Annotated in this window: 47 protein-coding genes (1 of these 47 only partly in view); 17 read left to right on the top strand and 30 right to left on the bottom strand. The window is 64.6% G+C overall.

The genetic code is table 11. The features are described 5' to 3' along the window. Both ACWV8V_RS04300 and lpdA read left to right on the top strand, forming a co-directional pair. Positions 1-617, top strand: the 3' portion of a protein-coding gene (locus ACWV8V_RS04300) for a dihydrolipoamide acetyltransferase family protein (protein ID WP_455899016.1). It extends 727 nt beyond the left edge of the window; only the last 617 of its 1,344 coding nucleotides appear in the window; its start codon lies off the left edge, out of view; its stop codon occupies positions 615-617. Between the two features lie 3 nt (positions 618-620). After that, positions 621-2,027: a dihydrolipoyl dehydrogenase gene (gene lpdA, locus ACWV8V_RS04295; RefSeq protein WP_455899015.1), complete on the top strand. Its 1,407-nt coding sequence runs from the start codon at positions 621-623 to the stop codon at positions 2,025-2,027. A gap of 123 nt (positions 2,028-2,150) precedes the next feature. On the opposite strand, the gene ACWV8V_RS04290 is transcribed toward lpdA, so the two are convergent. Next, entirely contained in the window at positions 2,151-2,447 is a 297-nt protein-coding gene (locus tag ACWV8V_RS04290) for a hypothetical protein (protein ID WP_455899014.1), read from the bottom strand. Positions 2,448-2,712: 265 nt separating this feature from the next. Further along, entirely contained in the window at positions 2,713-3,243 is a 531-nt protein-coding gene (locus ACWV8V_RS04285) for a hypothetical protein (protein ID WP_455899013.1), read from the bottom strand. 802 nt (positions 3,244-4,045) lie between these two features. Between ACWV8V_RS04285 and drt3a the strand changes: the two genes are divergently transcribed. Together drt3a and drt3b are read left to right on the top strand one after the other, a co-directional pair. Then, entirely contained in the window at positions 4,046-5,395 is a 1,350-nt protein-coding gene (gene drt3a / locus ACWV8V_RS04280; protein ID WP_455899012.1) for an antiviral reverse transcriptase Drt3a, read from the top strand. Continuing rightward, a complete protein-coding gene (gene drt3b, locus ACWV8V_RS04275) occupies positions 5,388-7,463 on the top strand; it encodes an antiviral reverse transcriptase Drt3b (protein WP_455899011.1) in 2,076 nt (691 codons plus the stop codon). The genes drt3a and drt3b overlap by 8 nt, the downstream gene beginning before the upstream one ends. A gap of 361 nt (positions 7,464-7,824) precedes the next feature. Here drt3b and guaA read toward each other — a convergent pair whose 3' ends face one another. From guaA to ndk, 12 genes are all read right to left on the bottom strand, one after another. After that, a complete protein-coding gene (gene guaA, locus ACWV8V_RS04270) occupies positions 7,825-9,390 on the bottom strand; it encodes a glutamine-hydrolyzing GMP synthase (protein ID WP_455899010.1) in 1,566 nt (521 codons plus the stop codon). Positions 9,391-9,501: 111 nt separating this feature from the next. Next, positions 9,502-10,959 (bottom strand): IMP dehydrogenase, encoded by a 1,458-nt coding sequence (gene guaB / locus ACWV8V_RS04265; RefSeq protein ID WP_123729717.1) that lies wholly within the window; start codon positions 10,957-10,959, stop codon positions 9,502-9,504. Between the two features lie 268 nt (positions 10,960-11,227). Then, entirely contained in the window at positions 11,228-12,109 is an 882-nt protein-coding gene (gene folD / locus ACWV8V_RS04260; protein WP_152150574.1) for a bifunctional methylenetetrahydrofolate dehydrogenase/methenyltetrahydrofolate cyclohydrolase FolD, read from the bottom strand. Between the two features lie 137 nt (positions 12,110-12,246). Then, the gene (locus tag ACWV8V_RS04255) at positions 12,247-14,073 is read right to left on the bottom strand and encodes a monovalent cation:proton antiporter-2 (CPA2) family protein (protein ID WP_346467416.1); all 1,827 of its coding nucleotides are present in this window, start codon (positions 14,071-14,073) and stop codon (positions 12,247-12,249) included. 198 nt (positions 14,074-14,271) lie between these two features. Continuing rightward, positions 14,272-15,405, bottom strand: coding sequence for a molybdopterin-synthase adenylyltransferase MoeB (moeB, locus tag ACWV8V_RS04250; protein ID WP_455899009.1), 1,134 nt, complete (start codon positions 15,403-15,405; stop codon positions 14,272-14,274). A gap of 74 nt (positions 15,406-15,479) precedes the next feature. Beyond that, on the bottom strand, positions 15,480-16,871 hold the full coding sequence (gene der, locus ACWV8V_RS04245) for a ribosome biogenesis GTPase Der (protein ID WP_259261070.1): 1,392 nt from the start codon (positions 16,869-16,871) through the stop codon (positions 15,480-15,482). Between the two features lie 12 nt (positions 16,872-16,883). Then, positions 16,884-18,092: an outer membrane protein assembly factor BamB gene (bamB, locus tag ACWV8V_RS04240; protein ID WP_455899008.1), complete on the bottom strand. Its 1,209-nt coding sequence runs from the start codon at positions 18,090-18,092 to the stop codon at positions 16,884-16,886. Then, on the bottom strand, positions 18,092-18,730 hold the full coding sequence (locus ACWV8V_RS04235; RefSeq protein WP_259261072.1) for a YfgM family protein: 639 nt from the start codon (positions 18,728-18,730) through the stop codon (positions 18,092-18,094). Before ACWV8V_RS04235 ends, bamB begins: the two co-directional genes overlap by 1 nt. A gap of 59 nt (positions 18,731-18,789) precedes the next feature. Then, positions 18,790-19,653 carry a helix-turn-helix domain-containing protein gene (locus ACWV8V_RS04230; protein WP_259261073.1) on the bottom strand — a complete coding sequence of 288 codons (864 nt, stop codon included), beginning with the start codon at positions 19,651-19,653 and terminating at the stop codon, positions 18,790-18,792. A 6-nt stretch (positions 19,654-19,659) separates the two neighbouring features. Then, entirely contained in the window at positions 19,660-20,457 is a 798-nt protein-coding gene (gene pilW, locus ACWV8V_RS04225; RefSeq protein ID WP_123729061.1) for a type IV pilus biogenesis/stability protein PilW, read from the bottom strand. Then, entirely contained in the window at positions 20,444-21,649 is a 1,206-nt protein-coding gene (rlmN, locus tag ACWV8V_RS04220) for a 23S rRNA (adenine(2503)-C(2))-methyltransferase RlmN (RefSeq protein WP_259261075.1), read from the bottom strand. Before rlmN ends, pilW begins: the two co-directional genes overlap by 14 nt. A gap of 10 nt (positions 21,650-21,659) precedes the next feature. Beyond that, positions 21,660-22,085: a nucleoside-diphosphate kinase gene (gene ndk, locus ACWV8V_RS04215; RefSeq protein ID WP_008265389.1), complete on the bottom strand. Its 426-nt coding sequence runs from the start codon at positions 22,083-22,085 to the stop codon at positions 21,660-21,662. Positions 22,086-22,406: 321 nt separating this feature from the next. Between ndk and ACWV8V_RS04210 the strand changes: the two genes are divergently transcribed. The 3 genes from ACWV8V_RS04210 to ACWV8V_RS04200 are packed head-to-tail and all read left to right on the top strand — an operon-like array spanning position 22,407 to position 26,716. Beyond that, positions 22,407-23,069 (top strand): TetR/AcrR family transcriptional regulator, encoded by a 663-nt coding sequence (locus ACWV8V_RS04210; RefSeq protein WP_259261076.1) that lies wholly within the window; start codon positions 22,407-22,409, stop codon positions 23,067-23,069. Positions 23,070-23,112: 43 nt separating this feature from the next. Beyond that, positions 23,113-25,485: a 3-hydroxyacyl-CoA dehydrogenase/enoyl-CoA hydratase family protein gene (locus ACWV8V_RS04205; RefSeq protein ID WP_455899007.1), complete on the top strand. Its 2,373-nt coding sequence runs from the start codon at positions 23,113-23,115 to the stop codon at positions 25,483-25,485. 22 nt (positions 25,486-25,507) lie between these two features. Beyond that, positions 25,508-26,716, top strand: coding sequence for an acetyl-CoA C-acyltransferase (locus tag ACWV8V_RS04200; protein WP_121042146.1), 1,209 nt, complete (start codon positions 25,508-25,510; stop codon positions 26,714-26,716). A gap of 213 nt (positions 26,717-26,929) precedes the next feature. On the opposite strand, the gene galU is transcribed toward ACWV8V_RS04200, so the two are convergent. The 8 genes from galU to cmk all read right to left on the bottom strand — a co-directional run bounded on the left by galU (position 26,930) and on the right by cmk (position 35,238). Continuing rightward, positions 26,930-27,811 carry a UTP--glucose-1-phosphate uridylyltransferase GalU gene (galU, locus tag ACWV8V_RS04195; RefSeq protein ID WP_259261078.1) on the bottom strand — a complete coding sequence of 294 codons (882 nt, stop codon included), beginning with the start codon at positions 27,809-27,811 and terminating at the stop codon, positions 26,930-26,932. Then, complete coding sequence (locus ACWV8V_RS04190; RefSeq protein WP_184997066.1) at positions 27,811-29,718, bottom strand: polysaccharide biosynthesis protein; 1,908 nt, start codon at positions 29,716-29,718, stop codon at positions 27,811-27,813. The genes galU and ACWV8V_RS04190 overlap by 1 nt, the downstream gene beginning before the upstream one ends. A gap of 16 nt (positions 29,719-29,734) precedes the next feature. Further along, positions 29,735-30,709: an MraY family glycosyltransferase gene (locus ACWV8V_RS04185; RefSeq protein ID WP_455899006.1), complete on the bottom strand. Its 975-nt coding sequence runs from the start codon at positions 30,707-30,709 to the stop codon at positions 29,735-29,737. 3 nt (positions 30,710-30,712) lie between these two features. After that, complete coding sequence (lapB, locus tag ACWV8V_RS04180) at positions 30,713-31,891, bottom strand: lipopolysaccharide assembly protein LapB (RefSeq protein ID WP_259261080.1); 1,179 nt, start codon at positions 31,889-31,891, stop codon at positions 30,713-30,715. Between the two features lie 6 nt (positions 31,892-31,897). Further along, positions 31,898-32,182 carry a LapA family protein gene (locus ACWV8V_RS04175; protein WP_123729054.1) on the bottom strand — a complete coding sequence of 95 codons (285 nt, stop codon included), beginning with the start codon at positions 32,180-32,182 and terminating at the stop codon, positions 31,898-31,900. A gap of 103 nt (positions 32,183-32,285) precedes the next feature. Further along, complete coding sequence (locus ACWV8V_RS04170; RefSeq protein WP_019183098.1) at positions 32,286-32,591, bottom strand: integration host factor subunit beta; 306 nt, start codon at positions 32,589-32,591, stop codon at positions 32,286-32,288. A gap of 87 nt (positions 32,592-32,678) precedes the next feature. Further along, positions 32,679-34,364: a 30S ribosomal protein S1 gene (gene rpsA, locus ACWV8V_RS04165; RefSeq protein WP_121042136.1), complete on the bottom strand. Its 1,686-nt coding sequence runs from the start codon at positions 34,362-34,364 to the stop codon at positions 32,679-32,681. Positions 34,365-34,557: 193 nt separating this feature from the next. Beyond that, positions 34,558-35,238, bottom strand: coding sequence for a (d)CMP kinase (cmk, locus tag ACWV8V_RS04160; RefSeq protein WP_046273768.1), 681 nt, complete (start codon positions 35,236-35,238; stop codon positions 34,558-34,560). A 194-nt stretch (positions 35,239-35,432) separates the two neighbouring features. On the opposite strand from cmk, the gene ykgO reads away from it, so the two are divergent. From ykgO to ACWV8V_RS04130, 6 genes are all read left to right on the top strand, one after another. Further along, complete coding sequence (gene ykgO, locus ACWV8V_RS04155; protein ID WP_057628212.1) at positions 35,433-35,558, top strand: type B 50S ribosomal protein L36; 126 nt, start codon at positions 35,433-35,435, stop codon at positions 35,556-35,558. Positions 35,559-35,724: 166 nt separating this feature from the next. Next, positions 35,725-36,051, top strand: a complete 327-nt coding sequence (locus ACWV8V_RS04150) for a hypothetical protein (protein ID WP_259261083.1) — start codon at positions 35,725-35,727, stop codon at positions 36,049-36,051. Between the two features lie 46 nt (positions 36,052-36,097). After that, complete coding sequence (locus ACWV8V_RS04145) at positions 36,098-37,132, top strand: agmatine deiminase family protein (RefSeq protein ID WP_259261084.1); 1,035 nt, start codon at positions 36,098-36,100, stop codon at positions 37,130-37,132. Positions 37,133-37,476: 344 nt separating this feature from the next. Further along, complete coding sequence (locus tag ACWV8V_RS04140; protein ID WP_455899005.1) at positions 37,477-38,364, top strand: carbon-nitrogen hydrolase; 888 nt, start codon at positions 37,477-37,479, stop codon at positions 38,362-38,364. Positions 38,365-38,383: 19 nt separating this feature from the next. After that, positions 38,384-38,914, top strand: a complete 531-nt coding sequence (locus tag ACWV8V_RS04135) for a GNAT family N-acetyltransferase (protein ID WP_123729052.1) — start codon at positions 38,384-38,386, stop codon at positions 38,912-38,914. Beyond that, positions 38,907-40,139 (top strand): TraB/GumN family protein, encoded by a 1,233-nt coding sequence (locus ACWV8V_RS04130; protein ID WP_428999132.1) that lies wholly within the window; start codon positions 38,907-38,909, stop codon positions 40,137-40,139. Before ACWV8V_RS04135 ends, ACWV8V_RS04130 begins: the two co-directional genes overlap by 8 nt. A 160-nt stretch (positions 40,140-40,299) precedes the next feature. On the opposite strand, the gene ACWV8V_RS04125 is transcribed toward ACWV8V_RS04130, so the two are convergent. From ACWV8V_RS04125 to ACWV8V_RS04115, 3 genes are read right to left on the bottom strand one after another with little or no spacing between them, the layout of a single operon-like run. Continuing rightward, positions 40,300-43,401, bottom strand: coding sequence for an efflux RND transporter permease subunit (locus ACWV8V_RS04125; protein ID WP_455899004.1), 3,102 nt, complete (start codon positions 43,399-43,401; stop codon positions 40,300-40,302). Next, entirely contained in the window at positions 43,398-46,907 is a 3,510-nt protein-coding gene (locus ACWV8V_RS04120; protein WP_455899003.1) for an efflux RND transporter permease subunit, read from the bottom strand. Before ACWV8V_RS04120 ends, ACWV8V_RS04125 begins: the two co-directional genes overlap by 4 nt. Beyond that, positions 46,904-48,049 (bottom strand): efflux RND transporter periplasmic adaptor subunit, encoded by a 1,146-nt coding sequence (locus ACWV8V_RS04115; RefSeq protein WP_455899002.1) that lies wholly within the window; start codon positions 48,047-48,049, stop codon positions 46,904-46,906. The genes ACWV8V_RS04120 and ACWV8V_RS04115 overlap by 4 nt, the downstream gene beginning before the upstream one ends. A 202-nt stretch (positions 48,050-48,251) precedes the next feature. On the opposite strand from ACWV8V_RS04115, the gene ACWV8V_RS04110 reads away from it, so the two are divergent. Both ACWV8V_RS04110 and ACWV8V_RS04105 read left to right on the top strand, forming a co-directional pair. After that, positions 48,252-48,644: a c-type cytochrome gene (locus ACWV8V_RS04110; RefSeq protein WP_259260421.1), complete on the top strand. Its 393-nt coding sequence runs from the start codon at positions 48,252-48,254 to the stop codon at positions 48,642-48,644. Between the two features lie 8 nt (positions 48,645-48,652). Continuing rightward, positions 48,653-49,114 carry a c-type cytochrome gene (locus ACWV8V_RS04105; protein ID WP_019183110.1) on the top strand — a complete coding sequence of 154 codons (462 nt, stop codon included), beginning with the start codon at positions 48,653-48,655 and terminating at the stop codon, positions 49,112-49,114. A gap of 121 nt (positions 49,115-49,235) precedes the next feature. Here the strand turns inward: ACWV8V_RS04105 and ACWV8V_RS04100 are convergent, their stop codons facing one another. Next, positions 49,236-51,113, bottom strand: a complete 1,878-nt coding sequence (locus ACWV8V_RS04100; RefSeq protein WP_455899001.1) for an ATP-binding cassette domain-containing protein — start codon at positions 51,111-51,113, stop codon at positions 49,236-49,238. A 36-nt stretch (positions 51,114-51,149) separates the two neighbouring features. Beyond that, on the bottom strand, positions 51,150-52,046 hold the full coding sequence (locus ACWV8V_RS04095; protein WP_455899000.1) for a LysR family transcriptional regulator: 897 nt from the start codon (positions 52,044-52,046) through the stop codon (positions 51,150-51,152). Positions 52,047-52,150: 104 nt separating this feature from the next. Here ACWV8V_RS04095 and ACWV8V_RS04090 point away from each other — a divergent pair, with 104 nt between their 5' ends. Continuing rightward, a complete protein-coding gene (locus ACWV8V_RS04090) occupies positions 52,151-53,227 on the top strand; it encodes a YeiH family protein (protein ID WP_455898999.1) in 1,077 nt (358 codons plus the stop codon). Positions 53,228-53,260: 33 nt separating this feature from the next. Then, positions 53,261-54,643 (top strand): ATP-dependent RNA helicase DbpA, encoded by a 1,383-nt coding sequence (gene dbpA, locus ACWV8V_RS04085; RefSeq protein ID WP_455898998.1) that lies wholly within the window; start codon positions 53,261-53,263, stop codon positions 54,641-54,643. 104 nt (positions 54,644-54,747) lie between these two features. On the opposite strand, the gene ACWV8V_RS04080 is transcribed toward dbpA, so the two are convergent. From ACWV8V_RS04080 to ACWV8V_RS04070, 3 genes are read right to left on the bottom strand one after another with little or no spacing between them, the layout of a single operon-like run. Then, entirely contained in the window at positions 54,748-55,284 is a 537-nt protein-coding gene (locus ACWV8V_RS04080; RefSeq protein WP_455898997.1) for an adenine phosphoribosyltransferase, read from the bottom strand. 42 nt (positions 55,285-55,326) lie between these two features. Next, positions 55,327-56,892: a protein adenylyltransferase SelO gene (locus ACWV8V_RS04075; protein ID WP_455898996.1), complete on the bottom strand. Its 1,566-nt coding sequence runs from the start codon at positions 56,890-56,892 to the stop codon at positions 55,327-55,329. Positions 56,893-56,929: 37 nt separating this feature from the next. Then, the gene (locus ACWV8V_RS04070; RefSeq protein ID WP_259260414.1) at positions 56,930-57,622 is read right to left on the bottom strand and encodes a glutathione S-transferase family protein; all 693 of its coding nucleotides are present in this window, start codon (positions 57,620-57,622) and stop codon (positions 56,930-56,932) included. Positions 57,623-57,671: the final 49 nt, after the last annotated feature.

The following is a 57,671-nucleotide window of genomic DNA, read 5'->3' as shown; positions in this document are numbered from 1 at the left end:
ACATCACCTATGTGGAAGAAATCGACGTCACGGAAGTGGAAGCCCTGCGCGCCAAGCTCAACGAGCGTTGGGCCAAGGAGCGCGGCAAGCTGACCCTGCTGCCGCTGCTGGCACGCGCGGTGGTGCTGGCCGCACGCGACTTCCCGCAGATGAACGCCCGCTTCGATGACCAGGCCAACATCGTGACCCGCTACGAGGGCGTGCAGCTGGGCATCGCGACCCAGAGCGAGGTCGGCCTGTCGGTGCCGGTGGTCGCGCATGCCGAATCGCTGGACCTGTGGCAGACCGCCACCGAGATCGCGCGCCTGGCCAACGCCGTGCGCGTGGGCAAGGCCACCCGCGAGGAGCTGTCCGGCTCCACCATCACCATCAGCAGCCTCGGTGCGGTCGGCGGTGTGGTGTCGACCCCGATCATCAACCATCCGGAAGTGGCGATCGTCGGTGTGAACCGCATCATCGAACGCCCGATGTTCCGCGAGGGCCAGGTGGTGGCGCGCAAGCTGATGAATCTGTCGTCTTCGTTCGACCATCGCATCGTCGATGGCATGGATGCGGCCGAGTTCGTGCAGGCGATCCGTACGCGCCTGGAAACCCCGGCCCTGCTGTTCGTGGAGTAAGCGATGTCCAATACCCTTCAAACCCAGCTGCTGATCATCGGCGGCGGTCCCGGCGGTTACATCGCCGGCATCCGCGCCGGCCAGCTCGGCGTCAAGACCATCGTGGTCGAGGGCGTCAATCCGGGTGGCACCTGCCTCAACATCGGCTGCATTCCGTCCAAGGCATTGATCCATGCCGCCGAGGAATTCGCCAAGGTCACCGCCTACGCGGAAGGCACCTCGCCGCTGGGCATCAGCGTGCAGGCCCCGTCGCTGGACCTGGCCAAGACCGTCGCGTGGAAGGCCGGCATCGTCAAGAAGCTGACCGGTGGCGTCAGTGCACTGCTGAAGAAGAACGGCGCGCAGCTGATCAAGGGCTGGGCCACGATCGTCGACGGCAAGACCGTCGAGATCGCCGGTGCCGCCGAAGACGGCGGCACGCTGCGCATCACCTGCGAGCACCTGCTGCTGGCGACCGGTTCGGTGCCGGTGGAACTGCCGTTCCTGCCGTTCGGCGGCAAGGTCATCTCCTCGACCGAAGCCCTCTCACCGACCTCGCTGCCGAAGCAGCTGATCGTCGTCGGTGGCGGCTACATCGGCCTGGAGCTGGGCACGGTGTACCGCAAGCTCGGCTGCGAAGTGACGGTGGTGGAGGCCCAGGAACGCATCCTGCCGGCCTACGACGCCGAACTGACCAAGCCGGTGGCCACGCACCTGGAGAAGTCCGGCGTGAAGCTGCTGACCGGCCACAGCGTGCTTGGCCTGGCCGACAACGGCCAGCTGCGCGTGCGTGACAAGGACGGTAACGAAATCTCGCTGGACGCCGACCAGATCCTGGTTGCGGTGGGCCGTCGCCCGAAGACCGACGGCTTCAATCTCGAATCGCTGCAGCTGGATCTGGCCGGCAAGGCGATCAAGATCGACGACCAGTGCAAGACCTCGATGCGCAACGTGTGGGCGATCGGCGATGTCGCCGGTGAGCCGATGCTCGCGCACCGGGCGATGGCACAGGGCGAACTGGTCGCCGAGATCGTCAGCGGCAAGAAGCGCCACTTCGTGCCGGCCGCGATTCCGGCGGTGTGCTTCACCGATCCGGAAATCGTGGTGGTCGGGCTGTCGCCGGACGAAGCCAAGGCCCAGGGCGTCGAGACCAAGGTCGCGCTGTTCCCGTTCGCGGCCAATGGCCGTGCGATGTCGCTGGAATCCACCGATGGCTTCGTGCGCGTCGTCGCACGCAGCAGTGACCACCGCATCCTCGGCTGGCAGGCCGTGGGCGTGCAGGTCTCGGAACTGTCGATCGCCTTCGTGCAGTCGATTGAGATGGGCGCCACGCTGGAGGACATCGCCGGCACGATCCACCCGCACCCGACGCTGGGCGAGGCGGTGCAGGAAGCGGCGCTGCGTGCGCTGGGGCATGCGCTGCATATCTGAGGGTGGGTGGGTTTGATGGATGACAAACGGCCCGCTTTGCGGGCCGTTCGTTTTTTGCGATCGGGCTGCGGCACGCGCGCCATCGACCTGGGCCACATGGGGCGATGACCGTCCGCAACGCCGCTACTTCTGGTGCCTGTTGGAATCCAGCGCCGAGATTTCTTCGCTCTTCAACCGCTCGACCAACCGCTGCGCCACCTCCAACGCCGTTGCCGGGTTCTGCCCAGTAATCAGCTCGCGGTCCACCACCACATGGGCGGTCCACGGCGTGGTGTTGCCTCTGAACCTCGCACCCGCCCGCTGCAGCGCGGTCTGAGGGTAGAACTTCATTTCACCGCCGCCCACCAGTGACTTGGCCTGCTCTTCTTCCTGGTTGCTGATCACCGTCATCTGGTGGCCGCTGTAGATCCACTTCGGCATCCCCGGAAAATGCGAGCGCGGTTGAGGATGGAGTTGGCTGGGGCTGTGATGCTCGCTGCTCGCTGCTCGCTGCTCGCGCCGTAGCTGAACCGATCCCTAGACTTTGAGGATTACAAATTTCCCTCTTCTAGGGTCCAGTGCGAGCTAAGGATCTTCGAGAGCGACTCGTCTTACCAAACAACTACGAAAGGCTCAAGCGCCTCCGCTTTTGCAGAGACGCTCCGGACGCGCTTTGGCTGGAGCAAATCCTATTGGAAGGCCGAGCCTAATCTTCAGTCGCCCCGCACGTCGTCAGATGTTCCTTCGCAGCCTCAACTATTTGTTTCAGGGCAGCGAGCCTGTGCACAGGAACGAAAGTGCTTCCACGATGGGTTGATAGTTTTAGAAATGCGAGCTGCCCGTCGTCACTGTGATAGAAGCCAATCTGCGCGCTATCCTTCGTTGAGTAGGTCACTTCAGTGTAGTCGCGCGCTTGGTCCTTAAGTGTCAACGCAGTGGTCGAGATGAACTCAATTGCGCCGAGTAGCTCACTCAGTTCGTCGTAGTCCAAGAAAACTGCAGAATCGAAATCGCCATCGGAGTCGGTGCGCTCTAGACGAACGCCATAGGTTGTTTCCTTCTTCACCCCCTTGATCACGTTCAGTACAACGGTCTCTGCGGACACGGAATCGCCATGTTCGCCCTTGACGCGGCCAACAGGGCGGGTCTCCTTTACGACTATTGCACCCCGATTCGCAAGAAATCTCGAGACGCTAGTCCCTCTCGTATCCTGCGTTGCATCGACAACGTCCGACATTTGCCCTCCTTACCCTTGGTCCACGCATTAGATCCAAGCTAAATCTATCAGCATCTATCACTGACTCAAAGGACGAGCCTGACTAGCAGTGGTGACACATAAGGGTAACAGGGCTGTCCCCGCGCAGCGCCGTTCGCCCCGATCCTCCTGGCGACCACACGAGAGTCAATTACCGTGATCCCGGGATATCCGTACGTGCCCCGGCATGCTTTCTGCCAACTAAACTGATGGACCATCGACTAGGCCGCTTACACCACACCACATGCGAAGTCCTTGAGATGGCGGAGAGTTGCAGGCATCGTCTCAGAAGTGCAGAGTCTGCACTCACAGACAGAGGTGGGCAATGGATAACTCGCGTTACATTTCTTGTTGTCCGCGCCTCGCCATCAACATGGCGAACAGGCCCGTAAACCATATCGCCAACAAGCGCCCTGGCGCGATTGCTACAGCCAAGTCCGAAGTGGAAATGAGCTCCATAACCTCGAATTCGCGCTCGAGCGGTCATCACTTGTGTCAGCTAGAGCACACATCCGGAAGAACCTGTTCGACACGAGGGTCCTCTCCTCTTGGAATGCAGAACGCTCGCCCCCCCTCCATTGCATTAGCACTCCAAGGGACTTAGCACCGCATGGAAAACGATGATAGATAATTCTCGCTCATCGAGACTGCTGCTCAGATATCGCACATTTGGACAAAGTCCATTGCAGCTCAATCAGCCAGAGTTTCAGTACAGTATGTATTTCCACATCGTAGCGACCAAAGTGACGCTCGCGATGAAAAGTCGATAATTGCGAGGATTTAAATGTTTGATCAAATGTTTACGGCGGATAACTTTAGAAGAATTTTTGACTCGGAGAATCGGAGGGGCATCGACATAGGCACCCGATTCTTCCCTGAACTTGAGCCTGCCACGAATGCAGTCCGGGAGAAGGTAAAAGAGATTAGAGAACTGCGACAAGTTCAGGCTTCCATGCAATCTACGGCATTTGAAGAGAAGCTGACCATACTAAGACAGACCTTGGCAGGGCTCAAAGAAACGAAAGCAAAATCAGTTTCTGCGCTAATGGAAGGACTTAGCAAAAAGGTCAGCGCCTCAGATTTCAAAATAGCAATTTCCCAAAAGGCCGGCCCAAAGGGGAAGCCAGTCTTCTGCATAGATTCGAATCCCGAAAGTTTCTTCGCGATGAAGCAACTTCAACGGAACATATCCAACCTATATGATGTAAAGCAAGCTAATCGGCATGATCTAGCGTGCCAAGTCCGTGACATTGTTGGCAGCAAGTTTCCATTCGAAATCGTGCGGACAGATATTTCATCGTTCTATGAAAACATAGATCGAAAAAAGCTCCTTGAAAAACTAGATAACGACCAACTATTGAGTGCTTCATCGAAGAAGTACATTAAACAGGTACTCGACTCCTACGGCCTGCTCTCCGGCTCCCTGAAGGGAATACCTCGCGGGATTGGTATCAGCGCATATCTAGCGGAACTCTACCTTAAGCCTGTCGACGAACTCATAAGCGAAATCCCAGGAATTGTTGTGTACTGCCGCTTCGTCGACGACATCGTTACTGCTTTCGCTCGGCCCTCTACAGGTAAAGATCTTGGACCGTTCATGGACATGCTAGTAGAGATATTTGGAAAATTCGGCCTCACACACAATCCCAACAAGACACTCGAGTTCGCTTCGGGAAAGCCATCCACCACAAAAGTTGAATACTTAGGATACCGGTACTACGTGCATAGTAGCGGACGGCTAGAAATTAGCCCGGGGGCCGCAAAACTGGGGAAGTACAGAGCCCGGATCAGGGCATCTTTCTTTGAGTACTGGAGAACGAGACCCTTAAATCCTCGAAGAGCCTTTCGACAGCTCTCTGGAAGAATTAGATTCCTGACAGGAAACACGCGACTATCAAATAACAAGTCCTGCGCAGTGACAGGCGTGTACTTCAACAATTCCTTAGCCAACAACATGTCTGGGCTAAAGCTACTAGACAAACAACTAGCGCGAGAGATAAAGAGACTGAAGAACACGAAACTACAAAATAAGCTAAAGAAAATGAAGTTCGTCTCAGGATTTGAGGAAAGGCGGTACAACCAGTTCACTACTAAACAGCTACAGATGATTGTAGGAGCATGGAAGCATGCCTAAGAAGCGAGTCACCCTTACTCATAGAAAACAGCGCCCCATACTGACGGACATGCTTCCTTTCGAAGTTCCGCCAACCTTCTCCAACAGGGGATTTTATCGCTTTTTAAGAAAACACAGTGTCGAAATTGACGGCCGCGAGGTTCGCTGGATTTGCGAATCCGACGCTATTGATCAGACGATGCGCCTACTGTTCGGCATAAAGGATTCAACCGCAATTGAATCCAATATTGTAAGCGAATGGGGCAAGAAGAAAACACGGCGAAAAGTTCAAATCTCGAAGTGCGAGATGTCAACAATTCCATTCAACTTTCGCGTAGCCCACAACTTAGACGGAAGGACGCTTAGCGTGATCCACCCGCGAAATCAGGTTGCGGTCGCAGACTTCTATGTGTCCTACAGCGCACTCATAACGCACCACACATCCGCAAGTCAATTTTCGATCCGGCGCCCCGTCTCGGTTTCTCGCTATGCGTATTATAAGGATAAATTACACGAAGAGCGGCTTGACCCAAATAGGGGTGCGGAAGAGGAGGGGAAAGAGTACGAGCAGCTCGGATCATACTTTGTCTATAGAAACTACCGAAACATTCACAGGTTCTTTGAATCTTCAGAGTATCACCAGAGTGAAAAAGAGTACGACGCGATGGTGCAGTTGGATGTAAGCAAGTGCTTTGACAGCATCTATACCCACTCACTCCCCTGGGCAATTCTGGGTAAGGATCAGACCAAGTTCAGTCTAAGCGATTCCAAATCCACGTTTGGCGGAAAGTTTGACGACTTGATGCAGAAGATGAACCACGGGGAGACGAACGGGATCGTAATAGGGCCGGAATTTTCGCGAATATTTGCCGAGATAATTCTGCAGTCAGTTGACGTTGATCTGCGGCGGCAACTTTACACAGACAGCAATCTAGCCCACAAGAAGGACTACAGAATATTCAGGTATGTTGATGATTTTTTTGTTTTCTACAACAAAGAATCTTCACAGCAGAAGATATTCGAAACACTCCAGGCAATCCTTAAGAAGAAGAAACTTAGCATCAACACATCCAAGATAAAGACTTATAAAAAGCCAATTATTACGGAGATAACGCTAGCCAAGGAACGAATTTCGACGCTTTTAAATTCAGAAATTGACCCAACTCTGGAAGAATCGGAATTAGCCGAAGACCCAAGCATTCCGAAGAAGAAGTCACTGGCTTGTTCAATCAGGACCAACCGCCTCATTGTTCGGCACAAATCCATAATTAAGGAAACAGCTGTCGCATATGGCGACCTCCTGAACTATACCTTTGCAGTACTAGAGAACAAGATCGAAAAACTCTTCAAGTGCTACGCTGCTTGCGATAAATCTGAACAAGATCAAAAACGACTGGTATCTACTTTATTCGCGATAGGAGAATTTTCATTCTTTACTTACTCGGCGAGCCCAAAGGTCAATCATACGATCAGGCTTTGCCGGATAATCTCAACCTCGGTAGGATTTCTGCATTCGCAGCGAATAGCTTATGAATTGAAGCATCTTCTATTTAAGTACATTCATGAGAATGTTCTCCAGCAGCTTGAGAAGAACACAATGAGCAATAGCAGGGAGATTGAGAGTCTCTACTTATTGACTTCTTTGTCGCAAATTGGACGAGAGTACTGGCTACCAACGTCCGTATTGCTTCGTCACTTCCTCATTGAGGAGGACAAAGCCACGGGGATTTATTCGCGCCCCGCCGGGTTCATGACTCACTTCTCAATCACCACTTTGCTTTCCTACGTCAAGGACAAGGTCAGATACGCGAAGATTAGATCTTTTGTAGAAACCCACTCTATTGCAAAATTGCAGCACATGAAGGCGCACTGTCCGAACGAGGCCGAGACGCTAATCCTACTTTTGGATCTCCTCACCTATCCGCAGCTCGCACCTGAGACGAGAACAGCAATAGGGGCTGTTTTTAGCCTGGAGCCAGCGAGCCTTGCGTCCGTTCAGGCAGCAAATGACCATTGGTTCACCGCTTGGGGCAACAAGTTTGATTTAGCAAAAGAGCTAGACGCGAAACGCAGCCGCGAGGTATATTAGTTCCGGCGCTCCGCTTTACCCATAATGGCTGTTGGCAGCCCACACACAAGCGCCTTCCCTACCCTATATCAATTGGGGAACGGGTGAAAAGGCGGCAGGAGCGGGCTGCCTTTTAGTTTTTCCCACAGCCAGCCAAGCGATGTACGTCCATGCGCCGCTGTTGGGCGGTGTCTGTGGCACTTAATTGCAGAACGGCCGCCATCGCAAACAGTTGCGACAATAAGTCCGCCACGTTCCGTCGCCGAGCAGACATCATTCGCGAGTACTTTAATATGCGCACTTACGTGTATTCATCTGAGCTGCCGAGATGTCTATCAGTTCGATGCAACAAGGGCGCCTCCCGGCGCCCTTGTTCTTCAACTCATTCCCACTCAATAGTCGCCGGCGGCTTCCCCGAGATGTCATAAACAACCCGCGACACCCCCCGCAACTCATTGATGATCCGGTTGCTCACCGTACCCAGGAAGTCATACGGCAGGTGCGCCCAATGCGCGGTCATGAAATCGATGGTCTCCACCGCACGCAGCGCGATCACCCACTCATACGCACGCGCATCACCCACCACGCCCACCGACTTCACCGGCAGGAACACCGCGAACGCCTGACTGGTCTTGTCGTACAGATCCGCCTTGCGCAGTTCGTCGATGAAGATGGCATCGGCCTTGGCCAGCAGCTCAGCGTACTCGCGCTTCACTTCACCGAGGATGCGCACGCCCAGGCCCGGGCCCGGGAACGGATGGCGGTAGACCATGCTGCGCGGCAGGCCGAGTTCGACGCCCAAGCGGCGCACTTCGTCCTTGAACAGCTCACGCAGCGGCTCGACCAGGCCCAGCTTCATGTGCTCGGGCAGGCCGCCCACGTTGTGGTGGCTCTTGATCACATGGGCCTTGCCGGTCTTGCTGCCGGCCGACTCGATCACGTCGGGGTAGATGGTGCCCTGCGCCAGCCACTTGGCGTTCTTCAGCTTGTTCGATTCTTCGTCGAAGATGTCCACGAACAGGTTGCCGATGATCTTGCGCTTGGCTTCCGGGTCGCTGACGCCTTCCAGCTTGGCGAAGTAGCGGTCCGCAGCATTCACGCGGATCACCTTGACGCCCATGTGCTCGGCGAACATCGCCATCACCTGGTCGCCTTCCTGCCAGCGCAGCAGGCCGGTATCGACGAACACGCAGGTGAGCTTGTCGCCGATCGCCTTGTGCAGCAGCGCAGCCACGACGGACGAATCCACGCCGCCGGACAGGCCCAGGATCACTTCGTCATCGCCGACCTGCTCGCGCACGCGAGCGATCTGGTCATCGATGATGTTGGCGGCGGTCCACAGGGTCTCGCAGCCGCACACATCCACCACGAAGCGGCGCAGCAGCGCCTGGCCCTGCAGGGTGTGGGTCACTTCCGGGTGGAACTGCACGCCGTACCAGCGCTTTTCTTCGTTGGCCATCGCGGCCACCGGGATGCGATCAGTCACGGCGGTGACGGTGAAGCCCGGGGGCGCGACGGAGACGTGGTCGCCGTGGCTCATCCAGACATTCAGCTTCGGCTCGCCGCCGTGGTCGCTCAGGCCCTTGAACAGTGCATCCGGGGCGACGACGTTGACTTCGGCATGGCCGAACTCACGCTGGTCGGCCGCTTCGGTGGCGCCACCGAGCTGGGCGGCCAGGGTCTGCATGCCGTAGCAGATGCCGAAGATCGGCAGGCCGCTGTCGAACACTTCCTGCGGCGCGGCAGGCGCGCCCGCCAGCGTGGTCGATTCCGGGCCACCGGACAGGATGATGCCCTTGGCGCCGAACGCGGCGATGTCAGCCGGGTTGTGGTCCCATGCCCAGATCTCGCAGTACACGCCGAGCTCGCGGATGCGGCGCGCGATCAGCTGGGTGTACTGGGCGCCGAAATCGAGGATGAGGATCTTGTCGTTATGGATGTTGGTCATGGTGCCCGGGCAATGCAGGAGTGAATACGGGAAACACAGATTCGTTACCGGCGGCGGATAGAGAAAGAGGAACGGGAATCAGCTTCCTCGTTCCTCTTTGCTCATGCCGCATCAGGCGCGGTAGTTCGGCGGCTCTTTGGTGATCTGCACGTCGTGGACGTGGCTCTCACGTTGGCCGGCGCCGCTGATCTTGACGAACTTCGGCTTGCTGCGCATGTCTTCGACGGTGCCGCAGCCCACGTAGCCCATGGTGGCGCGCAGGCCGCCCATCAGCTGGTGGATGATGCCGCCGACCGGGCCGCGATACGGCACGCGGCCTTCGATGCCTTCGGGCACCAGCTTGTCGGCGCTGGAGGCGTCCTGGAAGTAGCGGTCCTTGGACCCCTTCTCCATCGCGGCCAGCGAGCCCATGCCGCGGTAGCTCTTGTAGGAGCGGCCCTGGAACAGCTCGGTCTCGCCGGGCGATTCCTCGGTACCGGCCAGCAGGCCACCGATCATGATGGTGGAGGCACCGGCGGCGAGCGCCTTGCCGATGTCGCCGGAGTAACGGATACCACCATCCGCGATCAGCGGGATGCGGTCCTGCAGCGCCTCGGCCACCAGATCGATCGCGGTGATCTGCGGCACGCCGACACCGGCGACGACGCGCGTGGTGCAGATCGAGCCCGGGCCGATGCCGACCTTGACCGCGTCCGCGCCGCTGTCCAGCAGCGCCAGGGCGGCTTCACCGGTGCAGATGTTGCCACCGACGACCTGCACCTGCGGGAAGTGCTTCTTGACCCAGCTGACGCGGTCCAGCACGCCCTGCGAGTGGCCGTGCGCGGTGTCCACCACCAGCACGTCCACCCCGGCGGCGACCAGCGCCTCGACCCGGCGGTCGGTATCGCCACCGACGCCGACGGCCGCGCCGACCAGCAGGCGGGTGGCGGTGTCCTTGGCGGCGTTGGGGTAATCGGTGTTCTTCTGGATGTCCTTGACGGTGATCAGGCCGCGCAGGGCGAACTCATCGTTGACGACGAGGATCTTCTCGATGCGGTTGCGGTGCAGCAGCTGCAGCACTTCATCCGAGGCCGCGCCTTCCTTGACCGTGATCAGGCGATCCTTCTTGGTCATGATGTGGCGGACCGGATCGTCCAGCTCGGTCTCGAAGCGCATGTCACGGTGGGTGACGATGCCGACCAGCTGGCCGCCGCCGTCCACTACCGGCACACCGGAGATGTTGCGCGCCTGGGTCAGGGCCAGCACGTCGCGGATGGTGGTCTCCGGGCCGACCGTGATCGGGTCGCGGATGACGCCGGCCTCGAACTTCTTGACCTTGGCGACTTCGGCAGCCTGCTGCTCGACGCTCAGATTCTTGTGGATGATGCCCATGCCGCCGAGCTGGGCCATGGCGATGGCCAGGCGGGCTTCGGTGACGGTATCCATGGCAGCCGAGAGGATCGGAAGCTTCAGCCGCAGGTCGCGCGTCAGGCGCGTTTCCAGACTGACATCCTTGGGCAGGATGATGGAATGAGCGGGGACGAGGGAGACGTCGTCGTAGGTGAGAGCTTCAGCCTGGATGCGCAGCATCGGCATACCCGAGATGTGGGGAAGCGCGACATTTTACCCTGATTCGGGCGTCTTTGGCAGGGGGCGGATGCGACGCTGTGTCGCGTGGGCAAACGCCGGTTCAGGGCGGTGGAAGGCAGCCGAGAATGCCGCCAAAGCCAACCCGCGGTAGTGCCGGCCGCTGGCCGGCTCCTCATGATCCCTCGGCGGCACTAAGGGGTTGCCGGCCAGCGGCCGGCACTACCGGGCAGCTTTACGGGCTGCCGACCAGCGATCGGCACTAACCGGGTCAAAACGCCTCGGCTGCCTCAATCGTGTTCTGCATCAACGTGGCCACGGTCATCGGCCCTACCCCGCCCGGGACCGGGGTGATCCAGCTGGCGCGCTGGGCGGCGGCCTCGAAGCCGACGTCGCCGACCAGGCGGCCGTCATCCAGGCGGTTGATGCCCACGTCGATCACCACCGCGCCCGGCTTGACCCATTCACCGGGGACGATGCCCGGGCGCCCGACGGCGACCACCAGGATGTCGGCGTTGCGCACCGACTGCTCCAGCACGTCCTTGGGGGTGAACTTGTGGCAGCTGGTCACGGTGCAGCCGGCGATCAGCAGCTCCAGACCCATCGGGCGGCCGACATGGTTGCTGACACCGACGATGGTGGCGTTGCGCCCACGCACCGGCTGGTCGGTGTGGCCCAGCAGGGTCACGATGCCGCGCGGGGTGCACGGGCGCAGGCCGAACTCACGCAGGGCCAGATGGCCGACGTTTTCGGGGTGGAAGCCGTCCACGTCCTTGCGCGGGTCGATGCGGTGGATCAGGCGGTTGGCGTCCGGGATGCCCGGCAGCGGCAGCTGGACCAGGATGCCGTGAATCTTCGGATCGGCGTTGAGCTGATCGATCAACGTCAGCAGCTCGGCCTCGGTGGTCCCGGCCGGGAGATCGTAATCGAAGGCTTCGATACCCACTTTCTCCGCCGCACGGCGCTTGTTGCGCACGTACACGGTCGAGGCCGGGTCGCCACCGACCAGCACCACGGCCAGGCCCGGACGGCTGCCGCCGGCAGCCAGGCGGGCATCGACCCGGACCTTGAGGCTGTCCAGCAGGTCTTCGGCGATGCGGCGGCCGTCGAGAATGCGGGCGGAAGAAGCGGTGTCGGAAGTCGGTGAGCTCATCGAGGGCGGCAGGCGTGGGGGCGACGGTCGTCTATTGTCCCCGATTCGGCCGGCGGCGGACACCGGTAGTGCCGGCCGCTGGCCGGCACGTGGGATGGGCCCACCTGGGTGCCGGCCAGCGGCCGGCACTACAAGCCTCATTCCTCTTCCGGCACCTGGTCGGCGTTGAGCGTGCGCGCCTTGCGCTTGGGCGCGGTGAACGGCGTGGGCGTGGGCACGCCCGGCAGCGCGCTGCCGAACACCATGTGCGCACCGGCGCGCAGGTCTCCGCCCGCCATCTCCAGCTCGAAGCGTTCGGCATCGCGTTCGCGGATCTGCTCGGCGATCTCACGCGCATCATCCGGATCGGCACCCAGCTCCATCAGCGCCGCCTGGCCGAACTGCAGTGCGGATTCGAAGGTTTCTCGAATCTGGAAATCGACGCCGGCATGGATCAGGCGCAGCGAATGCTCGCGGTCGAACGACCGCACCAGCAGCTTGGCCTGCGGGAACTGGTGGGTGACCAGCTCCACGATGCGATCGGCATCCTGGTCGCTGTTGACGCACACCGCGATCGCACGGGCGGTCGCTGCGCCGGAGGCATGCAGCACATCCAGGCGGGTACCGTCGCCGTAGTAGATCTTGAACCCGAAGCGCTCGGCGTTGTGGATCATGTCCACGTCGTTGTCGATGATGGTCACATCCACATCGCGCGCCAGCAGCGATTGGCTCGCCACCTGACCGAAGCGACCGAAGCCGATCAGCAGCACACTGCCGGACAGGCCGTCGGCTTCTTCCACGCCATCGAGCGAGACTTCACGATCGGGCATCAGCTTGTCGTGCAGCAGCACGAACAGCGGCGTCAGCGCCATCGAAAGCACCACGATCGCGGTGAGGTTGGCGTTGACCTGCACGTCGATCACACCCGCCACCGCCGCAGCGGAGAACAGCACGAAGGCGAACTCGCCGCCCTGCGCCATCACCACGCCACGGTCCAGCGCCTGGCGATGATCACTGCCGAGGATGCGCGCGACCACGTAGATGCAGACCGCCTTGGCCAGCATCAGCGCGAACACGCCGGAGACGATCAGCGGCCAGTTGTTGGCGACGACGGTGAGGTCCAGCGCCATGCCGACGCTGAGGAAGAACAGGCCGAGCAGAATGCCGCGGAACGGCTCGATGTCCGCTTCGATCTGGTGGCGGAAGGTGGATTCGCTGAGCAACACGCCCGCGAGGAACGCGCCCATCGCCATCGACAGCCCACCCAGCTGCATCAGCAGTGCGGCGCCGAGCACGACCAGCAGCGCGGCGGCCGTCATCACTTCGCGTGCCTTGGCGGCGGCAAGGATGCGGAACAGCGGATTGAGCAGGAAGCGGCCGACCAGCACCAGCCCGACGATCGCACCGGCGGCGATGCCCACCGTGATCCAGCGCGATGTCTCGCCGGCATCGCTGTGCACCGGCGCCATGAACGCCACCACCGCCAGCAGCGGCACGATCAGCAGATCTTCGAACAGCAGGATCGAGACGATCTTCTGGCCGGTCGGCAGCGCGATGTCGCCGCGCTCGGCGAGCAACTGCATCACCACCGCGGTGGAGGTCAGCACGAACCCGGCGGCGCCGATGAAGGCCACCGGCAGCGGGAAGCCGAGCAGCATGCACACGCCGGTCAGCACCGCGCCGCAGACCACGATCTGCAGCGTGCCCAGACCGAAGATCTCGTTGCGCAGGCTCCACAGATGCGAGGGCCGCATCTCCAGACCGATCACGAACAGGAACATCACCACCCCGAGCTCGGCGGTATGCAGGATGGCCTGCGGATCGGAGAACCAGCCGAACCCGAACGGGCCGATGGCCAGGCCCGCGGCGAAATAGCCCAGCACCGAGCCCAACCCAAGCCGGCGGAACAGCGGCACCATGACCACTGCCGCACCCAGCAGGGCGACCACTTTCACCAGTTCACTGGCACCTGCTTCCACCGCCATGCGGTTGTTTCCCCGGACTACAAAAGATGCGTCAACGATAGGGCAAAGTGTTGAAGGGCAATAGCGCGGATGCTGCGTTTTATCGTGCTGAATTCAGAACGATATTGAACCCGGATGCCAGATCGTCCTGAAATCGCGGCCGAACCCGGCCCCCTCGCGAACGGCATCCACGCATGGCGTGGATCTACACCCTACCTCTCAGCCGCTGCAGAACGCGGCGTAATCGATGTACCCGGCGAAGTCGCGCCCGGGGGCACAGAGTGGACAGGCCGGATCCGGACGCAGCCGCGTCTCGCGGAAGCGCATGCCCAGCGCATCGAAGGTCAGCAGGCGACCGATCAGTGGCTCGCCGATGCCGAGCAGGAGCTTGAGCACTTCGGTGGCCTGCAGCAGGCCGACCATGCCCGGCAACACGCCGAGGACCCCGGCCTCCGAGCAGTTGGGCGCGAACTCGGGCGGTGGCGGTTCGGGGAACAGGCAGCGGTAGCACGGCGCGGTGCCACGCTGGCGACCGGCATCGAACACGCTGACCTGGCCGGTAAACCGCTCCACCGCGCCATACACCAGCGGGATACCGTGCTGGAGGCAGGCATCGTTGAGCAGGTAACGCAGCGGGAAGTTGTCCGAGCCATCCAGCACCACGTCGACCCCCTCGAGCAGCGCATCGATGTTGTCCGAGGTGACCCGTGCCTGCACGGCCTCCACGTCCAGCGAAGGATTGAGTGCGAGCAGGCGTGCGCGTGCCGAGAGCACCTTGGGCTCGCCGACGCTGGCGTCGGTGTGGATGATCTGCCGATGCAGGTTACTGCGGTCGACCACGTCGTCATCGGCGATGCGCAGGTGCCCTACCCCGGCCGCGGCCAGGTAGAAGCTGGCCGGTGCGCCCAGACCACCAGCGCCGAGCACCAGCACGCGTGAGGCGAGCAGCGTCTTCTGGCCTTCGACACCGACCTGCGGCAGCAGCAGATGACGCGAGTAACGCTCGTTGAAGTCACGCTCGGCGTCGCTCTGCATCGGCTGCACCAGCGCCAGGCCGTCAGCGCGCCACGCGGTGGTGCCGCCGCGGACGGAAGCGATATGCGTGTAGCCGAGGTCCGCCAGGAACACCGCCGCCTCCATCGAACGCTTGCCGCTCTGGCAGATCAGGACGACCTCGCGCTCGGCTGCCGGCAGGTGCGTGCCGGGTTCAGCCTGGAGATCGCCCTTGGCGATGCCGAGCGCGCCTTCGGCCATGCCGGTGGCACGTTCATGTGCCTCACGGACGTCGATCAGCAGCGCGCCATGGGCGAGGCGCTCGCGGGCCTGCGCCGGAGTGAGTTCGGGGATGCTCATGCGGAGGATTATCGCGCACGGGGGCGTCGGCAGCGCCAATGAAAAGAGCCGGCTTTCGCCGGCTCTTCTTTGGATCATTTGCCCTTGACGTGCTTGATCAAGCGGCGCTTGCGCTTGAGCTGACGTTCGGTGAGCACGTTCTTCTTGCCCTCGTACGGGTTCACACCCTCGCGGAAGATGAACTGCACGGGCGTGCCGACCAGCTTGAAGCGCTTGCGGAAGAAGTTCTCCAGATAGCGCTTGTACGACTCCGGCAGGTCTTTCAGACGGGTGCCGTGGACGATGAAGGTCGGCGGGTTGGAACCGCCCGGATGCACGTAACGCAGCTTGGACACGTGACCACGGATCGCCGGCGGCGGATTGGTCTCGTAGGCCGTTTCCAGCGCCTTGTTGACTTCGCTGGTGCTGAACTCATGCGTTGCCGAGGCATGCGCGGCGTGGATGCAGCGGAACAGCTCACGCAGGCCCGAGCCGTGCTTGGCCGAGATGCGCACCACTTCCGCCCACGGCACGAAGCCGAGCTTGCGCGATACCAGCGCTTCAGCCTGCTCGCGCTGGTAATCGGTCAGGCCATCCCACTTGTTGATCGCCACCACCAAGGCACGGCCGGCATCGAGCACCGCACCCAGCACGCTGGCGTCCTGATCGGTCACGCCTTCAGAGGCATCGAGCATCAGCACCGCAACCTGGCACTGCTCGATGGCCTGCAGGGTCTTGATGACGCTGAACTTCTCGACCACTTCCTCGACGCGCGCCTTGCGACGCAGGCCGGCGGTGTCGATCAGGCGGTACTCACGCCCGTCGCGCTCCATGTCCACCGCGATCGAATCACGGGTGGTACCGGGCACTTCGGAGGCGATCATGCGCTCTTCGCCGAGCAGACGATTGACCAGCGTCGACTTGCCCACGTTGGGGCGGCCGACGAAGGCGATGCGAATGCGGTTCGGATCGGTGTCCAGGGTCTCGGTGGTGCCCTCTTCCGGCAACCGTTCCACGACCTCGTCCAGCAGATCATCCAGGCCCTGACGATGCGCGGCCGAGACGGTCAGCATTTCGCTGAAGCCGTAACGGGCAAATTCCGAACGCACGGTGTCTTCGTTCATGCCGTCGATCTTGTTGATCAGCAGCAGGGTCGGACGGGCCAGTTTGCGCAGCCAGGACAGGATCTCGTCGTCCATCGGGCCCTCACGGGCATCGACCACGAACAGGATCAGATCCGCTTCCGCAGCGGCGGCGCGGGCCTGGCGAGCGGTAGCGCCGGCCAGACCTTCTTCTTCACCGGCAATACCACCGGTATCGACCACCAGGAACGGGTGATCTTCATCAAGACGACAAACACCGTAATTACGGTCCCGGGTCACGCCGGGCTGGTCATGGACCAGCGCGTCGCGCGTACGGGTAAACGCATTGAACAGCGTGGACTTGCCGACATTCGGCCGTCCAACCAGGGCGACCAAGGGCAGCATCGCGGTAACTCCTTATTGTGCCAACCGGAATGCGGTCAGCTTTCCATCAACGTTCTGCACCAGCAGAATCCCATCAGCGACCACCGGCTGTGCCAGGAGGGCGTCGCCGCCACTCTTGGCGCGCGCCGCGAACTCACCGTTATCGGTCCGCAACCAGTGCAGATACCCCTTGTAATCACCGACCACAACGTAATCGCCGTGGACGACCGGACCGGTCAGCGAACGACGGGCCAGGCCCGTCTGCGACCACATGGCCGAACCGCTGGTCTTGTCCAGGCCGAACACGCCGCCCTTGTTGTCGGTGACGAACACATTGCTCGAGGTCAGGGCCACGCCACCGGCGCCACCATGATCACGCGCCCACAGCGGACGGCCGGTCGGGCCTTCGATCGCCATGGTCTGGTTCTTGAAACTGCTGACGTACAGCGTATTGCCTTCCAGCACCGGGGCGCCGTCGATGTCGGCCATGCGCTCCAGCTCGGTGCGGCCTTCGCCGGTGCCGACCATCTGGTCCCACAGCGTGCGGCCGTCCTGCATGGCCAGCGCGGCGATCGAGCCGTCATCGTTGCCGATGAACAGCACGCCCGGGCCGGTCACGACCGGGGCATTGCCACGCACGGTCAGCGCCGGCAGCTCACGCGGGTTGAACCAGCGCTGGGTGCCGTTCTCGACATCCAGACCGGTCACGCGACCGTCGTTGCTGCGCACGAACACCATGCCCTGGCCGACGGCCGGGGCGGAAATCACTTCACCCGGCACCTTGGCGCGCCACTTTTCGGTGCCGTCCGCCGCGTTCAGGGCGATGACCTGACCGTCCAGCGTGCCGATGACGACCAGGCCTTCACCCACGCCCGGGCCACCGGACAAGCGCAGCTTCGGCTTCTTCTTTTCCTTGGCCGGCTCGTAGGTCCAGACCTTCTTGCCGGTCTGCAGGTCGATGGCGTGCACGCCACCGTAGATGGCGGCGGCATAGACGCGGCCATCGGCGACCACCGGGCCCTGACGGACGCCGATGCGCTTTTCACCCTTGCCCACATTGGCCGACCAGATGCGGTCAACCTTGGTGGTGGCATCGAACTTGACGAGTTCGGCCGGTTCCAGCGCCTTCTTGGCCGCCGCATCTTTGCCGGCGAACCAGCCCTTCATCGTGCTGCAGCCGGTCAGGGCCATGCCCAACAGGGCAACCGTGGCAACGCGCTTGATCATGACCATCTGATTCATTACACCGACTCCGCAGGATCGGTGACGGTGCCACCGGCATCCGTCAACTTGGTTTCCAGCAGGCGCCGCTGAGGCGCTGCCACGTCCAGCGTCTTGAGCGCCTTCTCATACTGTTCGCGGGCCGCATCACGCTTGCCCTGCGCCATCAGCGCATCGCCATGGATTTCCAGGCTGGCGCTGTCGGTCGCGGTGCCGAGCTGCTTGATCGCATCGTCGGTCTTGCCGGTGGCCACCAGCAGGCGCGCAACACGCTGCTCGATGACCGGCTTGAATTCGGGGTCGGCCTTGATCGCACGCAGGGTCGCCAGCGCGTCGTCATTCTTGCCGGCATCGACCTGGGCCTTGGCCAGCTGCAGCGCAGCCAGATCGGCATAGATGTTGGCCTTGCCGCTTTCCAGCTCCTTCACGCCCTTGGCAGCCTGCTCCAGGTCCTTGTCTTCCAGGCTCTTGAGCACGACCTGATACTGGACGTTGGCGCCGGCCAGGCTGTTGCTGTGCCGGGTCTGCCATTCCTTCCAGCCCCAGATGCCGCCGATCGCGATGGCGACACCGGCCAGGATGCTGACACCGTTCTTCCGCAGCCAGCCGCGGACGCGTTCACTTTGTTCGTGCTCGTCGAGCAGGTCGTCGATCGCCATGCGTACTCTCGCCCCGCCCATTAGGAGGAGCTATTTGAATTGGATTGGGGAAACGCGGCTCAGTGCGAAACTGGGGCCACGGAGCCGTCAGAGGATACCGTAAAGCGTGCCACGTTGGCTCGCTGGTACGGCGAAAGGTCGACGATAGTGCCGCCCTGCTGAACCTCGACCGCCGATGCATTGCCCAGCACCATGCGGGCCACCTGCCCCGGTGCGAAGCTGCGGGTCTCGCCCGACTTCAGCAACGCCTTCTCGACCGTCGTGCCATCCGGCGCGGTGATGTCGATCCAGCTGTCGCCATTGAACTGCAGGGTGAGACCACCGCCCACGGCCGCCGGTGCGGCGGCAGGACGCGGGACCGGCGTCAGCGACGCCAGATACGGTGCGGACGGTGCCGAAGGCTTGGCGCTTTCGGCCGTCGCTGGCGCCGGTGCGGGCGGCGTGTCGCCACCGGCCACCGGTACCGCCGCCGGGATGACATCCAGCGACGCGGTATTGGGGGTGTTGGCGGTGCCATCGAAATGGCCGCGGGTGGCAAACCAGACCGGCACGGCCAGCACGGCAGTGATACCGACATACAGCACACGGCGCCCGAGACTCTCGGCGATGCGGCGCGCTCGCGGGGTGTGCGTGTGGCTGACCAGCTGCGGCGGCACGATCGGGCCGATGTGGGACTGCTCGAGGATCTCGCCGATGTCCACCTTGAGCAGGCGGGCATAGCTGCGCAGCTGGCCGCGGACGAAGACCGGCGCGCCAAGGCGCTGCCACTGCTCTTCTTCCAGCGATTTGACCACCTGAACGGGCATATGCAGCTGCTGCCCCACCGCTTCCAGGGTCAGGCCGGCCGCTTCACGGGCCTGGCGAAGACGGGCTCCGCAACCGGCCGCAGTATCAAAAGCGTTCACAGTCTGGTCATCAATCACAGTGCTTCAACCCCGGGGATTAGGTGCCGCATCCTGCGGAAATTCATCATGAATTCGCTGCAGATAGCGACCGGATGCCACGTTGTCGCCAAGCCGCGCCTCGATTTGAGAGGCAAGTTGTAACACGGAACGTGTGGCCGGTGCAGCCGCCAGACGCCGTTGCGCAAAGGCGCGGGCCTCGAAATAGCGCCCTTGGGCGTACTCGCTGCGGGCCATCGACTCCAGTGCGTAGGCATTGACGGGATCTATCTCAAGCGCCCGGCGCAGGTCCGGCGTGGCCCGTTCGGACTGGCCCGCCTCAAGGGCGCAGCCGCCGGCATTGGCCAGCGCGGACGCCGGGGTGGTGTACCCGGGCGCCTGCAGCGCCCGGTCGAACCAGACCAGCGACTCGGCCGGCCGGCCATGAGCACATAGCCAAGCGCCATAATTATTGAGGACATCCCCCCGATCCGGGGCCAGCTCGGCGGCCTTGGCATACAGCGGGCCGGCACCGGCCTCGTTGCCACGCTGCGTGGCAATGGCCGCCAGCATCATGTATGCCTCAGGACGTCGCGCGTCGATCTTCGTGGCCGCGCGGACCCGCTTCTCGGCGGCGTCCAGTGCGCCGGCGCGCATCGACTCGCCGGCCAGGACCATCTGGTCCTGGTAGTTCACGCGCTTGCGGATCTCGGGGTTGTCACGCGCCTCGTAGGTCGGCGCGACCTCGAGCGGACCTGACGGTGGTTTGACACCTTGTTTGCCACAGCCGGCCAATGCCAGCGCGAAGAAGACAACGGCTGGCAATCGGCGATCAGGCAGCGGCATTCCGGTCTTTCCCGTCCTGCAGCGTTTTATTGAACTCGGCCTGGCGGCGTGTGCGATCCATGACCTGGCCCTTGAGCTGGCCACAGGCGGCATCGATATCGTCGCCGCGGGTACGCCGCACCATCGTCAGCACCTTGGCATCGAGCAGGATCTTCTGGAAGGCGCGGATCTCCGTTTCGCCGGAGCGCTCATAGCGCGTGCCGGGGAACGGGTTGAACGGAATCAGGTTGACCTTGCCCGAGTTCGAGGCCTGCACGGCATTGTCAAACTGGCGCATCAGCCGCGCCAGCTGGCGGGCGTGCTCGGGCTGGTCGTTGATGCCCTTCATCAGGGTGTATTCGAAGGTGACCGATTCGCGGCGCTTGTTGGCGCGCAGGTAGCGTGCGCACGAGGCCATCAGCTCGACGATCGGGTACTTCTTGTTGAGCGGGACCAGGGTCTCGCGTAGTGCATCGTTGGGCGCATGCAGCGACACCGCCAACGACACGTCGCTCTCGGTGGAGAGGCGGTCGATCTGCGGCACCAGGCCGGAGGTGGACAGCGTCACGCGCTTGTTGGCCAGGCCGTAGCCCAGATCGTCGCGCATCACGCTCATGGCGCGCACGACGTTGTCGAAATTCATCAACGGCTCGCCCATGCCCATCATCACCACGTTGGTGAGACGACGCTGCTTGTGCGGGATGTTGCCCAGATGGCGCGCCGCGACCCACACCTGGCCGATGATCTCGGCGGTGGAGAGGTTGCGGTTGAAGCCCTGGGTGGCGGTCGAACAGAACGTGCAGTTCAGCGCGCAGCCGACCTGCGAGGACACGCACAGCGTGCCGCGGTTCTTGTCCGGGATGTAGACCGCCTCGATGGCGTTCTTGCCATCGGTCCCCATCGCCAGCAGCCACTTGTGGGTGCCGTCGGCGGAGGGTTTGTCGAACACGATGTTCGGGACCAGCACCTCGGCATGCTGCTTGAGCTTGGCGCGCAGCGCCTTGCCGAGGTCGGTCATGTCATCGAAATCGGTGACGTAGTGATGGTGGATCCACTTCATCACCTGATGGGCACGGTAGCGCGCTTCGCCGAGTGTCTCGGCGAAGAAGCGCTCCAGACCCTCGCGATCGAGGTCGAGCAGGTTCTGCTTGGCCACAACCGGGCTCGACACGAGCACGGATGGGATGGCGGTTGGCTGTACGACCTCGTTCACGGCATCACTCTCAGCGCGAGACGACTTCAGTCGCGGCGAAGAAGTAGGCGATTTCGATCGCGGCATTCTCAACCGAGTCCGAGCCGTGGGCGGCATTGGCATCGATGGATTCAGCGAAGTCGGCGCGGATGGTGCCTGCGGCGGCTTCCTTCGGGTTGGTGGCGCCCAGCAGGTCGCGGTGGGCCAGCACGGCGTTCTCGCCTTCCAGGGCCTGGATCATCACCGGGCCGGAGATCATGAACTCGACCAGCGCGTTGAAGAAGGGACGCTCGCGGTGCACGGCGTAGAAGCCTTCGGCTTCGCGACGCGACAGCTGCTTGTACTTGGCGGCGACGACCTTCAGGCCGGCCTTTTCGAAGCGGGCGTAGATTTCACCGATGACGTTCTTGGCGACGGCGTCCGGCTTGATGATGGAAAGGGTGCGCTCCAGCGCCATGGGAATACTCCGTTGGGCGGGCCACTTGATCGGCCCGAGGTTAACATGAAAAAAACCCGCGTCAAAACGCGGGCTTAGCCTGATATACGTGCGCCAATTCTAACGTGTAACCCCGCCGTACGGTAGTGCCGGCCGCTGGCCGGCAACGCCCTGTGTGCCGCGGGTGATCGGCCTGTTCAGGCAATGGCGTGGTGGCCGGCCAGCGGCCGGCACTACCGGGACGGCGGATGAACGGACGCCCATTTCTGCTGCGCCGCACAATGCGATGGCGCAGCCGCAGGTCTAATATCAAACAATCGTTTGATTGAACTGCCCTGCCCCATGGCCAAACCTGCCCACTTCTCCACCAAGGACCGCATCCTCGGCGCTGCCGAGGAACTGTTCGCCCTGCACGGGTTCGCGGGCACCTCACTGCGCCAGGTCACCAGCCAGGCCGATGTGAACATCGCCGCGGTCAATTACCACTTCGGCTCCAAGGAGAACCTGGTCAACGAGGTCTTCCGCCGCCGGATGGATGAAATGACCTCGGCCCGCCTCGCCCAGCTGGAGGCCGCCCGCCGTGAGCATCCCGGTGAACTGCGCCCGGTGCTCGCCGCCTTCGTCGAACCGGCCCTGGCGATGGCCCAGGACCGCCAGACTGGCGGCGCGTTCGTGCGGGTCATCGCCCGCGCCTACGCCGAAAAGAACGACAACCTGCGCAAGTTCCTTTCCGACCATTACGGCCACGTCCTGCGCGACTTCGGCAAGGCGATCTCCGCCTGCGTGCCGGGGCTGAGCAAGGAAGAGCTGTACTGGCGCCTGGATTTCCTCGCCGGCTCGCTGACCTATGCCATGGCCGACTTCGGCCTGATCAAGCGACCCGCCGGTGTCACCGAAGCGGCGCATCGTGCCCATGCCGCCCAGGAACTGATTCATTTCGCCGAAGCCGGATTCCGCGCCAGCGCGGCCTCGAGCGCTCCGACGACCTCCCTTTCCACCCCGTAGAGCCGGGCGCTGACCGGCTTCCAGACAACAAAGGCTTATCGACATGTCCAATTCCCTGCTAGTCCGCCGTGCCGCCGTGCTGGGTGCCGGCGTCATGGGTGCCCAGATCGCCGCCCACCTGACCAACGCCGGCGTCGACACGGTGCTGTTCGACCTGCCCGCCAAGGAAGGTCCGGCCGATGGCATCGTGCTCAAAGCCATCGCCAACCTGGGCAAGCTCAGCCCTGCCCCGCTCGCCAGCAAGTCCTACGCCGAGGCGATCACGCCGGCCAACTATGAGACCGGCCTGGAGCAGTTGAAGGACTGCGACCTGATCATCGAAGCCATCGCCGAACGGATGGACTGGAAGCAGGACCTGTACAAGAAGATCGCCCCGTTCGTGGCCGATCACGCCGTGCTGGCCTCCAACACTTCGGGCCTGGGCATCAACAAGCTCGCCGACGTGCTGCCGGAGCAGCTGCGCCACCGCTTCTGCGGCGTGCACTTCTTCAATCCGCCGCGCTACATGCACCTGGCCGAGCTGATCCCGGCCACCACCACCGATGCCGCCGTGCTGGAAGGCCTGGAAGCGTTCCTGGTCACCACGCTGGGCAAGGGCGTGGTGTACGCCAAGGACACCCCGAACTTCATCGGCAACCGCATCGGCGTGTTCTCGATCCTGTCCACCATCCACCACACGCAGGCCTTCGGCCTGGGCTTCGATGAAGTCGACGGCCTGACCGGCCCGCTGGTCGGCCGCCCGAAGTCGGCGACCTACCGCACCTCCGACGTGGTCGGCCTGGACACCATGGCGCACGTCATCAAGACGATGGGCGACACCCTGCCCAACGATCCGTGGCATGAATTCTTCACCTCGCCGACGTGGCTGGACGCGCTGATTTCCAAGGGCGCGCTGGGCCAGAAGACCGGTGCCGGCATCTTCCGCAAGGTCGGCAAGGACATCATGGTGCTGGACCTGGAGAAGCAGGATTACCGCCCTGCCGACCGCGCCGCCGCGCCGGAAGTGGTCGAGATCCTCAAGATCAAGAACCCGGCCGAGAAGTTCGCCAAGCTGCGCGAGAGCCAGCACCCGCAGGCGCAGTTCCTGTGGGCGACCTTCCGCGATCTGTTCCATTACAGCGCCTACCACCTGGCCGACATCGCCGAGACCGCGCGCGACGTGGATCTGGCCATCCGCTGGGGGTATGGCTGGTCGCTGGGCCCGTTCGAAACCTGGCAGGCTGCCGGCTGGAAGCAGGTCGCCCAGTGGATCGCCGATGACATCGTCGCCGGCAAGAGCATGAGCAATGCCCCGCTGCCGGACTGGGTGTTTGATGGCCGCGACGGCGTGCACGCCGCCGAAGGCAGCTACAGCCCCTCGCGCAACGCCAAGCTGCCGCGTTCGGCCCTGCCGGTGTACCAGCGCCAGCGCTTCCCGGATCCGCTGCTGGGCGAGACCTTCAGCCCGGGCGAAACGGTGTTCGAGAACGACGGCGTGCGCATGTGGCACGACGGCGACGGCATCGCGGTGGTCAGCTTCAAGACCAAAATGAACACCGTGTCCGACCACGTGCTCAACGGCCTGCAGGAAGCGATCAAGCGCGCCGAGCAGGACTACAAGGGCCTGGTGATCTGGCAGCAGAAGGAGCCCTTCTCCGCCGGTGCCGATCTGGCCGGTGCGCTCGGCCTGCTGCAGGCCGGCAAGGTCGACCAGTTCGAAGAGATGGTGCACAACTTCCAGCGCACCAGCCAGGCGATCAAGTATTCGCTGGTACCGGTGGTGACCGCCGTGCGCGGCCTGGCCCTGGGGGGCGGCTGTGAGTTCCAGATGCACAGCGCCAAGAGCGTGGCCGCGCTGGAAAGCTACATCGGCCTGGTCGAAGCCGGCGTCGGTCTGCTGCCGGCCGGCGGTGGCCTGAAGGAACTGGCCGTGCGCGCCTCGCAGGCCGCAGGTCCGGGCGGTGACGTGTTCGCCGAGCTCAAGAAGACCTTCGAAACCGTCGCGATGGCCAAGGTCTCCAACTCCGCGGTCAACGCCAAGGAACTGGGCCTGATGCGCGCGACCGACAAGGTCGTGTTCAACAGCTTCGAGACGCTGCACATCGCCAAGGCCGAAGTGCTGGCGCTGGCCGAAGGCGGCTACCGTCCGCCGATGCCGGCCCGCCGCATCCAGGTCGCCGGTGACGTCGGCATCGCCACGTTCAAGATGATGCTGGTCAACATGCTGGAAGGCCGCTTCATCAGCCCGTACGACTACGAGATCGCCGTGCGCATCGCCACCGTGCTGTGCGGCGGCGAAGTGGATCGCGGCACGCTGGTGGACGAAGAGTGGCTGCTGACGCTGGAGCGCAAGCACTTCGTCGAACTGGCCCAGCAGGAAAAGACCCAGGCCCGCATCGCGCACATGCTCAAGACCGGCAAGCCGCTGCGTAACTGACCCTTTTAAAGAGATCACTGCAATGACCAAGCAAATCCAGGACGCCTACATCGTCGCCGCCACCCGCACCCCGGTGGGCAAGGCGCCCAAGGGCGTGTTCCGCAATACCCGTCCCGACGACATGCTGGCCCATGTGCTCCGCTCCGTGGTCGCACAGGCGCCGGGCATCGACCTCAACCGCATCGATGATGCGATCATCGGCTGCGCGATGCCGGAAGCCGAGCAGGGCATGAACGTGGCGCGCATCGGCGTGCTGCTGGCCGGCCTGCCGGACACCATCGCCGCGCAGACCGTCAATCGCTTCTGCTCCTCCGGCCTGCAGGCCGTGGCCATGGCCGCCGACCAGATCCGTCTGGGCAATTCGGACCTGATGCTGGCCGGTGGTACCGAGTCGATGTCGATGGTGCCGATGATGGGCAACAAGATCGCGATGGCGCCGAGCGTGTTCGACAACGACCACGTCGCCATTGCCTACGGCATGGGCATCACCGCCGAGAAGGTCGCCGAAGAATGGAAGGTCTCGCGCGAGGAGCAGGACGCCTTCGCCCTCGCCTCGCACCAGAAGGCCATCGCCGCGATCCAGAACGGCGAGTTCAAGGACGAGATCAGCCCGTACGACGTGCGCACCCGCCAGCCGGACCTGGCCGACGGCCGCCGCATCATCACCCGCGACAAGATCGTGGATACCGACGAAGGCCCGCGCCTGGATTCGTCCGCTGAAGGCCTGGCCAAGCTGCGCCCGGTGTTCCGCAACGGCCAGTTCGGTGGCACGGTCACGGCGGGCAACTCCTCGCAGATGAGCGATGGTGCCGGTGCGGTGCTGCTGGCCTCCGAGCAGGCGATCAAGGATTACGGTCTGACCCCGCTGGCCCGCTTCGTCAGCTTCTCGGTCGCCGGTGTGCGCCCGGAAGTGATGGGCATCGGCCCGATCGCTGCGATCCCGAAGGCACTCAAGCAGGCTGGCCTGACCCAGGACCAGCTGGACTGGATCGAGCTCAACGAAGCCTTTGCCGCACAGTCGCTCGCGGTCATCCGCGACTGCGGCCTGGACCCGTCCAAGGTCAACCCGCTGGGTGGCGCGATCGCCCTGGGCCACCCGCTGGGTGCGACCGGCGCGATCCGCACCGCGACCCTGCTGCACGGCCTGCGCCGTCGTCAGCAGAAGTACGGCATGGTGACCATGTGCATCGGCACCGGCATGGGCGCGGCGGGTATCTTCGAATCGCTGTAAGGCATTGATCGGTGCCGGCCCACGGGTCGGCACCGGTGCAGCGGTTGGCTCCAATGCAACCGATGGCACCAATGCAACGGGTAGGCACCGACCGTTGGTCGGTGCACCGTCGGAAACGAAAAGGGCAGCCTCGCGGCTGCCCTTTTCTGTTCTGTCGAGAGCCGGCCAGCGGCCGGCACTACCACCGCTGCATCGCGCGGCGGCAGCCCGTCCTCAGCCTTCGGCCAGCATCTTCTGCAGGACTTCGCGCGCCGGGCCGGCCAGCTTCTCGTTGTCGAGCGCGAAGCGGATGGTGGCTTCGACCAGACCCAGATGGGTACCGCAGTCGAAACGACGTCCTTCGAAGCGGAACGCGTCCACGCGTTCGCTCTTGAGCAGCTCGGCGATCGCATCGGTCAGCTGGATCTCACCGCCTGCACCGGTCCCGGTCGCTTCGAGCAGTTCGAAGATCTTCGGGCTCAGCACATAGCGACCGACCACCGCCAGATCGCTCGGGGCGTCTTCCGGCTTGGGCTTTTCGACGATCGCGTTGATCTTGCCCTGGCGGCCGTCGAAAGCCTCGGTGGCCACGATGCCGTAGCTGCCGGTCTTGTCGTGCGGCACATCTTCGACCGCGATGATGCTCGCGCCGGTGGCTTCGTTGGCGTCGGCCATCTGCTTCAAGGCGCCGTTGCCACGGTTCCAGATCAGATCGTCCGGCAGCAGCACGGCGAACGGCTCGTCACCGACAATGGCTTTGGCACAGAGCACCGCATGGCCCAAGCCCAGTGCTTCGGCCTGCGTCACGAACACCGCACGAACGCCATTGGGCAGGACGTGGCGAACCAGTTCAAGCTGTTCCGTCTTGCCGGCGCGCTCAAGCTTCTGCTCCAGCTCGTAGGCCTTGTCGAAGTAATCGGCAACGGCATGCTTGTAGCGGTTGGTGATGAAGATCAGGGTGTCGCAGCCCGCTTCGATCGCCTCATCAACGGCGTACTGGATCAGCGGCCGATCAATGATCGGCAGCATTTCCTTCGGAACGGTCTTGGTGGCCGGAAGGAATCGCGTGCCCAACCCTGCGACAGGAAATACCGCCTTGCGAATACGCTTGCTCATCAGAACCTGTTGGCCTCACGCGCCGGAAAGGCGAGAACTTTAGCAGAGCTGACGTGATCGTCCTGTTGCAGCGGAGAGAACTCCGGCATGGTCGAGAACAGGATGCTGTTGATCGCATCAGTGTCGTAGGTGGCGATCGCCTCACGCAGTTTCGGCACGTTGGCCAGCACCTGCTCGCGGGCGAAGGTACGCACGCCGGCTTCCAGAATCTTGGGATGCGCGGTCGGGCGGTAGTCCTCGTCCGAATAGAACAGCGTCTCGTGCAGCTTCTCGCCCGGGCGCAGGCCCGTATAGACGATCGCGATGTCCTTGTACGGCTGCTTGCCAGCCAGGCGGATCATCTGCTCGGCCAGCACGCGGATCGGCACCGGCTCGCCCATGTCCAGGGTATAGATCGCACCGTGCGAAGCCGAGGCGGCCGCCTGCAGGATCAACTGGCAGGCCTCGGGGATCGTCATGAAGTAACGGGTCACTTCCGGGTCGGTCACGGTGACCGGGCCTCCCTTGAGAATCTGCTCGCGGAACACCGGCACCACGCTGCCAGCCGAGGCCAGCACGTTGCCGAAGCGCACGGTCACGAAACGGGTGTGGCTGGTCTTCTGGTCCAGGCTCTGGCAGATCATCTCCGCGTAGCGCTTGCTGGCGCCCAGCGCATTGACCGGATCGACCGCCTTGTCGGTGGAGATGAAGACGAAGTGCTCGATCTTCGCCTCGACACAGGCGCGGGCGACGGTCTCGGTGGAGAGGATGTTGTTGCGCACCGCTTCGCGCAGCTGACGCTCCAGCACCGGCACCTGTTTGTAGGCGGCGGCATGGAAGACCGAGTCCACGCGCGACAGCGACAGCGCATGACGGATCACCGCGGGATCGCCGCAGTCGCCGAGCACGGCTTCCACTTCCAGGTCCGGAAAGCTGCGCTGCAGTTCGGCCTCGATGGTCAGCAGCAGCAGTTCGCTCATTTCGACCAGCACGATGCGCCCTGCCCCATGACGGGCACACTGGCGGCACAGTTCCGAACCGATCGAACCGCCGGCGCCAGTGACGAGCACGGTACGCCCGCCCAGCCAACCGCGGATCAGCGCCCAGTCCGGCAGGATCGGCTTGCGACCGAGCAGATCTTCGATCGCCACCTCTTTGAGCTCGCCCGGGAGCGAATGGCCGAGCAGGATGTCGTTGAGTTTGGGCACCATGCGGAACGGCACGCCGGTGCTTTCGCAGATGGCCACCACCCGCTGCATGCCGACGGCATCCAGCGACGGGATGGCAATCACCAGCAGCTTGGCGGCGGTCTCACGGACCACGGCGGGCGCATCTTCCAGCGTGCCGAGAATCGGCAGTCCCTGCAGCTTGGCGCCCTGCAGGTGCGGGGCGTCGTCGAGCAGGCCCACCGGCTCGAAATCACCGGAACGGCGAAGATCGCGGACCAGGGCTTCGGCCGCCTGGCCGGCGCCGAGGATCAGCACGCGGCGGGCGGTGACGTCCGATTGCAGTGCCTGGTAGTCCTTCCACGCGCGGTACAGCAGGCGCGGCGCGCCCAGCAGCGCCGACAGCGCGAACGGGTAGATGACCAGCACCGACATCGGCACGCCTTCGAAGCGCTTGTACGCCAAGGCCACCACGATGGCGAGCAGGCCGATGAAGCTGGCTTTGAAGATGTTGAGCAGATCGGCAACGCTGGCAAAGCGCCAGAGACCGCGATACAGGCCGACCCGCCAGAACACCACGGCCTGGATGACCAGGACCAGCGAGGTATCGATGTTCCAGAGCGGCAATGCCGGCGCATCGGCCAGCATCGAGTAGCGTCCGGCGTGCAGGAGCTGCCAGCATGCCCAGACCATGAACAGGTCGTGGGCGACGATGGCCGCTCGCGGCATCAAGCCGGTGATTCGGTCCTGCCAAGGCGTCATAAACAGCGTAATCCTTCTAGTTGCGCATTCCCTTGCGCAGGAGCAGCCAAAGGCCGGTCGCGAAGATCAACCACGCGACGGCCACGGCAGCCTCCCACCTCGGCTGCAAATTCGTGCATGCATTAAACACTGCCGCACTGAATATTCCAAAAACAAGATACACCCCGGTGACGAAAGTGTGGCTTGCACCACCTTTCACCGCGCGCTGATAGAGATGCTGCGTGTGGGGTTCCATCCAGCGCTGTCCGGACAGGATGCGCGAAAGCAATGTGAAGCCTGCGTCCACAAGAAAGGCCGAAAGCGGCACCAGCAGCAGCAACCAGTGGATATCGGTGCGCACGCTGACCAGACACACCAGGGCCGCGATGGCATAGCCCAGCGCCCCACTCCCCACGTCACCCATGAAGATGCGTGCCTGCGGGTAGTTGAACGGCAGGAAGCCCAGACAGGCCAGCCCGAGCACCACGCCGGCCAGTCCATAGGGCGGCGGCAGCACCATGGCGAACGCAATGCCGGCCAGGATCGCCTGGGTGGTGGCAATCCCGTTGATCCCATCCATGAAGTTCCAGATGTTGATCAACGAGGTTGCGAACAGCAGTGCCAGCAGCGCCTGCCAGGCGTTGCCCGTGGCATGCCAGACCAAGCCCGCCAGCAACGCGGATGCCACGACATGGACCAGCAGACGGCGAACCGCTGGCAGCGGCCGATGGTCGTCCCACCAACCGATGCCCGCGACCAGCACCAGCCCCAGCGCGAACACCGCCAGGGTGATCCCCGCCTTGGGCCAGAGGACCGCGGCCACCACGCACGCCAGCAGCAGGGTCAGCACGATCGCGATGCCGCCGCCGCGTGGCGTCGCCACCCCGTGGCTGCGGCGCTCGCCGGGCTCATCCAGCAGATTGCGCCGCAGCGCATAGGCGCGTGCGCCCCAGGTGAGGCCTGCCGATACCGCCAGCACCGCCAGCAGCCCCGCCATCCAGGCGACCATCATGGTTCAGAGCACCGCGTAGTTGAGCAGCGGCTTGACGGTGCCCCATTCCTTGCAGCTCGGGCACTGCCAGTGGTGCGTGCGCGCGCCGAAGCCACAGCGGGTGCAGCGGTAAGCCGGGTTGCGGACCAGCAACTGGTCGGTGATGTGCTTGAGGTCGTGCAGGGTCGCGGTGGAATCCGCGCCTTCGGCCAGGGTCAGGTCGATCAGGGCCGATTCGCCACGCACCGACGGGCGGTCCTTGAGTTGACGGCCGAGATAAGCGCGCGCCGGGGCGACGCCCTCCTGCTCTTCCATCAACTGGGTCAAGGCCAGCACCGGGGCGATGCCGCGATAGTGCTCGGTCATCTCCGACAGGAACGCACGCGCGCCACCGAGGTCACCAACCTTGCGGTAGTTCTGCATCAGCGACTGCAGCACTTCGGGCAGGTACTCGGGATCGTTGCGCGCGGCGCGCTCGTAGGCACGCACGGCCGCTTCGGCATTGCCGGCGTCGTTCTCCAGGCGCCCCTCGATGATGCCGGCACGCACCGACATCGCATCAGCCTGGTAGGCACGCGCGATCGCGGCGCGCGCTTCGTCGATCTTGCCGGCACCGCGGTAACGCTCGGCCAGCTCGCACTCGAACTGCCCGATCAGCTTGCCCATCGGCTCGCCGGTGACTTCTTCGAAGCGGCTGGCGTTGTCGATCGCCTTTTCCCAATCGCGCTCGGCCTGGTAGATGCCGATCAGGTGCTTGAGCGCCTGCGGGGCGCGCTGATCGATCTGCGCCAACTCGGTGAACACGGTTTCGGCGCGATCGAGCAGGCCGGACTTCATGTAGTCCTCGCCCAGCGCCAGCAGTGCCTGGACGCGCTGCTGATCGGTGAGATCGGCGCGGTTGACCAGGCCTTGGTGCAGGCGGATCGCGCGGTCGACCTCACCACGGCGGCGGAACAGGTGGCCCAGCGCGACCTGGGTCTCGAAGGTTTCCTTGTCCAGCTCGGCGATATGCAGGAACAGCTCGATCGCCTTGTCCGGCTGCTCGTTGAGCAGATAGTTCAGGCCACGGAAATACGTGCTGGACAGATGACTGACCTGGTTGTCGCCATGGCGTTGACCGCCGCGGCGCCCGATCACCCAACCAGACAGCGCGGCCAGGGGCAGGCACAGGAAGAACCAGAACCACTCAGAGACAAATTCCATCGGCGCTCAGCGTCCGTCGAATGTAGAAGAAGAAGGGGGTGCCACGACCACGGCAGGCGCGGCTTTCTGCGCGCGGCGCAGTTTGGCGTACAGCGGGATCACCATGCTGGCAAGCACGAGGCCACCGCCGATGAGCGCACCGGACAACAAGGCGATGATGATCGCCACGCCGGTGGTGGAATTGATCTGGGTGAAGCCCAGGCTGATGATGATCGGCTGCGAGTTGAGGGCGCCGATGATCAGACCCACGACCAGAACCGCCAGCAGGATCAGCAGACGTACGATGTTCATGCAGCAGCTCCAGTTCCGTAGGGCTCAAGAGTAGCGGACTAACACTCCGCTCTACCAGCCGACTCCATGGAAATCACGCATCCGCCCCTTGGCGGATGGACACTCAGGCAGGATCGCTTTCCAGCGGCACCACGGCGCTGACGCGCTCACGCAGTTCCTTGCCCGGCTTGAAGTGCGGGACATGCTTGCCCGGCAACGCGACCGATTCCCCGGTCTTGGGATTGCGCCCCAGCCGTGCAGGCCGGTAGTGCAACGAAAAACTGCCGAACCCGCGGATCTCGATGCGATCCCCGCCGGCCAGCGCCCCACCCATCATTTCCAGCAACGACTTCACGGCCAGATCGACATCGTCCGACTTCAAATGCGCCTGTCGGCGCGCCAGGATTTCGATCAGCTCGGATTTGGTCATTGCGGGCTCTTGGGGAGGAACTCAGACCCTGAAACGGCCCGGACTGATGTCCGGGCCGTCCAGGAAACTACGACAGCGACAGACCGATTACTCGGACTTGTTGCCGTTCAGCTGTGCACGCAGCAGCGCGCCGAGCTGGGTGGTGCCGCTCGAAGCCGAAGAGGACTGGTATTCCTCCAGCACTTCGCGCATTTCCGCGTCGTCCTTGGCCTTGATCGACAGCTGCAGGGTACGACCCTTGCGATCCATGCCCACGAACTTGGCTTCAACCTTGTCGCCGACCTTCAGGAACTGGGTCGCGTCGTCCACGCGCTCATTCGCAACATCGCGAGCGGCCACGTAGCCTTCGATGCCGTCAGCCAGTTCGATGGTAGCGCCCTTGGCGTCCACTTCCTTGACCACGCCTTCGACCTTGGAACCCTTCGGGTTGGCAGCCATGTACTGACCGAACGGATCCTGCTCCAGCTGCTTGACGCCCAGGCTGATGCGCTCGCGCTCCGGATCGACGGCCAGGACGACGGCGTCCAGGTTGTCGCCCTTCTTGTAGTTGCGGACCACGTCTTCGCCGGTGGTGTTCCAGCTGATGTCGGACAGGTGCACCAGGCCATCGATACCGCCGTCCAGGCCGATGAAGATGCCGAAGTCGGTGATCGACTTGATCTGGCCCGACACCTTGTCGCCCTTCTTGTGGATGGCAGCGAAGGTTTCCCACGGATTGGCGGCAACCTGCTTCATGCCCAGCGAGATGCGGCGACGCTCCTCGTCGACGTCCAGGACCATGACTTCAACTTCGTCACCGACCTGCACAACCTTGGACGGGTTGACGTTCTTGTTGGTCCAATCCATTTCGGACACGTGCACCAGACCTTCGACGCCCGGCTCGATCTCGACGAATGCGCCGTAATCGGTGACGTTGGAGACCTTGCCGAAGACGCGGCTGTTGGCCGGGTAACGACGGGCGATGTTGTCCCACGGATCCTCGCCCAGCTGCTTCAGACCCAGCGAAACGCGGTTGCGCTCGCGGTCGAACTTCAGCACGCGCACGTCCAGCTCGTCGCCGACGTTCACGACTTCGGACGGATGGCGCACGCGCTTCCAGGCCATGTCGGTGATGTGCAGCAGGCCGTCGATACCGCCCAGGTCCACGAATGCGCCGTAATCGGTCAGGTTCTTGACGACACCCTTCAGGATCGCGCCTTCCTGCAGCTTGTCCATCAGCTGCTCGCGCTCTTCCGAATGCTCGCTTTCGACGACTGCACGACGGGACACAACGACGTTGTTACGCTTGCGGTCCAGCTTGATGAGCTTGAATTCCAGCTCCTTGCCTTCCAGGTAGGCCGGGTCGCGCACGGGGCGCACATCCACCAGCGAACCGGGCAGGAACGCGCGGACATCCTTGATGTCCACGGTGAAACCACCCTTGACCTTGCCGCTGATGCGGCCGGTGATGGTTTCGTTCTTTTCCAACGCTTCTTCCAGCTCGTCCCACACCATCGCGCGCTTGGCTTTCTCACGCGACAGAACGGTTTCACCGAAGCCGTTCTCGATGGAATCGAGGGCAACCTTGACGACGTCGCCTTCAGCGACATCGATCTCGCCAGCGTCGTTACGGAACTGTTCGATCGGCACGATGCCTTCGGACTTCAGGCCGGCGTTGATCACCACGACATCGCCGCGGACTTCAACAACGACACCGCTGACGATCGAGCCCGGCTTCAGCTTGGCCAGATTGGCCTGACTGGCTTCGAACAGCTCTGCAAATGATTCGGTCATTAGATTTACTCTGTTGGACACATGGGCATTGGCCCCCGAAGGGAACCGCTTACTGCCCGCCTGTTGGTCGACCCCGGAAACGCAGGTCGTGTGTTAAGTAGGAAAACCGCCACGCATCATTGCGGGACGGAGCTTTTGTTGCCTTGCGATGGTGCGACACCGTCGATGGATTGACGGCCTCCTTTACAACGGATCAGGCACCCGAAACCGGAAGCAGATCCAATACCTTGGCAACGACAGCGTCGATGCCAATACCACTGGTGTCGATGACGACGGCATCGTCTGCCGGCTTCAGGGGCGCCACTGTGCGCTGTGCATCACGGGCGTCGCGGGCCATGATCTCGCGCAGGAGGTCGTCAAAGTTAACCGAAACACCCTTGTCTTTCAACTGCTTATGCCGCCGCTCGGCCCGTTCCTCGGCGCTGGCGGTCAAAAACACCTTGAATGGGGCGTCCGGGAAGATGACCGTGCCCATGTCCCGTCCGTCGGCGACCAGGCCCGGCTCCATCCTGAATGCGCGTTGGCGCTCTTTCAGCGCCGCCCGGACCTCCGGGATGGCAGCAATGGCCGAGGCCAGCGCCCCGGTGGTCTCCAGGCGCAGCTCGTCGGTGGCATCGGTCTCGTTGACCAGCACCCGCAGCCCGCCATCGGCCGATTCCACGAAGCGCACGTGGGTGTCGAAGGTGCAGCGCACCAGCGCCGAGGCGTCGGAGGTATCGATATCAGCCCAGCTGGCGGCCACGCCCACCGCCCGGTACAGGGCGCCCGAATCCAGGTAATGCCAGCCCAGGCGGCGTGCGACAATGCGGCTGACAGTGCCTTTGCCGGCCCCGGAAGGACCGTCGATGGTGAGCACGGATGGAAGCTGATTCATGGGTTTCCCGGTAGATGTGACCGCCCATTCTAGCCCCTGCCCGGGGCGGCTTGAGACTTTTTTGGCCCAACCACTTGAAAGGACGGGAAAAAGCCCGGTAGAATGGCGGGCTTGAACGGGCGTCACCTGCCGATTGTCATCTGCATATCGCGGCCGCGCTCCAACCGAATCCAACGTTTACGCCGAGGTATGCAATGAAAGTCCTGTCTTCCCTGAAGTCGGCCAAGACCCGTCACCGCGACTGCAAGGTCGTCCGTCGCCGCGGCAAGATCTTCGTGATCTGCAAGTCGAACCCGCGCTTCAAGGCTCGCCAGCGCTGAGCCGGCTGGCCTCACGGCCGCCACCGGTCCCTCAGCGGACCGGGTGATGAACAAAAAGCCGCCTCCGGGCGGCTTTTTGCTGCCATTTTTGGTGTAATCGCCGGGTAGCTTACGACCGTTGGTCGTGGGACCTTCCGCATTCTTGACCACTGGGGAGTAGATCGAGATGAAGCGTTACCTGACCACTTTGCCGTTGCTGGCCGTGCTGGCCGTTTCCAATGCCCACGCCGACACGCTGCTGATCGACCGCAGCCGTGAAAAGCCCGCCGTCGCCCTGCCCGTCCGCGGCCAGAGCATGCAGCAGGTCCAGGCCCAGTTCGGCGACCCGGGCGAGCGCCTGGATCCGCGCGGCGGACAGAAGCGCCAGTGGCCCACGATCAACCGCTGGGTCTACCCGCAGTTCACCGTGTACTTCGAAAAGCAGAAGGTGATCGACGTGGTCGCCAACCGCGCCGACGCCAACGAGATCGGGCCGAAACCGCCGATCCGCTGACCCCTTTCCCTTTGCCCGCCAGCCGGCGGGCCATCGCACTGAGATCATGAACGACACGCTCCGCTTTCCGGCCGAATGGGAATCCCAGTCCGCCATCCTGATCGCCTGGCCCCACGCCGACACCGACTGGGCCGACCGCCTGGGTGACGTCGAGGACACCTACATCGCGCTCGTCGCGGCCATCACCCGCTTCCAGCCGGTGGTGATCATCGTCGCCGACGACGACCTGGAGGCGTACGCCGATGCGCGCCTGCGTTCGAACCGGATCGACACGGACCGCGTGCGGTTCGTGACCGCCCAGTACGACGACACCTGGCTGCGCGACTCCGGCCCGATCACGCTCAAGCGTGCCGAGGGCGGCTTCCGCCTGCTGGACTTCCGCTTCACCGGCTGGGGCGGCAAGTTCGACGCCAGCCTGGATGATCAGCTGGTGGGCGTGCTGCACGCTGCGGGCCTGTTCAACAACGCGGAGCTGCAGAGCATTCCATTCGCGCTGGAGGGCGGCGGCATCGAGACCGACGGCGCCGGCACCCTGCTGACCACCTGGCAGTGCCTGCACGAGCGTCATCCGGACCGCAGCCGCGAATCGCTCAGCGCCGACCTGGCCACCTGGCTGGCCCAGGACCGTGTGCTGTGGCTGGACCATGGCTATCTGGAAGGCGACGACACCGACGCCCACATCGATACCCTGGCCCGCTTCGCCTCGACCGACAGCATTGTCTACCAGGCCTGCGACGACGCGGGCGATTCGCACTACGCCGAACTGCAGGCGATGGGTGCGGAGCTGGCGGCGCTGCGTACGACCGACGGCCAGCCGTACCGCCTGTTCCCGCTGCCGTGGGCACAGCCGGTGATCGACGAAGGCCGCCGCCTGGCGGCGTCGTATGCGAACTACCTGATCCTCAATGGCGCGGTGCTGATGCCGGCCTATGGCGATGCGGCCGACGAGGCTGCGCGTGCGGTGCTGGCCCAGGCTTATCCGGACCGCGAGATCGTGCCGGTGCCGTGCCGTTCGCTGATCTGGCAGAACGGCAGCCTGCACTGCATCACGATGCAGCTGCCGGCGGGGTTGCTGGCCTGACAGCAAAGCACGCGGCCTGAAGGCTGCGGAGGCTGGGCTGGCAGGGGCGGAGGTGCGGGACGCGCCGTAAACCCATCCCTGGGGGCTCGTGGGCGCCATCCATGGCGCCCTGACGGTCCCGCACCTCCGCCCCCGCCATCCCTTCGACAGTGCACTGGCGGCCAACGGAAGAGCGACAGGCCACGCCGATGCGCCTGGCCAGTGAACTGTTGCCCTGATCATCCTGCGAAGCCGGCCAGCGGCCGGCACTACCGGCGCGCGGGTGTTGCCCATTTAGCAGCCAGCACGCTGCGTGCACCCATCCGCGATAAACTGCGTTTTTCCCCTTGCAGGACCGTCTCCGGATGAGCTCACGCCACACCCTTTCCGTCGCCCTGATCCAGGAGCGCAACCACGGCGATGCCGAGGCCAATCTGGCCGTCATCGAAGCGCGCGTGGCTGAAGCGGCCGCGCAGGGTGCCAAGCTGATCCTGCTGCAGGAGCTGCACAACGGGGCGTATTTCTGCCAGCACGAATCGGTGGATGAATTCGATCTGGCCGAGCCGATCCCGGGCCCGAGCACGGAGCGCCTGGGTGCGCTGGCCAAGAAGCATGGCGTGGTGATCGTCGGGTCGCTGTTCGAGCGTCGCGCGGCCGGGCTGTACCACAACACCGCGGTGGTCTTCGAGAAAGACGGCACGCTGCTCGGCAAGTACCGCAAGATGCACATTCCGGACGATCCGGGCTTCTACGAGAAGTTCTACTTCACCCCGGGCGATCTGGGCTTCACCCCGATCAATACCTCGGTGGGTCGCCTCGGCGTGCTCGTGTGCTGGGACCAGTGGTACCCGGAAGCGGCGCGTCTGATGGCGCTGGCTGGTGCGGAGCTGCTGCTCTACCCCACCGCGATCGGCTGGGATCCGGATGACCAGCGCGACGAACAGGGCCGCCAGCGTGATGCGTGGGTGTTGAGTCACCGCGGCCATGCGGTGGCCAACGGCGTACCGGTACTGAGCTGCAACCGGGTCGGCCATGAAGCCTCGCCGATGGGTGCCTCGGGCATCCAGTTCTGGGGTAACAGCCACGTGCTGGGTCCGCAGGGCGAGTTCATCGCCGAAGCCGGTGGCGAGCCGACGGTGCTGGTCTGCGATGTGGACCTGCAGCGCAGCGAACACGTCCGCCGTATCTGGCCGTTCCTGCGTGATCGCCGCATCGATGCATACGGCGATCTGCTCAAGCGCTACATCGACTGACCGACCAGGACACCCCACCGTGACCGTGCACCTGCGCGATGCCACCGATGCCGATATCGCGGCCATCACCGCGATCTATGCGGTGGAAGTGACCGACTTCGTCAACACCTACGAGTACGAGATCCCGGAGGCGGCGGAAATGCGCCGCCGCATGCAGGACATCGTCGGCCGCGGCTTTCCGTACATCGTGGCCGAGGTCGATGGCCAGGTGGCCGGCTATGCCTACGCCAATACCTACCGCGGCCGGATCGCCTACCAGTGGACCGTGGAAAATTCGGTCTATGTGGATGCGGCGTTCCAGGGCCGCGGTGTCGGCACGGCGCTGATGCAGGGCCTGATCGATGCCTGCGTCGCGCGCGGTTACCGGCAGATGGTGGCCGTCATCGGCGAGCCCACCAACACCGCCTCCATCAAACTGCACGAGCGTTTCGGTTTCCAGACCGTCGGCGTTTTCCGCGGCCTCGGCCGCAAGCATGGCCGCTGGCTGGATACCGTCCAGATGCAGCGCGCGCTCGGCGATGGTGCCGACAGCGCCCCTTCGAATGAATGATGCAATGACCGATACCCTGATTGACGCCGGCGACACGTTGTTCGCCGGCCAGCCCGTCCGCATCGTCGAACGCGATGGCGTGCGCTACACCCTGCTGGGCACTGCACACGTCTCGCAGGCCAGCGTGGAAGCGGTGGAACGTGCGATCGAAAGTGGCCGCTTCGATGCGGTCGCGGTCGAACTGGACGCGCAGCGCCTGCAGGCGCTGACCGATCCGGATGCGCTGGCCAAGCTGGACCTGGTCGAGGTGATCCGCAAGGGCCGCGTCGCCCTGTTTGCCGCCAACCTGGCCTTGGCCGCCTACCAGCGTCGCCTGGCCGAACAGCTCGAGATCGAGCCGGGTGCCGAGCTCAAGCGCGCGGTCACCCTGGCCAACGAACGCAACCTGCCGGTGCATCTGATCGACCGCGAGGTCGGCCTGACCTTCCGGCGTGCCTCGCAGCGCCTGGGCTTCTTCGGCAAGATCAAGCTGGTGATGGGCCTGGGCGCTGGCCTGTTCGCCTCCGAGGAAGTGGGCGAAGACGAGATCGAGAAGCTCAAGCAGGGCGACATGCTCGAAGCCAGCTTCGGCGAGTTCGCCAGCGAGAGCCCTGCCCTGTACGAAACCATCATCGGCGAGCGCGACCGCTACATGGCCACGCGCCTGCGCGAAGTGCATGATCCGGCCCAGCGCGAAGTGCTGGCCGTGGTCGGTGCCGGTCATCTGGCCGGTCTGGCCAGGTACCTGGAAACCGACACCGACGCGCCGGGCCCGCTGCGCGAGTCGCTGGAAGACGTGCCGAAGAAGCGCAACATCCCGTGGATCACGCTGGCGATCCTGGCCATCGTGCTGACCGGTATCGGCGTGGGCTTCTATCGCGGTGGTCTGGGTGTCGGCAGCGAACTGCTGGCGGTCTGGGCGATGTACACCGGCGGCTTGGCCGGCCTGGGCTGCCTGTTGGCCGGCAGCCACCCGCTCAGCATCCTGACCGCGATCGTGGTCGCGCCGTTCAAGCCGTTCCGGCTGAGCATCCCGACCGGTGCGTTCTCGGCCCTGGTGGAAGCGCGCCTGCGCAAGCCGGCCTACGAAGACTTCCTGAAGCTGCGCGACGATGCGCAGAGCGTCAAGGGCTGGTACCGCAACCGGGTGACCCGCGTGGTGCTGACCTTCATGCTGACCAACCTGGGCAGCATGCTTGGGTTGTGGCTGACCGGGTTCCAGGTGTGGGGCAAGGTCGCGGGGTGATTCCCGCGCCGGCTGTGAATCAAAAGGCCACGCAATGCGTGGCCTTTTTTGTGCACGAATGTGGAGCCGCGGGTAGTGCCGGCCCCTGGCCGGCACTACCGCCATGCGTGGATGCGGTCCGCGAAAAAAGGAGGCCCGCCCAACGGACCTCCCCGCACCCTCAAACCGATTCCGCACCCGGCTCGACCACCGGAGCATCCACGCCGCGGCCACGCGCGCGCTGGATGATCCGCGACACCGCCGTACTCATGTCATCGAGCATGGCGTAGATGGTCGGCAGGAACAGCAGACTGACCACCGTGGAGAACGCCAGGCCACCGGCGATGGCGCGGGCCATCGGGTAGTACGGCGGGCCGTTGCCGAGCAGCTGGGTGTCGGTCAGGGAGATCGGGATCATCGCCAGGATCGCGGTGCCCATCGTCATCATGATCGGGCGCAGGCGCTCGCGTGAGCCCTCCACCAGGGCCTGGGTCCGCCCCATCCCACGGCGGCGCAGGTTGTTGATGTGCTCGATCATCACGATGCCGTTGTTCACCACCACGCCCATCAACACCAGGATGCCGATGAAGGACATGATCCCGAACGAGGTGCCGGTGATCCAGAACAGCCAGAACACCCCGAAGATCGAGAACAGCACGCCGCTCATGATCGCCGCCGGGAACAGCAGCGATTCGAACACGGCCGCCATCACGACGTAGATCATCACCAGCGCGATCACCAGATTGAACATCATCTGCGACATCGCCTGGTCGTCGTCGCCGTAGTCGCCACCGTCGAAGCTGAAGGTGTAGCCGGCCGGGAAACTCATCGGCTTGAGCATCTCCTCCATGGCCTTGCGCCCTTCCGGCACGGTCACCTTCTCGGCCAGGTTGGCCTTGATGGTCAGTGTCGTCTGCCGATTGGTGCGACCGATCTGCGTGGCCGAGGGCTTGATCGCCACATCCACCAGGCTCAGCAGCGGCACCGAACGACCGTCACCGGTGCGCACGGTGTAGCTGGCCAGATCTTCCGGGCTGCTCTGCTCGGCACCGGCGAAACGTACCCATACCGGCACTTCGCTGTCACCGCGGCGGAACTCGCGCAGCGGCGCGCCACGCAGGGCCAGGCCGACGAAGCTGGCGACCTGCTCGGCATTGAAGCCGAAGGCGGCCGCGCGCTCGCGGTCCACATGGATGGACAGCTCGCTGCCCTTCTCGCCGTTGTCGATGCGCACATCGCGCAGTTCCTTGCGCTGGGCCAGCAACGGCACGACTTCCTCGCCGATCTCCTGCAGCATCTTGGTCGAGTCACCGACCAGCTGCACCTGCACCTGGTTGTTGCCACCGCCGCTGCCGCCGCCGTCGCCCGAGTTGCCGACCACGTAATCGGCACGCGCCGAGCGCGGCAGCCCCTTGCGCAGTGCTTCCTGCACGGCCGGCATGTTCTTGGCATGTGCGGTATCGAAGGTCACGATCGTGCTGCTGCCTTCCTGCTCGCTGTACCAGGAATACACCTGGCTGATGTGCAGGGCCTGGCGGTTGTCGTCCAGGTAGCGTTCGACGCGCGCCACTTCCTCGGACATCTGGCCGAAGGTGTAAGCCCCCTTCCAGTTGTAGCCGATGAACACCTCGTGGCCGCCCTCGCCACCGAACATGTCGATCTTGGTCAGCTTCATGGGCACCAGGCTGATCAGCACCACCATCACGATGCCGAACACGCTCCAGCCACGGTGCTCCAGCGTCCACTGCAGGACCTTGGCATAGCGGCGCTGCAGGCGGGCGATCACGCCCGTCTCCGAATGCACCAGCTTGGGCGTCTGCATGCGCGCCGACAGCATCGGGATCAGGCTCACCGCGACCAGCCAGGAGGCCAGCAGCGAGACCGAGATCGTGATCGCGATCTGCGCCATGAAGATGCTGATGTTGTTGGTCTCACCGAACAGGTTCGGCACGAACACGATGCAGTGGCACAGGGTGCCGGCGCTCAGCGCGATGGCCACGTTGCGGGTGCCGATGATCGAGGCCAGCCGCGGCTGGTCGGGCATGCGCTCGCGTTCCTGGTAGATGCTTTCCACCACCACCACGGCATTGTCCACCAGCATGCCGACCGCCAGCAGCAGGCCCATCATGGTCAGGATGTTGAGGGTGACACCAGCGAAGTACATGAAGCCCAGCGTGATCACGAAACAGATCGGGATCGCCAGGGTCACCATCAGCGTGGACGGCCAGTGGCGCAGGAAGAAGAACAGCACCGTGACCGACAACAGCAGGCCCACCGCACCGGCCTCGGCCAGCTCCAGCAGCGAGGACGTGACCATCTTGCCCTGGTTGTCGATCACTTTGATCTGCACATCACGCATCGAAGGCTGCTTGCGGATCGCCTCCACCTCAGCCAGCGCGGCACGCGAGACTTCCACCAGGTTGGCGCTGCGCTCCTTGAAGATATCCAGGCCCACGGCCGGGTTGCCGTCCAGGCGGCGGCCGTAGTTCATGCGGGTGGGCTTGAGCCGGATCTCGGCGATGTCACCCAGCCGCAGGCCCTTCGTATCGATCACCAGATCGCGCAGTTCCTGCAGGTCGGTGATCTCGCCCACCGGCTGGATCCGCACGCGTTGGCCGTTGTCGTCGATCTGTCCGGCCGAGATCGAGAAGTTCAGGGTACGCAGGCGGTCGCTGAGCTCGTTGATGCTCAGGTTGTGCGCGGTCAACCGGTCCGGGCTGATCGCGATCTCGACCTCGTTCGGTGGCGCGCCGGAGATGTTGACCCGCGCCACGCCCGGGATGCGCTCGATGCGCCGCTTGAACTCGCGGTCGAGCATGTCGTACGCACCGGTCAGGTCGGTGGCACTGGCCAGGCGCACCTTCAGCACCGGGTCGTCGCTGCTGGACCACTTGAACACGTTGTAACGCTGCAGGTCGTCAGGCAGGTCGCTGCGGATCGCATCGATGCGCTCGCGGGCATCCGACGCCGCGATGGCGATGTCGCGATCCCAGTCGGTGAACTCGATGAAGATGCTGGCGCCTTCGGAGGTGGCCGAGGAGCGCATGCGCTTGATCCCGGTCATTGTCGCCAGCGCTTCTTCGGTCGGCCGGATGATGTTGCGCTCGACCTCCTCCGGGGTGGACCCGGTATACGGCACCTGCACGAACAGGAACGGCGCGGAGATGTCCGGCAACGCCTCCAACGGCAGCCGGAACGAGGCGATCAGGCCCACCACCGCCAACGATACAAAACACATGATCGTGGTGATGGGCCGGCGGATGGAGAACTCGGCAATGCTCATGCCGGCTCCTGTGCAGCGTCAGGGTCCGTCCCGGACACGCGCGTCTTGAGGTGGCGCCCGCGCTCGCGGTAGTAGGCATCGCCACGACGATCCAACAGGTCGTACACCACCGGGATCACCACCAGCGTCAGCAGCGTGGAGACCAGCAGGCCGCCGATCACGGTGATCGCCATCGGCGCGCGCACTTCGGCGCCCTCGCCCATGGCCACCGCCAGCGGCAGGAAGCCGAACAGCGTGCACAGCGTGGTCATGATGATCGGGCGCAGACGGGAACGTGCGCCTTCCACCAGTGCCTCGCGCTTGGGCACACCGGCCTCGCGCAGCTGGTTGACCTTGTCGATCAGGATGATCGCGTTCTTGGTCACCAACCCCACCAGCAGAATCAACCCGATGAACACCACCACCGAAATCGGCTTGCCGGTCAGCATCAGCGCCAGGATCGCGCCGACCAGGGCCAGCGGGATGGTGAACAGGATGACGAACGGGTGCAGCAGCGATTCGAACTGCGAGGCCATGACCAGGTAGACCAGGAAGATCGCCAGGCCGAAGGCGAAGATCAGCGAGCGCGCCGAATCGGCCAGCTCCTCACCCTGCCCGCCGATGTGCATGCCCACACCCGCACCCAGCGGCTGCTTGGCGACCATGTCCTGCACTTCACGCACGGCACCGCCCAGGTCGATGTCGCGCAGGTTGGCCGAGACCACCGCCACGCGGGTCTGGTCGGCGCGATGGATCTCGCTCGGGCCGTTGGTGGCCACCACCTCGGCCACCGAATCCAGCGTCACCGGCCGGTTGCTGCCCGGATTGACGATCAGGCGGCGGATGCTGTCCACGCTGGCCCGGTCACCTTCCTGGGCCCGCACCAGCACGTCGATCTTGCGGTCGCGGAAGCTGTAGCGCGTGGCCACGTCACCGCGCACCTTCTTGACCACTACATCGGCGATCTGGCGCGTGGTCAGGCCCAAGGCACCGGCGCGCTCCTGGTCGAAGCGGATCTGGATCTCCGGGAAGCCCTCTTCCACCGTGGATTTGACGTCGGCGTAGTGCGGGTTGTTGCGCAGCATCGCAGCCAGCGCCTTGCCGGCCGTTTCCAGCGTGGCCATGTCCTGGCCGCGCAGTTCCACTTCCAGCGGGGTGGAGAAGCTGAAGAGCGCCGGGCGGGCGAAATCGACCTGCACGCCAGGGTGCTGCTGCATCGACTCACGCAGACGCTCGGTGATCGCCGCTTCGGTGCGGGCGTTGCCGCCACCGGCCATCACCACGGTCAGCTTGCCGATGTTCTCGCCACTCTCGGTCGGGCTGGCATCCAGGCGGGTGCCGCTGCCACTGACGCCGTACAGCGAGGCGATGCTGTCGTCCTTGGCATGGGCCAGCTGCATCTCGCGGACCAGCGCATCGGTCTGCTTCAGCGGCGTGCCGGCCGGCAGCTTGGCGGTCATTTCGAAGCGGTCCTGGGCCAGCTGCGGGATCAGATCCGCACCCAGCATCGGCACCAGCGCCATCGTCCCGACGAACGCCAGCGCGGCCAGACCCAGCACTTTGCCCGGGTGATGCAGCGCGCCCGGCAGCAGCTTCAGGTAACCGCGCTCGGCACCGGCGTACGGCTTCATCGCCACATCGCTGGCTTTGCGCATCACTGGGCCGACCACGGCCACCAGACCGCGCCAGACGCGGATCACCGACCAGGCCATCCCGAAGCAGATCCAGCGCACCAGCGTGCCCACGCCGCGACGGCTGCCGGCGACCGGCTTCAGCCAGCGGCTGTCCGGCTGCCACGGCTGATGCGCGGGTTCTTCCGGGAAGGCCAGCGGCGGGCGGCCCTTGAGCGAGCTCAGCATCGGAATCAGGGTCATCGCGACCAGCAGCGAGATGGCGATCGCGATCGCCACGGTCAGCGCCTGGTCGCGGAACAGCTGGCCGGCGATGCCGTCCACGAACACCAGCGGCAGGAACACCGCGATGGTGGTCAGGGTCGAGGCGACCACGGCCATGCTCACTTCACGGGTGCCTTCAATCGCGGCCTGCAGAACGCTCAGGCCACGCTCGCGCGCCTTGGCGATGCTCTCCAGAACCACGATCGAGTCATCCACCACCAGGCCGGTAGCCAGCGCCAGACCGCCCAGCGACATCACGTTCAAGCTCAGGCCGAGTTGGCCCATGAAGAAGAACGTGGTGATGATCGAGACCGGCAGCGACAGGCTGATCACGAACGTGCTCCAGCCGTCGCGCAGGAACAAGAAGATGATCAGGATGGCGAGGATGCCGCCGATCACCGCGTCTTTCTTGACGTCGCTGATGGCATGTTCGATGAAGCGCGACTGGTCTTCGATCGTGGTCAGTTCGGCATCGCCAGGCACTTGGCTCTTGATCTGCTCCAGACGCGCACGCAGCGCCTCGGCGGTCGAGACCGTGTTGGCATCGCCCTCCTTGTAGATCGCCAGCTCGACCGCTTCCTTGCCGCCCAGACGGATGATCGCTTCGCGTTCCTTGTACCCCTGGCGCACGGTGGCGACATCTTTCAGCCGTACCGGCACGCCATTGGCGATGTTGGTGGAGCTGCTGCTGGACGCGCTCTGCGCAGCAGAGGCGGCCGCGATGGCGGCATCCGAGCCGGTTGACGCGGCGATGGCGAACATCTGCTGCATCGCTGCATCGGCGGCACTGCCGTTGCTGCTCTGGGTGGTCACCAGCAGGTTGCGGATGTCCTCCAGATCAGCGAACTGGTTGACGGTACGCACCAGGTAACGCTGCGAGCCCTCCTCCAGGCGACCGCCGGAGATGTTGATGTTCTCTTCCTTGAGCCGCTTGATGACGGTGTCGATCGGCAGGTTGAGCTGGGCCAGCTTCTGCTGGTCGATGTCGACCTGGATTTCATCCTCCAGACCGCCGCCCACCTTGACCGCCGCCACGCCGGTGACCGGCTCCAGTTTCTTCTTCAGGTCTTCATCGGCGTAGCGGCGCAGCTCGGTGAGCTGGCGCACGGCCTCGGCATCGCTGGAAGGATCGGTTTTGGCCGAGATCACCAGGCGCATGATCGGTTCGGTGGACGGATTGAAGCGCAGCAGCACGGGCGATTTCGCCTCCAGCGGCAGGTTCAGCGCTTCCATCTTGTCGCGCACCTCCAGGCTGGCCTGGTCCATGTTGGTGCCCCAGGCGAACTCGAGCACGACATCGCTCTGGCCGGTACGCGAGATCGATTTGAGCTTGCGCAGGTTCTTGACCACGCCGACGGCTTCTTCAACCGGTTCGGTGATCAGCGTTTCGATTTCCGCCGGCGCTGCACCGGTGTATTCGGTGCGCACGGTCAGGGTCGGGTAGCTCAGGTCGGGCAACAGATTGACCTTGAGATTGCCCAACGCGATGAACCCGAACAGCATCAGCGTGACGGTGAACATCGCGATGGTGACGCGGCGGCGGGTGGCGAATTCCACCAGGCCGCCGCCATGGGCACCCGGGCGCTCGCCCTGGTGCGGATCCTTGCCGTGGTCGTTGCCGTCCGCTGTCATTGACGGCTCTCCGCCTTGGCCGGCACCGGTTTGGCGACGGCAGTGGCGGCCGGCTTGGCGCCGATCACCTGCACCGCGGTGCCGTCACGCAGCGCCACCTTGCCGGCAGTGACCACCTGGTCACCGGCGGCCAAGCCCTCGCGGATTTCCACCCACGGGCCTTCGGCATAGCCGAGCTTGACCGGCACGCGCGCGGCCTTGCCCTCGCGCACGCGGAACACCGCCGGCTCGCCATCGTCGAGCAATGCGATGCGCGGCACCACCAGAGCATCGGCACGCTGGTCGTAGTCGATGCGGATGCGGCCGAACATGCCCGGCTGCAGGCCTTCAGCATCTTCGCCGAACCCGCTGACCACGCGGAACGTACCGCTGCCGGCATCGACCACCGGCGAGATGCGATCCACCGTGCCCGGGAAAGTCTTGCCCGGCAGCGCGTCGGCGATCAGCGTGACCGGCTGGCCGGGACGCAGCGTGGCCAGCTCGCGCTCGGGGACATTGAGCGTGGCTTCCAGGCGCGAGTTGTCGACAATGCGGAAGATCGGCGTGTTGATCTGCACGAAGTTGCCGGTCTTGATCGAGCGCGAGGCGATCACCCCCGAGATCGGTGCGATCACCGTGGTGTAGGAAAGCTCCAGCGTGGCCAGGCGGTACTGCGCGCGGGCGTTCTCCAGGTCGTACTTGATCTGGTCGACGTCCGAGGCACTGACCATCTGCTGGCCAATCAGCTTCTGGGCGCGCTGGTAATTGTTCTCCAGCTTGCGCATCTGCGCTTCGCTCTGGGCAACGGCCAGGCGCGCACGGTCCGGATCCAGCCGCACCAGCGGCTGCCCCGCACGCACCTGCTGGCCCTCTTCGACCAGCACCGCCAGCGCGACGCCGGAGGTCTTGGCGACCACCTGCGACTCCCCCCGCGGCTCCAGTGCGGCCGTGCCGGTGTAGCTGGCGGCGACGGCGCGATGGCTGGCGGCAACGGCTTCGACCGGTACCGCATCGACCTTCTTCTCGGCCTTGCCGTCCTTTTCAGCGGCGTTGGCTTCGGCGGGGCCGGCGCCACCGCAGCCGCTCAGCAGCAGGGTGGAGGTGATCAGCAATGCAGCGGCACAGCGTCCGGTGCGGCCGAGCAGGAAAGAATGTCGCGACATCGTCGTGTCCCTAAGGATGCGTGGGCAGGTGTGGTAGCAAAGTAATGCACCACGTCACGACTACACCATATCCCAAAGGTCATGGTGACCTGCGGCGATGGCTTCCCGCCCGGTTTCAGCTAGATGAAATGGCAGGCTATACTCGGCCCAGTTCCGTACCCCACGCCGGAACGACCAGACCCGTTTATCGGAAAAGGACATCATGCGCCCGCAGCCGCTCGCCGCTTGTCTCGTTCTGGCCGTCCTCCTGCCCCTCGGGGCCGCCGCACAGGCCGCAACACCTGCTCCAGCAGTGCCCGTCCCCACCGCTCCGGCCGCCACCGCGCCGGCGCCCGCCGCCGTCACCGGCCGGTTCGACAATGGCCGGGTCCTGGCCTACACGTGCCAGGGGTGCCACGGCATCACCGGGTACAAGAACGCCTACCCCAGCTACAAAGTGCCCAAGATCGGCGGGCAGACCCGTGAGTACCTCAGCCAGGCGCTGACCGAGTACCGCCACGGCAAGCGCAAGCATCCGACGATGCAGGCGCAGTCGATGAGTTTCAGCGAACAGGAGATCGCCGATCTCGCTGTTTACCTGTCCACCGTCAAATAAGCGCGCTCATGTCGAAAGCCACGCCACTCCAGCGTTACGCCATCGCCCTGTCCGTTGCCCTGCTGATGACTGCGTGTTCGCAGTCACAGGTGGAGAACAGCGCAGATTCCGCCGCCGATCCGGGCCACGCCAGTGGTGAACACGGGTCCGGCTCCTCCGCCGGCCTGCCGGCCGGCCGCATCGCCGCCGGTGAGGCGCGTGCCCAGGTCAAGGGCAAAGCCACCGGCCAGAGCTGCATCGACTGCCACGGGGCGGACGGCAACAAGCCGATCGACCCGACCTATCCGAAACTGGGTGGGCAGTACGGGGATTACCTGGCGCACAGCCTGCAGGCCTACCGCGCGGGGGATCGCCAGCACGCGCTGATGACCCCGCAGGCGACCGACCTGAGCGATCAGGACATCGCCGATCTGGCTGCGTATTTCGGCTCACGGCCGACCCAGCTGCGGGATCTGCACGGCTTGAAGTGACGGCGGTAGAGCCGACCGTTGGTCGGCTGCCATCAGCCACGCATGGCGTGGCTCTACCGTTTGCCGCGGTGTTCGGGGGTAGAGCCACGCCATGCGTGGCTGCCCCTGCCCGATCGCTGGATCAGGCGTCCAGCTCTTCCCAGCGCGCGTACGCGGCATCCAGCTCGGCCTGCACCTTGGCGAGCTTCGCATTGTGCGCGGCCATGTCGGGCGCACTGCGCTGATAGAACGCCGGGTCGTTCATCGCGGCGGTGAGGCCTTCGACGTCCTTCTCCAGCGTTTCGATCTTCAGCGGCAGCTGTTCCAGCTCGCGCGCGTCCTTGTAGCTCAGCTTGCGCTTGGGCTCGGCCGGCGCGGCAGCGGCCGCAGCAACCGGCTTGGCGGACACCACGGGCGCGGACGCCGCCGCGGCGGCCACGCGTGCGGCGTGGCGCTGCCAATCGGTATAGCCGCCCACGTACTCGCCGACCACGCCATCGCCTTCCATCACCATCGTGGAGGTCACCACGTTGTCCAGGAAGTCACGGTCATGGCTGACCAGCAGCAAGGTGCCGGTGTAATCGCTCAGCAGCTCTTCGAGCAGCTCGAGGGTTTCCACGTCCAGATCGTTGGTCGGCTCATCCATCACCAGCAGGTTGGACGGCTGCGCGAACAGCTTGGCCAGCAGCAGGCGGTTGCGCTCACCACCGGACAAACGGGTGATCGGCGCGCGGGCGCGCTCGGGCGAGAACAGGAAGTCCTGCAGGTAGGCATGCACGTGCTTGCGCTTGCCGTTGAACTCGATGAAATCGCGGCCCTCGGCCACGTTTTCGATCGCGGTCCAGTCTTCGCGCAGCACCGCACGGTACTGGTCGAAATACGCGATCTGCAGGTTGGTACCGGCGCGCACTTCGCCGCTCTGCGGCTGCAGGTCGCCCAGCAGCAGCTTGAGCAGCGTGGTCTTGCCGCTGCCGTTCGGCCCGATCAGGCCGATGCGGTCGCCGCGCAGGATCACGGTACTGAAATCCTTGACCATCACGCGCTCGCCGAAGGCGAACGAGATGTCCTTGACGTCGATGACCTTCTTGCCGGAGTTCTCCGCCTGCGCCGCTTCCATGCGCACGTTGCCGCCGAGTTCGCGGCGCTGCGAGCGATCGTTGCGCATGGCCTTGAGGCGGCGCACACGGCCTTCGTCGCGGGTGCGGCGGGCCTTGATGCCCTGGCGGATCCAGATTTCTTCCTGCGCGAGCAGTTTGTCGAAGCGCGCGTTTTCCTGCGCCTGCGCGTTCATGCGCTCTTCGCGGCGGCGTTCGTAGTTGGCCCAGTCGCCCGGCCAGCTGGTGACCTGGCCGCGGTCGATCTCGACGATGCGAGTGGCCAGTGCACGCAGGAAGCGACGGTCATGGGTGACGAACACCACGCTGCCGTTCCAGTTCTTGAGGAACATTTCGAGCCAGTCGATGGCTTCGATGTCCAGGTGGTTGGTCGGTTCGTCGAGCAGCAGCAGATCCGGCGAGGACACCAGCGCGCGGCCGAGCAGCACGCGGCGCTTCATGCCGCCGGACAGGCGCGCGAATTCGGCATCGCCATCCAGGTCGAGCTTGGTCAGGGTTTCGCTGACGCGCTGATCCAGGCCCCAGCCGTTGGCGGCATCGATCTTGGCCTGCACGGCCGAGAGCGCATCGCCGTCGAAATCCTCGGCCATGCTCAGGTGGTGGAACTCGGCCAGCCACTGACCCAGTTCGCCCAGGCCATCGGCGACCACGTCGAACACGCTGCCGGCGGCACCGTGCGGGACCTCCTGTTCCAGGCGGGTGATGCGCACCCCCTGCTGCACGCGGACTTCGCCGTCATCGGGCTTGTGATCGCCGGACAGCAGTTTGAGCAGGGTCGATTTGCCGGCGCCGTTGCGCCCGATCAGGGCGATACGCTCGCCCGGCTCGATCGACAGTTCGGCTTTTTCCAGCAACAGGGGGCCGCCGACGCTGAAGTCGACGTTTTGCAGAGTAATCAGAGGCATCCGACCATTGTACGGTCTGGCGGTGCGCGGCGTCGCTTACTCCTGACCGAACGCCTCCGCAGGCAGCCCCAGCAGCGCCCACAGCGCCGCGGGCACCCGTTTGCCCGGATGGCGTACCACCCACAGCTGGCGCGACATCGGCGGCACCGGCGTTTCCACGACGCTCAAGCTGCCCAGCGCGAGCAGGTCGGCCACCGCATGCCGCGACAGGCAGGCCAGGCCCAGCCCGGCCGCCGCGGCCTGTTTGATCGCCTCGGTGCTGCCCAGCTGCATGGCGCGGGCAAAGTGATGCAGGTGCGGCAGCAGCGCCTGCTCGACCGCCTCGCGGGTGCCCGAACCCGGTTCACGCAGCAGCCAGCGGGCCTGCGCCAGCGCCGCGACATCCATGCTCGTGGGCGTCGTTCCCGGCGCGGCCACGATGACCAGATCATCGCGCTGCCACGGCAGCACCTGCAGGCCGCTTTCATGGCACGGGCCTTCAATCAGGCCCAGATCGACCTCCAGGCGCTGTACGGCCGCGACCACGTCCGCGCTGTTGCCGATCCGCAGGTCCACCTGCGCCTGCGGGTTATCGGCCAGCAGCGCGGCAACGCGGGATGGCAGCAGGTAGTTGCCGATCGTGGTGCTGGCCCCGAGCCGCAGCAGCAGAGGCAAGACGCCGGCGTTGGACTGCCCGACGCCGGCCAGCCGCTCCAGATCGGCGGCGGCGACCAGCAGCGCGCGGGCCGGATCCAGCAGCGCCCGCCCCTGCGGGTTGAGCACCAGCCGGCGCCCGATCCGGTCGAACAGCGGGCTGGCCAGCTGGCTTTCCAGTTCGTTGAGCGCGGCGCTGGTGGCCGACTGCGACAACGCCAGCTGCGCGCCCGCCGCGGCCGTGGTGCCTTCGTCGGCAATCGACACGAAAACCTGCCATTGGCGGAGGGTGAGGTGCATGACGCCAATTAACGCACTAAACAGGTCGAATTGACACGAACAATGCGTTTTACAGGTTCATCAGCGACGCGCAGGCTACGGCCGTGCTTTGACTGGAGACCCTTGTGAACACCTCTGCCGCCGCCCAGCCCTCACCCACGACCGCGCAGCGCTGGCGCGGCCGCCTGCCCGGGCTGCTGCTGACCGGCGCCGTTGCGGCCGCGGCCATGGGACTGGCGCCGCTGCCGTGGCTGCAGGCACACGGCATCAGCGCGCTGACCCTGGCCATCGTGCTCGGCATCGCGGTGGGCAATATCGTTTACCTGCGGCTGGCGGCCCATGCCAGCGCCGGGGTCGGCTTTTCCAAGCACTGGCTGCTGCGGGCGGGCATCGTGCTGTACGGCCTGCGCCTGACCTTTCAGGATATCGGCCAGGTCGGTGTCGGCGGGGTGCTGATCGATGCGCTGGTGCTGACCAGCACCTTCGCGTTGGCCTGGTGGGCCGGCACGCGGTGGTTCGGCCTCGACAAGGAGAGCGCCCTGCTGATCGGCGCGGGCAGCTCGATCTGCGGTGCGGCGGCGGTGATGGCGGCCGAGCCGGTGGTGCGCGGGCGCGCCGAACAGGTGACCGTGGCCGTGTCCACTGTCGTAGTGTTCGGCACCCTCGCGATGTTCCTGTACCCGCTGCTGTACCAGCTCAACCTCGCGCACGGGTGGCTCCCGATGACCGCACAGGCCTACGGCGTGTTCACCGGCTCGACGGTGCACGAGGTCGCCCAGGTAGTCGCCGCCGGCCGCGCCGTGAGCGAGTCTGCCGCCGACACCGCCGTGATCGCCAAGATGGTGCGGGTGATGATGCTGGCACCGTTCCTGATCGGGCTGTCGATGCTGCTGGCACGCGGTGGTACGCCGGGGGCGCCCGGCCAGCGCGCCAGGATCGTGGTGCCCTGGTTCGCGTTCGGCTTCGTCGCGGTGGCCGGGCTCAATTCGCTGCAGGTGCTGCCGGCCGCCATCGTCAGTGCGGCGATCGATCTGGACACCGTGCTGCTGGCGATGGCGATGGCCGCGCTCGGTCTGACCACGCATGCCTCGGCGCTGCGCAGGGCCGGGATGAAGCCGCTGTTGCTGGCGCTGCTGCTGTTCGGCTGGCTGTTGGCAGGCGGGTTGGGGATCAACCTGGGCGTGCACGCGCTGCTCGGCTGAGGCACGCCGGGCGGACTTCTGCGACACTACCGCATGTCTGAATTCTCCTCCCTGCCGCTGAAACCAGCGCTGCTGCCCGGCATCGATGCCATGGGCTATACCTCGCTCACCCCCGTGCAGGCCCAGAGCCTGCCGGCCATCCTCGAGCGCCGCGATGTCATCGCACAGGCCCCGACCGGCAGCGGCAAGACCGCCGCGTTCGGCCTGGGCCTGCTGCAGGCGCTGGACCCATCGGTGACCCGCGCCCAGGCGCTGGTGCTGTGCCCGACCCGCGAGCTGGCCGACCAGGTCGGCAAGCAGATCCGCAAGCTGGCCACCGGCATTCCGAACCTGAAACTGCTGGTGCTGACCGGCGGCATGCCGCTGGGCCCGCAGTTGGCCTCGCTGGAAGCACACGACCCGCAGGTCGTGGTCGGCACCCCCGGGCGCATCCAGGAACTGGGCCGCAAGCGCGTGCTGCACCTGGGCGGTGTGACCACCCTGGTGCTGGACGAAGCCGACCGCATGCTGGACATGGGCTTTGAAGAGCCGATCCGCGAGATCGCCGGGCGCACCAGCAAGGACCGCCAGACGCTGCTGTTCTCGGCCACCTTCCCGGATGAGATCCGCGAGATCGCCCGCGTGCTGCTGCGTGACCCGGTGGAAGTGACCGTGGAAGGCGCCGATCACGCGCCGGCGATCCGCCACCTGTTCTGCGAGACCGAGCTGGCACTGAAGCAGAAGGCGCTGGCCGGCCTGCTGCTCAAGTACACGCCGGAATCGGCCGTGGTGTTCTGCAACACCCGCCGCGATGTCGACGATGTCGCCATTTCGCTGCAGCAGTTCGGGTTCTCTGCGCTGCCGCTGCACGGCGAGATGGAACAGCGCGACCGCGACGAAGTGCTGGTGCGCTTCGCCAACCGCAGCTGCAACGTACTGGTCGCCAGCGACGTGGCCGCGCGTGGCCTGGATGTGCAGGATCTGGCTGCGGTGATCAATTACGAGCTGCCGACCGATATCGAAACCTATGAGCATCGCGTTGGCCGTACCGGCCGCGCCGGTGCCACGGGCCTGGCCATCAGCCTGGTGACGCACCGCGAGCGCAACCGCGCCGATGCGCTGGAACTGGCACAGGGCAAGCCGCTGGACTGGCAGAAGACGCCGCTGGCCACCGCACGCCCGCCGGTGCTGCCGCAGGCCGCGATGACCACGCTGCGCATCGATGGCGGCAAGACCGACAAGCTGCGCCCGGGCGACATCCTCGGCGCACTGACCGGCGATGCCGGGCTGGCGGCCAAGTACATCGGCAAGATCGACATCTACGCCACGCGTTCGTATGTGGCCATTGCGCGCGAACATGCCGGCCGGGCGATCGCCCAGCTGGAAGCGGGCAAGATCAAGGGCCGCCGGTTCCGCGTCCGCAAGATGGATGTCTGAGCGGTAGAGCCGACCGTTGGTCGGCTGCACGTTCGTCGCGGCGTTTGAGGTGCCGGCCAGCGGCCGGCACTACCGGGGGCGGTAGGCCCGCGCGGATTCCCGGGTCAATAGACCAGATTGGCCAGCAGCGGGACGTCACTCGTCCAGCGGTCGCGGCCACCGAGGCCGGCCAGTTCCACCAGCACGGCCGCACCGACCACCTCGACCTGCAGTTGGCGGGCCAGCGACAACGCCGCCAGCAGGGTACCGCCCGTGGCGAGCACATCATCGATCACCAGCACGCGTGCGCCGGCCGGCAAGGCATCGGCGTGCACTTCGATGCTGTCGGTGCGGTATTCCAGGGTGTAATCCTGGCGCAGCACTTTGCCCGGCAGCTTGCCCGGCTTGCGCACCGGCACGAAGCCCACGCCCAGCACCCGCGCCATGGCCGCGCCGAGGATGAAGCCGCGCGACTCGATCCCCATCACCGCCTGCAGATCGGCATCGCGCCAGGGCGCGACCATCGCATCGATGGCGGCCGCGAAATCCGGGCCGTCGGCGAGCAGCGGCATGATGTCCTTGAACAGGATGCCCGGCTTGGGGAAATCGGCGATGTCGCGCAGGCGGCCGGCCCAGGCGGGCGTGGCGGAAGACTCGGTCATGGGTCTGGGAACGAACGGGGTGGCATAGGGTAACCGAGGCGCTTACGAGCTGCAGGACAGCATCGAGCAGCCGGCCTTCACCCGCGCCCACTCGGGTCGCTTGGCCGCGAAGTGTTCGCGCCCCGGCTGCGCTTCATACGGCCGCCGCAGCACCTCCAGCAGCGTATGCACGCCGCTCAGGTCGCCCTGCTCCGCCTGTTCGATGGCCTCTTGGGCGAGCCAGTTGCGCAGCACGTAGACCGGATTGGCGCGGCCCATCTGCTGCTGACGCGCCTGTGCACTCAGGCCATCGCCGCGCAGGCGCAGCGCGTACTGCTGCAGCCATGCCTGCAGCGACGGCAGCACTGCGTCGCGACGGGCCGGGCTGTAGAACGCCTCCTCCAGCACCACCACGGAAGGCGATGCAGGATCGAGCGCCATCAGCCCACGGAAGGCCAGGGTCATGTCCATCTCGCCCTCGTGCAGAATCTCCAGCCACGCCGCCATCAACGCCACATCGTCATCGCGGCAGGTGTCCAGCCCCAGTTTCGCAGCGATATCGGCGCGCTCGCAGTCCGCGTGCACCTGCTGGAAACGCGCCAGCCCGTCATGCAGCGGGGTGACATCCTCGAACAGCGGTGCCAAGGCCTGCGCCAGCCGGGTGAGATTCCAGTACGCCACCTGCGGCTGCGTGCCGAAACGATAGCGTCGGCCCTGCGCGTCGGTGGTGTTGGGGGTCCACTCGGGATCGTAATCCTCGACCCAGCCATATGGACCGTAATCGATGGTGAGCCCGAGAATGGAGAGGTTGTCGGTGTTCATCACCCCGTGCACGAAGCCGACGCGCATCCAGTGCGCAACCAGCACCGCGGTGCGTTCGCAGATCTCGGCGAACCAGCGTGCATGGCGCGCCTCGCCCGCCTCTGCCAGCGCAGGAAAATCGCGCGCGATGCAGACATCGGCCAACTGCCGCAGCAACGTCGTGTCACCGCGCGAGGCCGGCAGTTCGAAGCTGCCGAAGCGGATGAACGACGGCGCGACGCGACACACGATCGCGCCGGGTTCGGCCTCGGGGTGACCGTCGTAGAACATGTCGCGCACGACGGCATCACCGGTGCCGACCAGACTCAGCGCGCGCGTGGTCGGCACGCCAAGGTGATGCATCGCTTCACTGCACAGGAACTCGCGGATGGACGAGCGCAGCACCGCACGCCCGTCGGCGCCCCGCGAGTACGGTGTGCGCCCGGCGCCCTTCAACTGCAGCTCCCAGTGCGCCCCGTCCGGGGTGAGCAGCTCGCCCAGCGAGATCGCACGGCCATCGCCGAGCTGCCCCGCCCAATGGCCGAACTGATGGCCACCGTAGTTGGCCGCCCACGGTGCCATCCCGGCATACAGCGCATTGCCGCCGAACACCCGCGCGAAATCCTCGCTCTCGATCAGGTCCTCGCCCATGCCCAGCAGCGTGGCCACCTCAGGTGAGTACGCCAGCAGCTGTGGCGCGGCGACCGGCGTCGGCATCACCGAGGACCACGCGGCCTCGCGCACCTCCCGCACGCGCGGGCCGGTTTCCGGGTCGCCGGGCAGGTCACGGATGAAACGGTTGTCGAAACGCAGGGGCTGGGTATTCATAGGCATGAAATGGGGGCAGACCGGCTGCCCCGCAAGTTCAGCGCGAACCGCCGCCGAGGTTCAACGGGCCGCCGCGCTCCACCGCACGCTGGTACGCCGGGCGCTGCTCGATCCGGGCCAGGTACGCCTGCAGCCGTGGGTAGGCGGCCATGTCGCCACCGCGCGCGGCGGCGGCCTGGATCGGGAAACTCATCTGGATATCGGCCGCGGTGAAGCGTTCACCGGCAAACCACGGCGCCTGGCCGAGCTCGCGTTCCATCCAGTCCATGTGCAGCTTCACCTGAGGACGCACGAAGCCGTTCAGCGCCTTGTCGGCAATGGAGCGCGCGATCGGCTTGGCGAAGAACGGCATCGGCGCGTTGCGCAGCCGCGAAAACACCAGGGTCATCACCAGCGGCGGCATCGCCGAGCCTTCGGCATAGTGCATCCAGTAGCGGTAACGCACGCGTTCGGGCGCCTGGGCCGGCATCGGCTCGGGGGAGAGCTGGCGGCCGCTGTCGTAGCGGTCGGCGAGGTATTCCAGGATCGCGCCGGATTCGGCCAGGACCAGCGCGTCGTCCTGCAGCACCGGCGACTTGCCCAGCGGGTGCACGTCGCGCAGCGCTTGCGGTGCCAGCCAGGTCTTCGGATCGCGCTGGTAGTTGACGACCTGGTACGGCAGGCCCAGTTCTTCGAGCATCCACAACACGCGCAGCGAGCGCGAGTGGTCCAGATGGTGCACCTTGATCATCGAGGGTTCCGCAGGGTCAAAGCGGCATCGTAACCGGGCTACCGGCACG

It is taken from the genome of Stenotrophomonas sp. Ker107b, from assembly GCF_053847245.1.
Note: the sequence above shows the minus strand (reverse complement) of the source record. Positions and strands in the feature narration are given on the sequence as shown.

What these genes read in the sequence shown, in the direction of transcription:
- ACWV8V_RS04145 (WP_259261084.1), top strand. Translation starts at nt 36,098, where the DNA reads ATGAACGACACGCTCCGCTTTCCGGCCGAATGGGAATCCCAGTCCGCC.
- ACWV8V_RS04070 (WP_259260414.1), bottom strand. Translation starts at nt 57,622, where the DNA reads ATGATCAAGGTGCACCATCTGGACCACTCGCGCTCGCTGCGCGTGTTG.
- ACWV8V_RS04185 (WP_455899006.1), bottom strand. Translation starts at nt 30,709, where the DNA reads ATGATGGTCGCCTGGATGGCGGGGCTGCTGGCGGTGCTGGCGGTATCG.
- ACWV8V_RS04140 (WP_455899005.1), top strand. Translation starts at nt 37,477, where the DNA reads ATGAGCTCACGCCACACCCTTTCCGTCGCCCTGATCCAGGAGCGCAAC.
- pilW (WP_123729061.1), bottom strand. Translation starts at nt 20,457, where the DNA reads ATGCCGCTGCCTGATCGCCGATTGCCAGCCGTTGTCTTCTTCGCGCTG.
- ACWV8V_RS04075 (WP_455898996.1), bottom strand. Translation starts at nt 56,892, where the DNA reads ATGAATACCCAGCCCCTGCGTTTCGACAACCGTTTCATCCGTGACCTG.
- drt3b (WP_455899011.1), top strand. Translation starts at nt 5,388, where the DNA reads ATGCCTAAGAAGCGAGTCACCCTTACTCATAGAAAACAGCGCCCCATA.
- der (WP_259261070.1), bottom strand. Translation starts at nt 16,871, where the DNA reads ATGCTGCCCTTGGTCGCCCTGGTTGGACGGCCGAATGTCGGCAAGTCC.
- ACWV8V_RS04255 (WP_346467416.1), bottom strand. Translation starts at nt 14,073, where the DNA reads ATGGCGGTGGAAGCAGGTGCCAGTGAACTGGTGAAAGTGGTCGCCCTG.
- drt3a (WP_455899012.1), top strand. Translation starts at nt 4,046, where the DNA reads ATGTTTGATCAAATGTTTACGGCGGATAACTTTAGAAGAATTTTTGAC.
- ndk (WP_008265389.1), bottom strand. Translation starts at nt 22,085, where the DNA reads ATGGCGCTGGAGCGCACCCTTTCCATCATCAAGCCGGACGCCGTCGCC.
- ACWV8V_RS04080 (WP_455898997.1), bottom strand. Translation starts at nt 55,284, where the DNA reads ATGACCGAGTCTTCCGCCACGCCCGCCTGGGCCGGCCGCCTGCGCGAC.
- cmk (WP_046273768.1), bottom strand. Translation starts at nt 35,238, where the DNA reads ATGAATCAGCTTCCATCCGTGCTCACCATCGACGGTCCTTCCGGGGCC.
- guaA (WP_455899010.1), bottom strand. Translation starts at nt 9,390, where the DNA reads ATGACCAACATCCATAACGACAAGATCCTCATCCTCGATTTCGGCGCC.
- ACWV8V_RS04100 (WP_455899001.1), bottom strand. Translation starts at nt 51,113, where the DNA reads ATGCCTCTGATTACTCTGCAAAACGTCGACTTCAGCGTCGGCGGCCCC.
- dbpA (WP_455898998.1), top strand. Translation starts at nt 53,261, where the DNA reads ATGTCTGAATTCTCCTCCCTGCCGCTGAAACCAGCGCTGCTGCCCGGC.
- ykgO (WP_057628212.1), top strand. Translation starts at nt 35,433, where the DNA reads ATGAAAGTCCTGTCTTCCCTGAAGTCGGCCAAGACCCGTCACCGCGAC.
- rpsA (WP_121042136.1), bottom strand. Translation starts at nt 34,364, where the DNA reads ATGACCGAATCATTTGCAGAGCTGTTCGAAGCCAGTCAGGCCAATCTG.
- ACWV8V_RS04115 (WP_455899002.1), bottom strand. Translation starts at nt 48,049, where the DNA reads ATGTCGCGACATTCTTTCCTGCTCGGCCGCACCGGACGCTGTGCCGCT.
- ACWV8V_RS04205 (WP_455899007.1), top strand. Translation starts at nt 23,113, where the DNA reads ATGTCCAATTCCCTGCTAGTCCGCCGTGCCGCCGTGCTGGGTGCCGGC.
- guaB (WP_123729717.1), bottom strand. Translation starts at nt 10,959, where the DNA reads ATGCTGCGCATCCAGGCTGAAGCTCTCACCTACGACGACGTCTCCCTC.
- ACWV8V_RS04105 (WP_019183110.1), top strand. Translation starts at nt 48,653, where the DNA reads ATGTCGAAAGCCACGCCACTCCAGCGTTACGCCATCGCCCTGTCCGTT.
- ACWV8V_RS04095 (WP_455899000.1), bottom strand. Translation starts at nt 52,046, where the DNA reads ATGCACCTCACCCTCCGCCAATGGCAGGTTTTCGTGTCGATTGCCGAC.
- moeB (WP_455899009.1), bottom strand. Translation starts at nt 15,405, where the DNA reads ATGAGCATCCCCGAACTCACTCCGGCGCAGGCCCGCGAGCGCCTCGCC.
- ACWV8V_RS04290 (WP_455899014.1), bottom strand. Translation starts at nt 2,447, where the DNA reads ATGCCGAAGTGGATCTACAGCGGCCACCAGATGACGGTGATCAGCAAC.
- ACWV8V_RS04175 (WP_123729054.1), bottom strand. Translation starts at nt 32,182, where the DNA reads ATGAACATCGTACGTCTGCTGATCCTGCTGGCGGTTCTGGTCGTGGGT.
- ACWV8V_RS04235 (WP_259261072.1), bottom strand. Translation starts at nt 18,730, where the DNA reads ATGGCGATCGACGACCTGCTCGACGAGCACGAACAAAGTGAACGCGTC.
- galU (WP_259261078.1), bottom strand. Translation starts at nt 27,811, where the DNA reads ATGAGCAAGCGTATTCGCAAGGCGGTATTTCCTGTCGCAGGGTTGGGC.
- lapB (WP_259261080.1), bottom strand. Translation starts at nt 31,891, where the DNA reads ATGGAATTTGTCTCTGAGTGGTTCTGGTTCTTCCTGTGCCTGCCCCTG.
- ACWV8V_RS04150 (WP_259261083.1), top strand. Translation starts at nt 35,725, where the DNA reads ATGAAGCGTTACCTGACCACTTTGCCGTTGCTGGCCGTGCTGGCCGTT.
- ACWV8V_RS04125 (WP_455899004.1), bottom strand. Translation starts at nt 43,401, where the DNA reads ATGAGCATTGCCGAGTTCTCCATCCGCCGGCCCATCACCACGATCATG.
- ACWV8V_RS04200 (WP_121042146.1), top strand. Translation starts at nt 25,508, where the DNA reads ATGACCAAGCAAATCCAGGACGCCTACATCGTCGCCGCCACCCGCACC.
- ACWV8V_RS04170 (WP_019183098.1), bottom strand. Translation starts at nt 32,591, where the DNA reads ATGACCAAATCCGAGCTGATCGAAATCCTGGCGCGCCGACAGGCGCAT.
- ACWV8V_RS04120 (WP_455899003.1), bottom strand. Translation starts at nt 46,907, where the DNA reads ATGACAGCGGACGGCAACGACCACGGCAAGGATCCGCACCAGGGCGAG.
- ACWV8V_RS04210 (WP_259261076.1), top strand. Translation starts at nt 22,407, where the DNA reads ATGGCCAAACCTGCCCACTTCTCCACCAAGGACCGCATCCTCGGCGCT.
- bamB (WP_455899008.1), bottom strand. Translation starts at nt 18,092, where the DNA reads ATGAATCAGATGGTCATGATCAAGCGCGTTGCCACGGTTGCCCTGTTG.
- ACWV8V_RS04285 (WP_455899013.1), bottom strand. Translation starts at nt 3,243, where the DNA reads ATGTCGGACGTTGTCGATGCAACGCAGGATACGAGAGGGACTAGCGTC.
- lpdA (WP_455899015.1), top strand. Translation starts at nt 621, where the DNA reads ATGTCCAATACCCTTCAAACCCAGCTGCTGATCATCGGCGGCGGTCCC.
- ACWV8V_RS04190 (WP_184997066.1), bottom strand. Translation starts at nt 29,718, where the DNA reads ATGACGCCTTGGCAGGACCGAATCACCGGCTTGATGCCGCGAGCGGCC.
- ACWV8V_RS04110 (WP_259260421.1), top strand. Translation starts at nt 48,252, where the DNA reads ATGCGCCCGCAGCCGCTCGCCGCTTGTCTCGTTCTGGCCGTCCTCCTG.
- ACWV8V_RS04130 (WP_428999132.1), top strand. Translation starts at nt 38,907, where the DNA reads ATGAATGATGCAATGACCGATACCCTGATTGACGCCGGCGACACGTTG.
- folD (WP_152150574.1), bottom strand. Translation starts at nt 12,109, where the DNA reads ATGAGCTCACCGACTTCCGACACCGCTTCTTCCGCCCGCATTCTCGAC.